The sequence below is a fragment of the Curtobacterium sp. ZW137 genome (genome assembly GCF_003762905.1).
In the GTDB taxonomy this organism is placed as follows: domain Bacteria; phylum Actinomycetota; class Actinomycetes; order Actinomycetales; family Microbacteriaceae; genus Curtobacterium.
Genome location: NZ_RJKS01000001.1, coordinates 513,750 through 569,486, shown reverse-complemented (window position 1 = coordinate 569,486; position 55,737 = coordinate 513,750). Strand labels below are relative to the sequence as shown.

Genomic DNA, 55,737 nt, shown 5'->3' with positions numbered 1-55,737 from the left:
CGGTTTCTCCGGACCGTCGTCGAAGAACGCGAGCGCGTCGACGTACCGCACTTCCCCGTCCACGTACTCGAGGCCCATCGCCGACCCGACAACGCGCTCCGCCGGGATGTCGTAGTTCACCTCGGTCATCGGCCGCATGAAGTCCCGCTCGCCGGCCGACACCACGTAACAGGCGAACCCGTGGCTCCGGAGCACCGCGATGAGTTCGACCATCGGCTGGTACACGGTCGCCGAGTACGGGGTGCGCAGCACCGGGTGCTCGGCGGTGGCGTAGAAGTCCGCGACCAGTTCGCCGTACCGGTCGACGCTCATGCCCGCGGTCACGTGCACGACCGCGCCGAGCAGCAGGCGCAGGTCGGTGTCGTCCCCGGCGGCGTGCGCATCCACGGCGTTCCCGATCCACCGCAGGTCCCCGGCGAGGGCTGCTGCGTACGGCTGGGTCCCGGCGAGTTCCGGGTCGTTGCGCGCGGCGTCGGCCCACTGCGCGACGAGCCACTGCAGCTGTGTCGGGACCGGCTTCTCCGTCCACAGGGTTCCGTCGTTGTCGAACACCGCGATGCGGTCCGCCGGGTCGAGCGCGTCCGGCCCGCTCGTCGCCCGCGCGATGAAGTCCTCGATCGTCGTCCGTGCGGCGCCCGGGCGCCACGATGTCAGTTCCGTCATGGGGCGATGGTCCCCGACCGGCCTCCTGCGCGCCTCACCCGTTCCGGGTGCTCGTTCAGCGCATCCAGTCCTGCTGCGCGGTGTCCTCGCGGACACCGGCGGCCACGGCCACGGCACGCACCCGCTCGGTCAGTTCGTCGCCGCGCAGGTGCTTCGGGAACCCGATCACCGTCCGGTACAGCGGCAGGTCGATCGCCGTCCACTGCCCGTTGTCGACGACCACCCGGAGTGCGTCTACCTTGCCGAACGCGTACCGACCGGCTGCGGTGGTCTCCCCGTTGCCGACCGAACGGACCACGGCCCGCGGGATCCCGAGCAGCAGCCGCGGGGTGCTCCCGCCGGCGTACAGCCCGATGCCGTTGTGGTCCGCGACGAGCGTCGCCGACCCGCGCCGGGGCACGTCCCCGGTGAGGTCCGTGCCGAGCATCGCCGCGGTCCGGCGGATCTCCGTCGCGAGGTCCTTCTTCAGCAGCACGGGTGCCAGGTGCGCACCGGGGTGCAGCTGCGCGAGCGCGGCCTCGCGCCGACGCACGGTGGCGTTCTGGAACGCGAGGACGATCTCGAGGAGCGCGAAGATCCCGACCGCGTAGAGCGCGAGCGTCCCGGCCACCGCTCCGGTCGACATGCCGTCCTCGTGCTCGCGCCACGCCAGGAAGCCGAAGCGCAGCACGAGGTAGCCCCCGACCACGAGGATGCCGATGAGTCCGCCGCGTCGCCGACCCGGTGCGTTGTTGTTCCCCACACCGCGACCCTAGGCCTCCCGCACGCGGTGCGGGAGGCCCACGCCCCGACCTGCGAACCCCCTCAGCGGGCGACAGTGCTCACCCGGAGGTCGTCGAACGTGCTCGTGAACCCGGAACCACCGAGCGAGATCAGCCCGATCCGCGGCGCGTCCCCGAGGTCGGCGGTCCACGTCCCGCCCTGGACGAAGTGCCGGCCGTCCGCGCTCGTCGACGCGGTGATCGGGTTCTGGTGCGGCGGAGCGGCGGCACCGCCACGTGGTGCGACGGACGTCGCGGTGACGGCGGACGTCGCCTGGGACAGGGCGGACGGGAGGCTCGGTGTGGCGACCGCGACCAGCGTCGCGACCGCGATCAGGACGGTGCTCGGCGCACGGCGGCGCGCCGCGGCGCGTTTCACCCGACACGGGCGATGGACAGCGGCGTCGCGGTGCGGAGAGAGTGCCCCATGGGGATCCGCACGAGGGCGCGCTCGTTCACGGCACTGGCTGCGGCCCTCGGGGTCGGTGTCGCGATGGGGATGACCGCCGCGGGGCCGTCGGCTGCTGCCGAGGAGATGCCGGTGGGCGCCGTCGCGACAGCGACGCCGACACCGACACCGCTACCGACGGCGACTTCCTCGCCGTCGGCGATGCCAGCCGCTGCGCCGACGGCGACACCCTCTCCGGTGCCTTCGCCCGATCCGACGTCGACACCCACGTCGCCACCGCCACCGACTCCGACTCCGACTCCGACGCCGCCGTCGGCCCCGACACCGACACGCTCATCGGCACCGGATCCGCCGCGCTCGGATGCGGTCCAGGCGGCAGCCCCGCCGACGACGCAGGCGCTGGTCCCGAACGCGAACACGGTGCCGATGGCATGGGTCGGGACCCCGGCGCAGCGACCAGCGACCACGCTGTCGACGCTGCAGGCAGCGCTGAACGCCGCGCCCGCCGGCGCAACGGTGTCGTTCGATCCGAACGACTACGTCTTCACCACCGCGCTCACCGTGCAGCGCCGCGTCACCCTCGCGTCCGCCGCGGACTCGACGCTGTTCGCTCGGTTCACGGTGAGCGCCGGCGGGCTGACCGCCGCGAGTACGGTCCGCTTCGGGGTGTCTGCGACGCCCGTGTTCTCCGTCACCGGGAGCGGTGTCGCCCTCGCGGACCTGCGGGTGAGCAACCCGAACGGCGTGCTCCGCCCGACCGGTGTGCAGCTCGGCGCCGGCGTGACGGGCGTGACGATCGCGGACTTCACCATGGACGGCGGCGGCCAGGCCTCGGCCTTCGGCGTCAACCTGACCACGGGGTCCGCGACCGTGACCGACCCCACCATCTCCGGCGTCGCCACCGGAGTCGGCGTGACGTCGACGTCGACCGCGTCCGGCATCGCCGTGCGCGGCGGGACGATCACGGCAGCGACCACCGGCATCGCGCTCGGAACGGCGACGGCCCCGGAGGTCGCCGGCACGACGGTCACCGGTCCCGGCGCACTCGGCACCGGCATCGACCTGCAGAACGCGAGCGCGTCCGTCGTCAGCGATGTGCGGGTCTCCTCGTTCGCACGCGGCATCGGGACGGCCAACACCAGCACCGCCGCCGGCCCGACCATCACCGACCCGACCATCAGTGCGGTGAGCCGGGAGGGCATCTCGCTCGGGAGCACCGGTCGCGCGGCGATCACGGGCGCCGACGTGACCGGGACCGCGGCCGCGGCGTCGACCGGCATCAACCTCTACCTCGCAACGGGGGTCACGATCACCCGGCCGACCATCGACTCGTTCGCGTACGGCGTGTTCACGAACGTCGGCGACACCGGGACGGGTCCGCGGATCGTCACGCCGACGATCAGGAACGTCACGACCGGCGTCACGCTCGGGTCGACGCAGGGTGCGAGGATCACCGACGCGACCATCACAGCGTCGGCTCCGGGCACCGGGATCAACACCCAGAACGCCGGCCGGGTCACCGTCAGCGATGCCGACGTCACCGGGATGCTCTACGGCGTGGGCACCACCTCGCAGATCGACGCCGACAGCGACCGGACCGGCATCACCATCGAGCGGTTGACCGTCGACGGCGCTCCGAACGCCTCCAACGCCGTCACCCTCCTCGGTGTGACGGACACCCGGATCACCGACGTCGTGGCCGAGATCGCCGGCGCCGGGGTGATCACCCACGAGTCCAGCGACGTGACGGTCAGCACCGTCGCCGTGACGGGGAAGCCGGGGCTGACGCCGACGAGTGGCGCCGCGATCCTCCGCGCCTACGGCTCCGAGCGCGTGAACGTGTCCCACGCGAGCATCGACGGCGGCTCCTACGGCGTGTTCTACTCGTCCACGGTCGGCTCCGACGTCACCGACGTCACCGTCGCGAACGTCTCCGAGTACGGCGTCTACGCCCGGAGCAGCGCCGACCTGGACATCGGCACCAGCGTCTTCCGTGACAACGGAGCCGTGGGGAACATCGTCGTCACCGTCTCCGCCGACGGCATCAGCCACGATGTCGTCATCCACGACAGCACGATGACCGACAACCGCGGTGGCGTGAACCTCTCGGCCGGGACGCGCGACGTCCGGTTCACGGACAACGTCGTGACTGGCCAGCCGGCGGTCATCACCGCCGCGCCGGCGCACGACGTCGTCATCAGCGGCAACACCGTCACGCAGACCAGCGCCGACGCGACGGCGGTCGTCGTGGTGCCGACGTACGAGGACGGTGCCGATCCCGGCTCGTACTCGTCCTCCGGGATCGAGGTCCGCGACAACCGGTTCAGCGGGTCCGGCACCTGGATCCGTGTGGGGTCGCCGGCCGGCAGCGACAGCGCCGAGCGCCGGACGCTGCAGGACCCGGTCCTCGTCGTCGGCAACACCTTCCCCGCCGACTCCGTCGCGATCCGGACGTTCCCGAACGCCGTGGTCGGCGCGGACAGTGCCGACGTCGCCGCTTTCGGCGCCGCGGCGCGGACGGTAGCACCGACGGACGTGACGGGCCCCGTGGCAGTGGATGCCCGCGACCACGGCGACCCGAACGACTGGGGGTCGCCGTGCCGGGCGACGGGGTACCTCGACGACGCGCTCTCGTACGACGGCGGCGGGGCCACGGTGTACGAACTGGCGGTGGCCCCGGTGCTGTACCCGGAGAACTGCATCGACCTCGCGCTGACCCAGAGCGCGATCACCCCGACCGACGTCCCGCTGCACGCCGGGGACACCGTGTCGTGGAGGCTCACCGCCCACGACGACGGCCCCGGTGCAGCACCGTCCGGGTGGACCGTGACGCAGCTGCTCCCCGACGGAGTGACGCTGGTGTCGATGACCGGCGACGGGTACCGCTTCGACGGGACGACGGCGACCGCCGAGGACCCGCTCGCCGCGGGTGAAGACGCGCCGCCCGTCACCGTCACCGTCCGTGTGACGGAGCACGCGCCGGCAGACCTCCGTGTGGTTGCCTACGTCGCTCCGGCACCGGTGCGCGACCTCGACGGCGACGGACACGATGACGAGGTCGTCGAACGCACCAGCCCGCTCGTCGTCCCCACCCTCGAGACGGACCCGGCGGCCTCCCCCACCGACAACGACGCGGGCGGCGCCTGGACCGTCGCGGGGACCACGCCGACACCCTCCGGCGGCAACGGCACGGGTGACGACGGTGGTTCCGACACCGGCAGCGGCGGAGCCGCCCCGTCCGCGAGGACGATCGACCAGGGCGGCCCGGTCGGGCTGGTCGGCTCCGCGACGGCAGACCAGTTCGGCGGGCTCGCCTGGACCGGGGTGTCGCTGGCCGTGCCGTTCGCCGCCACCGTGGTCCTGCTCGTCCTCGGGATGATCGGCCTCCTCGCACGCCGCCGAGCCCGGAGCCACCAGCGCTGAGTGCCCCCGTCGTGGCAGGCTCGAGGGGTGATCGAGCCGAGCACCGTCGTGTGGACCCTCCTCGGCGTGCTCGTCCTCGTCGCCGTGGCGACCGCGGTGCTGCTCGTCACCCGCGCGCCTGCGCCGTGGGCACCAGCACTCGCCGTGCTCCGCGGCACACTCCAGCTCGCCGCGATCAGCCTCGTCCTGACCGGGGTGATCCGCGACCCGTTCTGGATCGTGGTGGCGCTCCTGGTGATGTTCGGCGTCGCGACGACCACGGCCGCTCGACGTCTCGGCACCCTGCGGACACGGTTCCTGCCCGTCGTCCTCGCGATGGCGGCCGGCATCGTCGTCGCGCTCGGTGTCGTGTTCGTCACCGGCGCCATCGCGTTCACCCCGCGCTACGTGCTCGCCGTGGGCGGGATCGTGATCGGCAACGCGATGACGACCGCGACCCTCTCCGGACGACGCTTCGTCGAGCTGGCCGACGACCGGTGGGAGGAGGTCGAGGGGTGGCTCGCGCTCGGTGCGACCCCGCGGCAGTCGACCGTCGACCTGGTCCGCCGCGCGGTGCACGCCGCGATGGTCCCGGCGACCGACCAGACCAGGACGACCGGGCTCGTCACGCTGCCGGGCGCGTTCGTCGGAGCCATCTTCGGCGGGGTCTCACCGCTCGAGGCCGGGCGCTTCCAGATCGTCGTGCTGGCGGCGATCATCGCGGCGGGCGCGATCGTCGCGACCGTCCTCACGGCGGAGCTCGCGCCGGTCCGGACCCGGCCGGTCCCGACGACCTGACACAGCGACGGCTATCGTCGGGGCATGGGGATCCTGAGGTGGGCTGGACGAACCGCACTGCTGTGCATCCAGGTGCTGGCGGGCGTGCTGGGAGCGCTCGGCGCGAACGGCACGACGAGCAACGGGCCGGCGCCGATGCAGCAGCGCCCGCCGCACGACGACTACCGGCCCTGACGTCGCCGCGGGCCGATCAGTCCCGGTGCGAGCGATCGTGCGCGATCCCACGCTCGTCTGCGTCTGACAGGGTCGTGCGCAGGACCGTACCGCCGTGGCGCTCGACGGCGTCCATGACGGCGCCTCCGGGCCCGGCGTCTCCGTAGACGACCACCGCACTCGTCCCGGGATGCACCTCGTCCTGCACACGCCGACGGAACGCGGCGTCCACCCCGGTGCGGTCGAGCCCGGCGAACAGCGCGCCGACCGCTCCACCGATGACGAGTCCGATCACGGGGACGAAGAAGACCAGACCGATCAGCGCACCGAACACCGCGCTCGTGGCTGCCTGCGCACCCCGCACCGCCCCGCGACCCGGCGTCTCGACGTGCATCCGTCCCGACTCGTCGACGTGCACGAGCGCGATGCCTCCGAGGTCGAGTTGCTCCTGGGATCGCAGGTCCTCGTACGCGGCAGACGCCCGGGCGTCGTCGTGGAACGTGATGACGAGGAGATCGGTCATGGCGGCTCCGTTCTGCGTGCCGCCCGGTCTACCGCACCCTGCCGGCGACGACACCACCCGACCAGGGTGACGCTCGACACCGGACGAACTCACCCGGCCCGGGCGATGCGGGAGGTCGGCGGGTGCCGTTCCGTGGACTGACGCAGATGACCACGACGAGCACGGGAGCCAGCATGAGCATCGGTGGCGGGATCTTCCTCATGGTCGTCGGCGCGATCATGGCGTTCGCGCTGGACTTCCAGCTCGCGCGCGTCGACATCAACCTGATCGGCTACATCCTCCTCGTCGCCGGGTTCCTGGTGCTCGTCCTCGGGATCGTCAGCCGCGTCCGACGGCGCCGGGTGGAGTCGACGTACACGGTGACGGTCGACCCGGTGACCGGCGAACGCGTGACGCGTCGGATCACGGACGAGGGCGGGCGCGAGGACTGACCGGTCCGACGCGCAGAGAGGAGCGAACGGTGACCGAGTCCGTCAGCAAGCGCGATCGGTGGCGCGGGAGCCGCGAGCTCGTCACCGTCATCATCCTGTCGGTCACCGCTGTCCTGACCGCGTGGTGCGGCTTCCAGGCGTCGAAGTGGAGCGGCGAGATGTCGATCGCCTTCAGCCAGGCGTCGAGTGCGCGTGTCCAAGCGGCGGACGCGTCCTCCGAGGCTCGGGACGCCCGCCAGTGGGACCTCACGATCTGGGTGCAGTGGGTGCTCGCCGACGCCGATGGCGACACGACCCTGCGCAACTACGTCGAGGAACGCTTCACGCCGGAACTCCGCACCGCCTTCGACGCGTGGCAGGCGGACGGACGCGCTGACACCGGACCGTTCGCGGAGAAGTCCTACGTCCCCGAGGGGAGCGCGCACGCTGCGGCGCTGAGCCACCGCGCGGACCAGCGGTTCGACGTCGCGCTGCAGATGAACCAGCGCGCGGACAACTACTCCATCCTCACGGTCCTCTTCGCCCTGGTGCTCTTCCTCACCGCGATGTCGCAACGCGAGCTCAACGATCGGCTCCGGGACGTGTTGCTGCTGACCGCGATCGCGGGGACCGTCGTCGGCGCGGTGCTGCTCATCACCTTCCCCGTCGACCTCTGAGACTCCAGCGCAGCGATCGACACAGGTCAGCCGCCGCTGTACAGTCACGACATGCTGACCGCCGCACCACGCCTCGACGTCATGAACCGGCTCGGACGAGCCCTCGCCGATCCGACGCGGTCACGCATCCTGCTCCGTCTCCTCGACGGGGCCGGCTACCCGGCACGCCTGGCGGACGAGCTCCGGCTCACCCGCACCAACGTCTCGAACCACCTGGCATGCCTGCGCGGCTGCGGCATCGTCGTCGCCACACCCGAGGGACGCAGCACCCGGTACGAGATCGCGGATCCGCACCTCACTCGCGCGCTCCAAGCGCTCGTCGACGTGGTCCTCGCAGTCGACGACGGCGCCGGGTGCACCGATGCCGGATGCGACGTCCCGCTCTGCTGCGGAGTCGGAGCGTGAGCGGTACCGTGCACCTCGGGACGCCGGCCCCGGACGCCCGGCGCCTCCTGCTGCAGCGTCGCGTGCGGTGGATCGTCGCCGCGACGATCGCGTACCACGTCGTCGAGGCGGTCGTCGCGATCGCTGCCGGCACGGTGGCGTCCTCGACCGCGCTGATCGGGTTCGGCCTCGACTCCGTCGTCGAGGTCCTCTCCGCCGCAGCCGTCGCGTGGCAGTTCGCCGGCCGTGACCCCGAGGCACGGGAGCGGACCGCACTCAAGGTCATCGCCGTCTCGTTCTTCGCCCTCGCCCTGTACGTCAGCGTCGACGCGGTCCTGACGTTGACCGGGCTCCGCGAACCCGAGCACAGCGCCGTCGGCATCGTCCTCACCGCGGTCAGCCTGGCGGTCATGCCGTTCCTCAGCATGCTGGAGCGCGGGACGGGCAAGGAGCTCGGTTCGGCCTCCGCGATCGCCGACTCCAAGCAGACGCTCGTGTGCAGCTACCTGTCCGCCGCGGTGCTCGTCGGCCTCCTGCTCAACACCCTCGTCGGCTGGACCTGGGCCGATCCGGTCGCTGCGCTCGTCGTGGTGGTCGTCGCCGTGCGGGAGGGGCTCGAAGCCTGGCGGGGGGACGCGTGCAAGCAGCCCGTCGCAGCGCTCATCGGCGAGCGGGAGGTCGACACGTGCGACTGCTGCTGAGCTGCAGCGCGAACGAGAAAACCCCCGACCGGACCGGAGTCCTGTCGGGGGTTTCGTGGTGGGCGATACTGGGATCGAACCAGTGACCTCTTCCGTGTCAGGGAAGCGCGCTACCGCTGCGCCAATCGCCCAGAGAGTCGCTGCGTTGACCGAGGTCACTGCAGGAACTTGAGGTGGGGACGGGATTCGAACCCGCGTGGACGGCTTTGCAGGCCGCTGCCTAGCCTCTCGGCCACCCCACCATCGAGGTTCACGTCTCCGTGAGTACCCGAACGGTGGGATACCCTCTGGTGAGAAGCCGGTTCCCGGGGGAACCAGCACTCGAGCGGATGACGAGATTCGAACTCGCGACCCTCACCTTGGCAAGGTGATGCGCTACCACTGCGCCACATCCGCATGTCGTGACCCGCTCTCGCGGCGACTCGTAAACTGTATCCGACTCCAAGCGGTTTCTCCAAAATCCTCCCCGTTCACCGGGCGTGTCCCCCGAGTTCATGCGGATCGGGCGGCTCGCGGGTGGGTCGCCGGCGGCTCGCGGTGCCCAGTGTGCGAGGTTCCGGACAGGGTGCGAGGCACACGGGCCCCACGGTGTACAGAACCTCGCACACTGCGGAACCTCAGGCGCAGCAGCACGCCGGCCAGCACGACGCGCGCGGGAGCGACACGCGGTTCGGCACCACCGCCGACATCCGCTACTATCGATCCGCACGCAAGTGCAGGGGGCGATTGGCGCAGTTGGTAGCGCGCTTCGTTCACACCGAAGAGGTCATCAGTTCGAGTCTGGTATCGCCCACGTGCCCATTCAGGGCCTGAAGAACCACCCACTGCAAGAACACCTGCAGTGCACAAAGAGCCCGGCGCAATCGCGTCGGGCTCTTTGCATCCCCCGACCCACCCGATCAGCAAGGGCAGCATGACCGACGTCGACCTCGAGTACTCCCGCGTCCGCGCGGTGCTCGACCGCCCGACGCTCCGCCTCATGTCCCGCCCCACGAGCGCGGTGGTGCTCGCCGTGTTCCGCACGGTGTTCGACCGCGACGTGCAGTACGTCCCCGCCGACCGGATGCACCTGCAGGTCGAAGAGCACGTCGCCCGGCTGCAGGCACACACGCACCAACAGCACCAGCAACAGCAACAGCAACAGCACCACACGCACCACCAGCACACGCAGCAGCAGCAGCAGCAAGAACAACAGGACGAGCCCGACACCAGGCCGACCGGCCGCACGCTCTGCCGCGAATGGGTCGCAGCGCAGTGGCTCGTCCGCTCGAACTCCCCCGACGGCGACGAGCAGTACTCCCTCACGAGCCACGCCCTCGAAGCGCTGAGCCTCGTGGACGCCCTCTCCTCGGACCGGGCGCTCATCAGCGAGAGCCGCCTGGCGATGATCGTCGACGCCGTGCACCGCTGGGCCGCCCGCGCCGAGCCGGACCCCGACGTGCAGATCCGCCGGCTCGACGCACAGATCGCCGAGCTGCAGTCCGAACGTGATCGTCTCGCCAGCGGGGACGAGCCCACCGCGGTGGACGACGACCGGATGCGCGACGGCTACACGAACATCACCGACCTGATCCGCCAGCTCCCGAGCGACTTCAAGCGGGTCGAGGAAGCGGTGGCGAAGATGCACCGCGAGATCGTCGAGGACTTCCGGAACGAGGTCCGTCCGATCGGCGAGATCCTCGACGACTACCTGGCGCGGACGGACACCCTGATGGAGGCCACGCCGGAGGGCCGCGCGTTCGAGGGCGCCTTCGAGCTGCTCCGCGACGACGCCCTGCTCCTCCGCCTGCGGGACGACATCGCGACGATCCTCGACCATCCCTTCGCGGAGTCGCTCAGCACCGCCGAGCGCCGCACGTTCCGCAACACGGTCGTGATCCTCCGGCAGGGCATCGAGGACGTCCTCGCGCAGCGCCGCCTGCTCACCGGCACGCTCCGCGACCAGATCGTCGCGCACGACGTCGTCCGGGACCGGGAGCTCGACGCCGTGCTCCGTAGCGTGAACCGCCGGATGGCCGCGCTCATGGAGTCCGGTGGTGCGCGGGAGCGCATCCCGCTCGGCCTCCTCCCCCCGGTCGCCGAGGTCGGCACGCTCCGCGAACGCTTCTACGACCCCGACACCGAGGCGGTCCCGCCGCCCATCGAGGAACCCGACGACGACGTCTTCGACGAGATCGACGTCGAGTCGCTCCGGCGCCACGGTGGCCCCCTGCTCGTCGAGCTCCGCGAGGCGCTCCGCTCCGCCGGTGCCGGCACGAGCGTCGGCGCCTTCCACGCGCTGCCGCCGGAGCAGCGTCGCCCGGTCGAGCTGTTCGGCCTCGCGCACCTGCTCACCGGCCACACCGACTTCGAGACCGCCGCCGCCGCCGTCCCGCACCACACGGTGCGCCCGGACGGCACGGCGGTCACCTTCACCATGCCCACGGCGGATCTCACCGAGGACCGTCCGGCAGACGACGACAGCACCACCCTGGAGGCCCGGTGACCGACACGACGGCATCCCACGTCGACGACACGGACGCGTTCGACGGCATCGATCCCTTCGACGAGTCCGCCTCCGTCCCGCAGGAGGACGAGCGCGACGAGTCGAGCTTCGCCCTCTTCGAGGGCGACGAGGGTCGCCTCGACGAACCGCAGCGCCGCGCGCTCGTCGCGCTGCTCCGGCACTCCTACGTCAGCGCGCGGACGCACGCCGACGAGTGGCGCGCGGTGCTCGATGCGGAAGGGCAACTGCGGTCCCGGCTGAACGACCTGTTCCTGGAACTGCACGTCGACCGCGACCGCGAGGTGGCGTGGAAGCGCCAGGCGCGCTCCGAGAGCCAGCGCCGCGGCTTCCCGACGCTGCTCCGCGACGTGCCGTACACGCGCGAGGAGACGATCGTCCTGGTCTACCTCCGGATGCGGCTCCGTGCCGACACCCGGCCGGGCCCCGACCAGGTCGTCGTCGACCGGTCGGAGATCCTCGGGCACGTGGCTGGCTTCCGACCGGCCACCGCGACCGACCGCACCCGCGACGAGGGCCGGGTCGCGAAGGCCATCGAGCGCCTGATCACCGCGCGGGTCCTGCTGAAGACGAGCGACCCGGACCGCTTCCGGGTGGCGAGCGTCGTCGAGGTCCTGCTCCCGCTGGAGCGGCTGCTGGAACTGGACACGTGGTTGGCGAGCACTGCGTCGTCGAACGCGACCACCGCACCGGTGGACGCGCCTGACGGAGCCGAGCCGAGCCTCCAGGCCGATGACGACGACGAGGAGGAGTCCGCGTGACCGACTTCCGGATCGACACCGCCGGCATGCCGGCGCTCTTCGACACCGTCGCGCAGTGGCGCGCCCAGTCCATGCAGGTCGTGAACTGGGGCGGCTTCCACGGACACCGCCAGATCGAGCTGTCCGGCGCGGCGACGCTGATCTCCGGCGCGTCCGGCACGGGCAAGTCCACGCTGATGGACGCGTACCTCGCGGTGATGATGCCGTCCGACGTGCCGTTCAACGGCGCGTCGAACGACGCCACCACCGGGCGTGCGCGGAGCGCCGACCAGCGCAACCTGCTGACGTACCTGCGGGGCAAGATCGACACGCGGCGCGACCCGGAGTCCGGTGCCCTGCGTGACGTGAACCTGCGCGGCGACGACACCGCGACGTGGGGCGCCGTGGCGGTGACGTTCCTCAACGACGACGAGCGACGCTTCACGGTGCTCCGCGCGTACATCGTGCCGAAGCGGGCGCGCGGCGTCGGCGACATCCAGATGACCATGGCGACGGTCGACGACGACTTCGACCTGCGGCGGCTCGAGGACTTCGTACCCTCCCGGTTCAGCCACCTCGAGCTGACCGGACGCGTCCCCGGGCTCGTGATCCGCGACACGTACCAGGAGCTCGCGTACACGCTGCAGACGCGGCTCGGGATCGGCGACTCCGGTGGCGGGAACCGGGCGATGCGCCTGCTCGCGCGGATCCAGGCCGGGCAGCACATGCCGACGGTCGACTCGCTGTACAAGTCGCTCGTGCTCGAGACGCCCGGCACCTACGAAGCCGCCGACCGTGCGCTCGCGCACTTCTCCGCCCTCGACGAGGCGTACGAGGCGATGGACACCGAGGAGCGGAAGGTCCGGATCCTCGCCCCCATCACCGAGCTGCACCTGGAGATCGAGCGGTCCCGCTCGGCCGCCGCGGCGCTCGACGGGATCGCCACCGGGTCCGAGGTGTCGCCCTTCGCGCACTGGACCGCGACCCGGAAGCGCGAGCTCCTGGACGACGAGGTCGCCCGGAACAGCCGCTCCCGGACCGCGGGACGCGCCGAGGTCGAGGCCGCCTCCGCCCGGCACGCCGCCGTCGAGATCGAGCTGCGTGAGGCCGAGGCCCGGCTCCGGGACTCCGGCGGCAACGCCCTCGCGCAGCTCGAGGACCGGATCGACCGGCGGACGCGGGAGCGTGACGTGGTCGCCCGGGCGCGTGCCACGTTCGACACGCGGACCGCTCCGCTCGACGTGACGGTCTCCTCGGAGTCCTCGTTCGTCGCGGCGCAGCGCGCCTCGCACGAGTTCCTCGGGACGTTCGATGCGGCTCGCTCCTCGCTGGACGCTCGACGGGACGCACTGACCCGCGAGGAGTACCCGCTGCTCGACCGCGAGCGGTCCCTCCGCCAGGAGCGGCAGTCGCTCGAACACCGGCAGGGCGCGATGCCGCTGCCGATGCACGAGGCCCGCGTCGCGATGGCCCAGGCCGCCGGACTCGACCCCGCCGACCTGCCGTTCGTCGCGGAGCTCCTCGACGTGCTGCCCGGCGAGGAGCGCTGGCGCACGGCGATCGAGTCCGTGCTCGCGCCCGTCGCCCGCACGCTCCTGGTCGACCAGGACCAGCTCGACTCCTTCAGCGCGGCCATCGACGCCCTGCGCATCCCGGTCCGCGTGCAGTTCGAGGGCGTGCCGTCGGGCCCGCACCTCGACGTCGACGGCGACCGGGCGATGGTGTCCGGCAAGCTCGCGATCAAGGACTCCCCGTTCAGCACGTGGGTCCGCTCCCGCATCGAGTCGGACCGGATCGACGCCCGCTGCGTGTCCTCCGCGTCGGAGCTCGGCGGCGGGGGCCGACGGGTCACCGAGTCCGGGCAGCTCCGCGACGGCCGACGCGGTGCCCACGGGGACCGTCGGCAGGCCAACGTCATCGGCTTCACGAACGAGGCCCGCGTCGTCGCCGTCGAGACCGAACTCGCCGCGATCGCGCAGGACCTCGCGACGCTCGAGGCCCGGCGCACCGACGTCGCGCAGGACATCGCCGCGCTCGACGAGCTCCGCGCGGCGCACCAGCACCTGGTCGACACCACGTGGGACGGCATCGACGTCGCGGGCATCGAGGCATCGCTCGACCGGCTCTCGACCGAGCGGGAGGCCCTGCTCGCCGCCGACGACGGGCTCCGGACGCTCCGGGCCTCGGTCGCGCGGCTCCGCACCTCCCTCGACGAGGCCGCCGATCGTCGGTCGGCCGCACGGCTCACCGTGCAGCGGCTCGAGGAACGGCACGCGGTACTCGTCGACGGGCAGGACGCCGCCGCGGAGATCCTGGCGCGCTTCGACGACTCCCCCGCGTCGCTCCCCGACGACCAGCAGGCACAGCTCCTGGCCGAGACCTTCGACGAGGTCGGCGCTCCCGACGGCGTCGACGGCTTCGACGACGCCACCCGCCGGCTCCGGCGGCGGCTCGAAGAACGCCTGTCGCAGGCGCTCGACGGCGCCGCGTCGGCCGCCAACGCGCTGACGATGACGTTCCAGCGGTACCAGGACGCCTGGCCCGACCCGAACCTCGGCACCGGCGTCGCCTCGTACCCGGACTACCGCGCGATCCTCGACCAGATCGTCGCGACCGGGCTGCACGCGCGCCGCAGCGAGTGGCGTCGACGCCTGTCGCAGTGGAGCGGCGAGGACCTCGTCCCGCTCGCCGGCGCCTTCGACCGCGCCGTCGTCGAGATCGAGGAGCGCCTCGAGCCGGTCAACGAGATCCTCCGGGACCTGCCGTTCGGGGCGAACCGGGACCGCCTGAAGATCGTGATCCGCCGGGTCACCCGCGAGGACGTCACGCAGTTCCGTCGGGAGCTCCGCGCCCTGTCGGCCTCGGTCGACACCGAGCTGACCGACGACGTGCTCGAGACCCGGTTCCGCCGGCTCCGGAGGTTCATGGCGGTCATCCGGCAGGACCCGTCCGCACCCCGTGGCGCGCGGGCCTCGCAGCGCGACGCCGTGCTCGACGTCCGGCGGCACATGGAGATCACCGCGGTCCGCTACGACACCGCGGGCAACGACCTCGGCGTGTACTCGTCCCTCGGCGACAAGTCCGGCGGTGAGACGCAGGAGCTCGTCGCGTTCATCGTGGGGGCGGCGCTCCGCTACCAGCTCGGCGACGAGACCCGGCCGCGGCCCCGGTTCGCGCCGGTGTTCCTCGACGAGGCGTTCATCAAGGCGGACTCGGAGTTCGCCGGGCGTGCCGTGACGGCGTGGCTCCGGCTCGGGTTCCAGCTCGTGGTGAGTGCACCGCTCGACAAGGTCACCGCGCTCGAACCGTCGATGGAGCGCCTGCTGTCGATGCGGAAGCACCCCGACACGGGCTACTCGTCCGTGACGGAGATCGTCCGCGCGTCCGCCTGACGGGCGGGTGGGCACCAGCCAGCCACTGGTGAGATCGCACTTCTTGTCGCCTTCGCTGGGCGACACCGACACGAAGTGCGATCTCACCGAGGCGTGCCGTACGGTCGAGGCGTGCCGTACGGTCGAGGCGTGATGTGGAACCGGAAGCGCCGAACCCCCGCTGGCGACGAGTCCCCCGGGGCGCTCGGGATCGGGGCGCTCGTCCGCGTCGTCGACGCCACGACCGGCGGCGAGCAGTGGGTGGACGCCGACGGCTCAGGTGACCTGGTCGGTGTCGTCGTGGGACCCGGCGGGAACCAGATCGTCGGCTACCCGGGCGTCGGCGAGCCGCTGTCGTGGACCGTCGCCTTCGACGAGCCCGTGTACACGAAGGACGGCCGCGGCCCCTTCGAGCGCGCGACCGTCCTGAGTCGTCAACTGGTCCCGGTGGAACCGGACGTGAGCTAGGGCCTAGTACTCCTCGGACCCGCTCTTGAGCATGGCGGCGATGGCCATGCACGTGAACACGCCACCGATGACGCCGATGCCGATGACGACTGCTCCGACGAGCTCCAGCATGATGTGTCTCCCAGGTTCGAGGCCGGTGTGGCCGTTCTCAGGTTATCGGATCCCGCGCATCAGGCGGAGCACCGGGCGGGCGGCGATGAGCAAGAGCACCCCGACGACGACCGCGACGAGGCCGAGGATCGAGAAGTACGGCGCTTCGTTCTGCGGGTCGTAGTACTTCGACAGGACGCCGGTCACCGCGGTGCCGAGCGACACGGACAGGAAGAACAGCGCGACCATCTGCGTCTGGAACTTCGGCGGTGCGAGCTTCGTGGCGACGGACTGCCCGATCGGCGACAGCAGCAGTTCGGCGATCGTGAAGACGAGCAGGATGCCGACGAGCACGAGGACGGGCGTGCCGTTCCGACCGGTGCCGACGAAGGGCAGGAACAGCAGGAACGCGATGCCCATGATCCCGGTGCCGAGGGCGAACTTCGTCGGCGTGGACGGCTGGCGCTTGCCGAGCTTGGTCCACATCGCCGCGAACACCCCGGACAGCACGATGATCATGATCGGGTTGATCGACTGCACCCACGACACCGGCATCTCCCACCCGCCGATGGTCCGGTCGAGGCGCTGGTCGGAGTAGATCGTCACGACCGTGAACTGCTGCTGGTACAGCGACCAGAACACCGCGCTGCCGATGAACAGCGGGATGAAGGCGAGCACCCGGGAGCGCTCGTCCTTCGTGATGCCGCTCGTGAGGATCACGATGAAGTACGTGATCGCGGCGACGATGACGATCGCGACCACGACGGTCGGCAGGTTGTCGACGTTGAGGAGCCCGGTGAGCACCGCGACGACGACGATGGCGAGGCCGACGGCGACCAGCACGCCGACCATCGGGTACCGGCGCTTCGGCAGCGGGTTCGTGACGTGGCGGACGACCTCGGGCAGCTTCCGCCGGCGGATGCCGTACTGGATGAGGCCGGCGGCCATGCCGACCGCGGCCAGACCGAAGCCGAAGTGGAAGCCGAGCGAGGACTGCAGGAGCCCGGTGAGGATCGGCCCGAAGAACGCGCCGATGTTGACGCCGAGGTAGTACAGCGAGAACCCGGCGTCGCGGCGCGGGTCCTCCTTCGAGTAGAGCCCGCCGACGATCGTCGTCGCCGTGGCCTTGAGCCCGCCGGACCCGAGGGCGATGAGCACGAGGCCGACCCCGACGCCGGTCACCCCGGGGAGCAGGGCCAGGGCGATGTGGCCGCACATCACGACGATGGCGCTGGTGAACAGCGTGCGGTCCGCACCGATCAGCCGGTCGGCGACCCACGCGCCGATGATCGTGAACAGGTACACGGCGCCGCCGTACGCACCCATGATCCCGGTGGCGACGTGCTCGTCGACGCCGAGGCCGCCGCGGGCGACCGAGTAGTACATGTAGATGAGGACGATGCCCTGCATCCCGTAGAAGGAGAAACGCTCCCAGAGCTCGACGGCGAACGGCGTGGACAGCTCGAACGGCTGGCCGAAGAAGGTCCGTCGTGGTTTCACATCGTGCCCTGGGGCGGTGGTGCCTGACATGCCAGCCAGTCTGCCCCGCATCCGAGGGGCGCGCCCAATCGTCGAGGACCGCTCGCACATCCGCCTTTGGAGGGTTCCCACGATCTGTTCCGGACCGGAACGGTGAGCGGTTGTGGCCCGCGCACCCCTCTCGTGCGGCTCTCGGGCGCGGTGCATAGCGTGGACCGGAGCAACATCGCCGTTCAGGAGGGACCGAACACATGGTCGACACCGCACCCGAGACCACCGCCGACACCCGCACCGGGACCCCGAAGGCCGACGCCGCGGGCGATCCGGCAGCCGGGACCCCGACGGCCGGCACCGACACGGACGTGCGCATCGACGTCGACCTGCTCGCCGAGCACCTCCTCGGTCGCTGGGCCGAGGACCGCCGGGCATCGCGGCGCCTCGTGCTCGACCCGGCGCTGCACAAGGTCGAGGGCCTCACCATCGCCGAGCACCGCGCCCGCGCGTTCGACCAACTGCGGATCCTGCAGCAGGCCGGCGCCATCCAGCGCCCGTACCCGGAGGAGTTCGGCGGCGAGTCGAACCACGGCGGCAACATCGCGGCGTTCGAGGAGTTCACCACCGCGGACCCGTCGCTGCAGATCAAGGCCGGCGTGCAGTGGGGACTCTTCGGCTCCGCCGTCCACCACCTCGGCACCGAGCGCAACCACCGAGAGTTCCTGCCCGGCATCATCGACTTCGACGTGCCCGGCTGCTTCGCGATGACCGAGACCGGCCACGGCTCCGACGTGCAGAGCATCGCGACGAGCGCCACGTACGACCGGGAGACGCAGGAGTTCGTCGTGCACACGCCGTTCCGCGGCGCGTGGAAGGACTACATCGGCAACGCCGCCCTGCACGGCAAGGCCGCGGTCGTGTTCGCGAAGCTCGTCACGCAGGGCGTCGACCACGGCGTGCACGCGTTCTACGTCCCGCTGCGCGACGACGACGGCGAGTTCCTGCCGGGCATCGGCGGCGAGGACGACGGCGTCAAGGGCGGCCTCAACGGCATCGACAACGGCCGGCTGCACTTCGACCACGTCCGGGTCCCCCGCACGAACCTGCTGAACCGGTACGGCGACGTCGCCGAGGACGGCACCTACTCCTCACCGATCGACTCCCCCGGACGCCGCTTCTTCACGATGCTCGGCACCCTCGTGCAGGGCCGCGTGTCGCTCGACGGCGCCGCGGTCGTCGCGCAGAAGATCGGGCTGCAGATCGCGCTCACCTACGCGATGCAGCGTCGCCAGTTCCCGACCGGCGGCGGCACCGAGGGCGTCCTGCTCGACTACGGCCAGCACCAGCGCCGCCTCATCCCCCGGCTGGCGAGCGTCTTCGCGCAGTCCTTCGCGCACGAGCAGCTGCTCCGGACGTTCGACGACGTGTTCAGCGGCCGCATGGACACCCCGGAGCGCCGCGAGGACCTCGAGACCCAGGCAGCGGCGTTCAAGTCGATGTCCACCTGGTACGCCCTGGACACCCTGCAGGAGTGCCGCGAGGCCTGCGGCGGCGCCGGCTTCCTCGCCGAGAACCGGCTCACCAGCCTCCGCGCCGACCTCGACGTCTACGTGACGTTCGAGGGCGACAACACCGTGCTGCTCCAGCTCGTCGGCAAGCGTCTGCTCACCGACTTCCGGAAGCGCGCACCGCGCGACGCCGCCTCGACCGCGAAGTTCGTCGCCGCCCAGGTGGGGTCGAAGCTCGCCGACGCCAGCGGCGTCCGCCGGCTCGGTCAGGCGGCGAAGGACCGCGGTTCGCTCGCCGCGAGCGTCGCCGACCTCCGCGACCCCGGCACCCAGCGCGACCTCCTCGCAGGCCGTGTCGACACCATGGTCGCCGAGATCGGGATGCGGTTGAACACCGCCGGCAAGGACCGTGCACGGCAGGCACTCCTGCTGAACCGGTCCCAGCACGAGCTCATCGAGGCGTCGAAGGCGCACGCGGAACTCATGCAGTGGGACGCGTTCACCGCCGCGATCGACGAGGTCCCCCACGGTGACACCCGCCGGGTGCTCGTCTGGCTCCGCGACCTCTTCGCGCTCGGGCTGCTCGAGGAGCACCTCGAGTGGTACCTGGTGCACGGCCGGCTGTCGTCGCAGCGCGCTCGGGCCGTCTCGGCGTACATCGACCGGCTCATCGCGCGCATCCGGCCGCTCGTGCCGCAGCTGCTCGACACGTTCGGCTACGAACCAGGGCACGTCCGCGCACCGATCGCCCTCGGCGAGGAGCAGGCCCGCCAGGACGAGGCACACGCCTGGTTCGCTGCCGAGCGCGCCGCCGGACGGCTCCCCGAGCAGGAGAAGAAGCCCCGCCCCTGAGCACGGCCGCCTCGCGCCCCGTCACGAACACCGCGCCCCGGCACACCGGGGCGCGGTGTTCGTCAGGGGGCGCGAACGGATGTCAGTCGATCGACGACGACGACGTCAGTCGGTCGACGACGACGGCGAGGACGGTGCCGCAGGCCCCGCCGCACCGCCGAGCGCGGCACGAAGGCGGGCCTCGGCGTCGTCACCGGCAGCCTGCGCGGCCTCGACGTTGGCCTCGGCGACGGCACGGACGACCTCTTCGCGCTGGATCTTCACGCCACGGGGCGCATCGATGCCGATGCGCACGCCGTCCCCTCGGGAGTCCAGGACCGTGATGACGATGTCGTCACCGATGAGGATCCGCTCGCCGACCTTCCGCGTGAGTACCAGCACCCGCTCAGCCTAGCCACAGTGCGGCGCGGCGAGCGCGTCCCACACGGCGTCAGAGCGTGCGGACCGGCAGGCCGAGGCCGTGGACGGACTCCGGCGACGCCGTCTCGGAGCCCCCGATCGACAGCACCCCCGCCACGGCGACCACGGATGCCACCGCGTCCACCATCGCCAGGCTGTCCTCGTGCTTCCGCCCCGCGTCGACCACGACCCACACCTGGTCCGGCGCGAGCCCGTCGAGCGTGCGAGCGTCGTCCCACGTCGCGACCCCGAGGAGCGCGTGGCCGAGCCGGACCCCGTCCGCCCGCGCCAGGATCCCCCCGCGACGGTCGGCGGCATCGGTCTCGCGGAGTCCGTGTCGCGCGGCGAACACCCCAGCAGCAGCGTCGACGTCACCGGCGCGGCCGACGAGCACGACGAGGTCGCCGTCGGCCGACAGGACCGCCGGCACCGGCGTCCGCGCCGCGGCCGACGCACCGAACGCACGAGGTGACGTGACGTCGTCGACGCCGGCCGTGCCTCCAGACCGGAACGGCGCATCGGACAGGAGGCCCGGATCGCCCTCCACGGAACGATCCGGCCCCGCACCGGGGCCGGGTGCGGTGGCAGCAGCGGCAGCAGCAGCGGCAGGAACCGCGGGCGCGATCCCGTCCGCGACGAACCCGTCGAGCACCGACGCGAAGGCGTCGGCCCGCGTCGCCGACGTCCCGGAGGACGCGGCGATCCGTGCCTCGGTCTCCTCGGCGTCGGCGAGGAGCGCGGCGATGCCGACGCGCTTCGCGGGCCCGTCCGCGATCGCGACCCGGGCGGTGGGGACGTCGGTGGCGTCGTGGACCTCGACGGTGGCCTCGACGTGGGCCTTCCGGAAGAGCCCGCCGATGCCACCGCTCGTGACGCGCTCGGCGGCGACGATGCGGGCGCCGGGGCCGAACTCGGCGCGGACGGCCTCGCGGACGTCCTCGAGCGTCGCGGCGCTACGCTGCAATCGGGTCGGCGGCACGGACCACTCCCACGGTCTCGATGGTGGAGCCCGCTGCCGTGGCCTCCTGGTAGGAGAGCACGGGCAGGCCGTTGGACTGCGCGGACACCATGCGGTGCACGGCGGGGCGGAGCTGCGGTGCGCAGACGAGCACGGCGGAGAGCCCCTGCTCCTCGACGCTCCGGACGGCGTCCCGCACGGACCCGAGGACCTGCTCGATGCGGTGCGCGTCGAGCACGATCTGGGTGCCCTGCTCGGAGGGTCGGAGTCCCTCGAGCATGGACTGTTCGAGCAGCGGGTCGATCATGATCACGCGGAGGACCCCGTTGTCGAGGTGTCGGGCGGGCAGCGCGGGACCGAGTGCGGCGCGGGCGGCCTCGACGAGTCCCTCGGGGTCGGTGGAGACCTTCGCGCGGAGCGTCAGCGCCTCGCAGATCCGGCCGAGGTCGTTGATCGGGACGCGCTCGACGAGGAGCCCCTGCAGGACGCGCTGGAGCTCGGCCATCGAGAGCATGCCCGGCACGAGTTCCTCGACGGCGGCGGGGTTGACCTGCTTGACGCCCTCGGCGAGGACCTTGACGTCCTCGCGGGTGAGGAGCCGTGCCGCGTTGTCGCCGATCACGGCCTGCAGGTGGGTGACGAGCACGGAGACGCGGTCGATCACGGTGGCGCCGGTCATCTCCGCTGCGTGCCGGAGCTCGGCGGGCACCCACTTGCCGGCGAGGCCGAACACCGGCTCGACGGTCGCGTCGCCCGGGAGCCCGTCGAGGTGGTCGCCGAGGGCGAGGACGCTCCGCGCGGGCGCGGTGCCCCGGCCGGCCTCGACGCCGGCGATCCGGATCGCGTACGTCGATGGCGGCAGGTCGATGCTGTCGCGGGTGCGGACGGGCGGGACGACGATGCCCATGTCGAGCGCGATCTTCCGGCGGAGCGCCCGGACACGGCCGAGCAGGTCGTCGGACGCGCCGGACACCATGTCGACCAGGTCGGGTGCGAGGAGGATCTCGAGGGCATGGACGCGCATCTGCTCGATGAGGTCCTCGGGGGTGTCGCCGGATGGTGCCGCAGCGGCGAGGGCCTCCTGCTGCGCGGCCGTCTGCTCCGCTCGGGCGGCGTTCTGCCCGATGCGCCACCCGGTGAAGAGCAGCGTCGCGCCGACGAGCAGGAACGGCACGATCGGCATCCCGGGGATGAAGCCCATCGCGATCGCCGCCACACCGGCGATCATCAGCGCGTTCCGGGACTGCCCGAGCTGCGCGGCCGCGGACGAGCCCATCTCCGACTCGGCGCCGGAGCGGGTCACGATCATGCCCGTGGACACGGCCATCAGGAGCGCCGGGATCTGCGTGACGAGCCCGTCGCCGATGGTCAGGATGCCGTACTTCGAGAGCGCGTCGGTGACCGAGAGGCCGTTCTGCAGCATGCCGATCGCGATGCCGCCGACGAGGTTGATGACGATGATCAGGATGCCGGCGATCGCGTCGCCCTTGACGAACTTCGACGCGCCGTCCATCGCGCCGTAGAAGTCGGCCTCGGCGGACACCGACGCGCGGCGCTCCTTGGCCTGGGCGTCGGTGATCAGCCCGGCGTTGAGGTCCGCGTCGATCGCCATCTGCTTGCCCGGCATCGCGTCGAGGGTGAAGCGGGCGCCGACCTCGGCGACGCGCTCGGCACCCTTCGTCACGACGACGAACTGGATGACGATGAGGATGAGGAAGATCACCGCGCCGATGATGATCGAGCCGGAGACGGCGACGTGTCCGAAGGCCTGGATGACGTCGCCGGCGAAGCCCTCGCCGAGGACGAGCCGCGTCGACGCGACGTTGAGGCCGAGCCGGAACAGCGTCGCGACGAGGAGCAGCGAGGGGAACACCGAGAAGTCGAGCGGTTTCTTCACGAACAGCGTCGTGAGCAGGATCACCAGCGCCAGCAGGATGTTGCAGATGATCAGGAAGTCGAGCAGGAACGACGGCACCGGCAGGATCAGCAGCAGGATGATGCCGACGATGAAGACCGGGACGGCGAGCTTCGGCAGGTCCTTGCGGTTCATGCTGGCACCTCTTCGGGAGACGGGGTCGTGCGGGACGGACGGAGCTTGCGGGGCCGGAGGTCCCCGGTCAGGGTGGCCGGGTCGATGACCGTGGCGACCTCGTCCGGCGTGGTCGGCCGTGGCGGAGCGTGGGTACCGGCGGCTGCCCCCTTCGCCTTGAGCGCCATCACGAAGGAGAGCACCCGGGCGACGGGCGTGTAGAGGTCGACGGGGACCTCCTGCCCGAGCTCGCACGCGGCGTGCAGGGCCCGGGTGAGCGGCACGTCGCGGACGATCGGCACGCGCGCGTCCTCGGCGCGTTCGCGGATCAGGGACGCCACCGGACCGGCGCCCTTCGCGACCACGCGGGGCGCGGACTTGCCCGGCTCGTACTTGAGCGCGACCGCGTAGTGCGTCGGGTTCGTCATCACGACGTCGGCGCCCGGGATCGCCTGGATCATCCGGTTCCGGCTCATCGCGAGCTGCCGGGAGCGGCGCTGCCCCTTGACGAGCGGGTCGCCCTCGGCGGACTTGTTCTCGTCCTTGACCTCACGCTTGGTCATCATCGTGCGCTTCCGGTTCCGGCGGATCACGACGAACACGTCCAGCGCGGCGAGCACCAGCCCGGCGGCGATCGCCGCGCGGAGCAGGGTGCCGGCACCGGCGCCGGCGGCGGAGAGCACGGCGGACAGGGGCAGCGAGCCGCTGGTCATCAGGACCGGGACGAGTCCCTGCACGGCGAACCAGAGCACGAGGCCGACGACGGCCGTCTTCACGAGGGCCTTCAGCCCGTTCCACAGCGCCTGCGTGCCGAACACCCGCTTGATGCCCTGGATCGGGTCGAAGTGCTCCGGGGTCGGGGCGAGGGAGCGGAAGTGCACGCCGCCCTGCGCGACGGCGGCCGCGGTGACGCCGACGAGCACCACGAGGAGCATCGGGCCGATCGTTGCGCCGATCGAGCCCATCGCGTCGTCGAACACTCCGCGCATCGTGCCGATCGTCGGGTCCGCGATGACCAGCCGCACGCCGTCGAGCTGGGACTGCCCGGCCGCCGCGGCCCGGCCGATGGTCGCGGGGACCATGAGCGCCGCGAGGGCGATGCCGATCCACGCGCCGAGGTCCTGGGAACGGCCGAGCTGGCCCTTCTTGTAGACGTCCTTCATCCGTTTGGATGTGGCCTTCTCGGACTTCTCACCACTGTCGGACATGCTCACCCCCTCCCCGTGATCGCCTGCACGGCGTCACCGGTCAGGCTGGACACGACGGACGGCAGCGCCATGAAGAGCGCCCCGGCGAAGATGACGGTCAGGCCGATCTTGATCGGGAAGCCCATCTGGAAGGCGTTGAGCGCCGGCGCGACCCGGGTGAGGAGCCCCAGGCCGACGTCGGCGAGGAAGAGCACGACGACGAGCGGGCCGGCGATCTGCAGCGTCGCGAGGAACATCTGGGACAGCGCGGCGACGAGGAGGCCGGCGACCCCACCGAGCGCGAACGACCCGACGTGCCCGTCGGAGGTGACGAGCGGCACCGCGTCGAACGACCGGACGAGGCCGCCGACGATCAGCTGGTACCCACCCGAGGCGAACAGCAGCGCGAGCGCCGCCATCTGGAACAGCCGGGTGAACTGCGCACCGTTCACCTGGGACTGCGGGTCGTATGCCTGCGCGAGCGTGAACCCGCCGAACAGGTCGATGAGCGCACCGGCGGACTGCACGGCCGCGAACACCAGGTACACGAGGAACCCGAGCACCAGACCGACGACGAGCTGTGTGACGAGGGCCACGAGGAACGGGCCCGTGTCGAGCGAGACGTACCCGGCGGTCACCCGCGGTGCGACGCCGATGGCGAGCCCCAGCGCGAGGATGAGCTTCACGGTGTTCGGGAACGCCTTGTACGAGAACGGCGGCGCGATGAGGAAGAACGCGATCATCCGGACCCCGGCCAGCATCGTGCCCTCGAGGGAGTCGAAGTCGATGGCCAGTTCCATCAGCCGACCCCGAGGAGCTTCGGGATCTGGTCGAACGCGAAGTGCGTGAACCCGATCATCTCCGAGATCATCCAGTTGCCGCAGACCACGAGCGCGATCGCGACCGCGAGGGCCTTCGGCACGAAGGAGAGCGTGACCTCCTGGATCTGCGTCACGGACTGGAAGAGCGAGATGGCGAAGCCCACCACGAGGGACGTCACGAGGACGGGGGCAGCGAGCTTCCCCGCGACGAGGAGCGCCTGCAGGACGAGGTCGATGACGGCTTGCTGGTCCATCAGTGCACCACCTGGTAGCTCTCGATGAGCGACTTGATGATGAGCCCCCACCCGTCGACGAGCACGAACAGCAGGATCTTGAACGGCAGCGAGATCATCACCGGCGGGAGCATCATCATGCCCATCGACATCAGCGCCGCGGAGACCACGAGGTCGATGACGAGGAACGGGATGAAGATGACGAACCCGATGATGAACGCGCTCCGGAGCTCGGAGATGATGAACGCCGGGATCACCGTCGTCATCGGGACCGCGTCGAGGTCCTTCGGGTTCGCGAGTCCCGCGGCACGGGTGATCAGCGCCAGGTCCTCGTCCCGCGTCTGGTGCAGCATGAACGTCCGGAGCGGCTTCGTGCCGATGTCGACGGCCTGCTGGAAGTCGAGGTGCCCGGCGAGGTAGGGCTGCAGCGCGTCGTCGTTGATGTGCCCGATCACGGGTGCCATCACGAACAGCGACAGGAAGAGCGCGAGCCCGGCGATCACCTGGTTCGGCGGGATCGACTGCAGACCGAGCGCGTTCCTGGTCATCGCGAGGACGACGAAGATCTTCGTGAACGACGTCATCATGAGCAGCAGCGCCGGTGCGACGCTGAGCAGCGTGATGCCGATGAGCGTCACGACGGCGGAGGACGGCGCGCCGTCCGGACCGTTCACGCTGACCGAGAAGCCGCCCGTGGCAGGGGCGGTCGGGGTGGCCGGCGCGGTCGGCTCGACGACGCCGGCCGCATGCGCACCGGTCGCCGTCAGCATCAGGAACCCGGCGACCATCGCCACGCCGAGGACGGCGAGCAGCAGCAGACGCCCGGTCCGCGCGGCGGTCACCCGGCCCGCCGGTTGCGCACGGCGGCAGCCGCCTGGCGCCAGGTGTCCACGGAGAGGATCGAGCCCTGCAGCTGCGCGGAAGTGGGGACGGCGACGGCGCGTCGGCTGCGGTTGCGGGGACGCATCGGGAGCTCGGACGGGAGGCTGGGTGCGGCCTGGTCCTGCTTGTCCAGCTCGGCACGGAACGCGTCGGCGGACGCGGCCGGGGCGGTCGGCTCCGGCGCGACGGGTCGCGGCACGCTCGGCAGCACGACGGGACCCGTGACGATGGTCAGTTCCGGCGCGGGCGCGGCACCGCTCGTGAGCAGGCTCACGCCGTGCTCGGTCACGCCGAGCACCAGGCGCTCACCCTCGACGTCCACCACGACGACGCTCGCCTTGCCACCGATCCCCTGCCGGGCGACGACCTCCACGGCGGCGGACCGACGGCCCTTCGCCTTGGTCCAGCCGAGCTGCCCCTTGGACACGCGGCGGTGCAGCACCCACATCAGGGCGAGCACGACGCCGAGCGAGAGCGCGACGCGGAGGGTGATGACGAGCGTGTCCACGACGGATCAGACCGTCTCGGCGACGTCGAGGATCTTGGTGATGCGGACGGCGTAGTCCTGGTCCACGACGACGACCTCGCCGTGCGCGATGAGCCGGCCGTTGAGCAGGACGTCGGCGGGCGCGCCGGCCGAGCGGTCGAGTTCGACGACGGCGCCCGGCTCCATGCCGAGGACGTCGCGGACGGACATCCGGGTGCGGCCGATCTCCACCGTCAGGGTCATCTCGACGTTGTTGATCCGACCGAGGTTCCCGGTCGGGATCGACGCCGCCGGCGCCGCGGGCGTGCCGATGGTGCCGTTCTCCCGGATCCGGATGGCGAACCAGCCACCGGGCAGGCCACCGGCGGTGAGCTCGAAGACGACCGTCTCCGGGTCGGCGAACAGCGACGCGGCGGACTCGCGGCGGGCCTCGCCGAGGACCCCGACGCCGAGGACCGACGCGGCGGCCTCGAGCGACGGGCGGAGCACGTCGGTGACGGCGACCAGACCGTGGTCGGTGCCACCGGCCGCGGCGATCGCGTCGAGGTCCGTCAGGACCACCGCGACGTCCGCGGAGAGGCCACCGACGAAGGACGCGACCACACCGTCGACCGCAGCCTCCAGGACGGCGGGGGTCGAGCCTCCCGGCATGGTCAGCGCGCGGAGGGGAGCCGCCGTCGGGAGCTGCGCGACGAGTGCCTCGGCGGCACCGGAGTGGAGGGTGGTGGTGGCGGTCATGCGAGGGGCTCCGATGTGGTGGTGACGACGATCCCGGCGAGGCGCGACCCGTTCGCGCCGACGGCGGCGGTGCCGACGGGCTCGCCGTCGACCGTGATGGTGAGGGGGCGGTGCTGCGGGTGCGGCAGCGGCAGCACGTCGCCGACGGCGAGTCGCAGGACCTGCGACGGCAGCACCGTCGCGGGGGCGAGGCGCAGCGAGACGCCCACCGGGACGCCGGCGAGCTGCGCGTCGAGGAGCGCGCGGGCGTCGGCGGCGGACACCGACGCGGCGGCCTCTCCGAGCTGCGGGAGGATCGCTTCCGCCGGGAGCGCGAGCGTGCCGGGGGCGATCCGGTCCCCGACGCGGATGCTGAACGACGCGACGATCATCAGGTCGCCCTTCTGGGCGGCCTGGGCGAACTGGCTGTTGTACTGGAACCCGCCGACCGTGACGTCGTGGGCGAGGAGCCCGCCGAACGAGTAGCGGAGGTCGTCGAGGGCGTCCTCGACGATCTTCCGGACCAGGGCCTGCTCGATGGGCGTGAAGGTGCGCTCCGGGGTCGGCAGCGGCTTCGAGGCGCCGAGCGCGTGCGACACCCAGGTCAGGGCGGCGTCGAGCGGGACCTGCAGCACGCCCTTCGGGGTCGTGTCGGCGATCGGCAGGAGTGCCATGCCGGTGAGCGCGGGCAGCGACGCGGCGTACTCGTCGTACGTCATCATCTGCACCTGCTCGCAGGTGACCTGGCTGACGACGCGGACCTTCGCGGTCAGCTGCGTGCCCCACTGCCTGGCGAACGTCTCGAAGGCGAGCTCGAGCACCCGGGCGTGCTCGCGGGCGAGCGTCGACGGGCGCGCGAAGTCGTACACCTCGGGCGCTGGCAGGGTCTCGGTCACGGGTGGGTCTATCGGTTCGCTGAGTACCACCCGTCAGTGCTGTACCCCGTTCTGGGGCGGTCGTGTTCCCTAGCCCGTCGCTGCTCCGTCCTGCGCGGCGGCCAGTGCCGGCATCAGCTTGCTGACGTCCTGGTCCTGGTTCGAGAGCACCACGATGTCGACCCGGCGGTTCAGTGCGAGGTCCGCGTCGGTGCCGCCCTTCGCGAGCGGCCGGCTCGACCCGAAGCCGACGCTCTGGATGTGCTCCCCCGGCATCCCGCCCCGCTCGACCAGGTCGCGGAGCACCCCGGTCGCGCGGGCCGCGCTGAGCTCCCAGTTCGTGGCGTACGGCGCGGTCGAGTTCCGCTGGTCCGCGTGCCCCTCGACGCTGACGTCGTGGTGCGCGGTCTTCAGCACCGGGGCGATCGCGTCCATGATCCGCTTCGCCTGGTCGGAGAGGTCCGCGCTGTTCGTGCCGAAGTACGTCTCGCTGCCGACGAGCCGGACGATGAGCCCGCGGGCGTCGACCGTGAACTGCACGTTCGAGGTCTGCCCGATCTCGTCCAGGTTCCCGGTGATCGCCTCCTGGATCGCCTTCAGGTCGTCGAGCTCCTTCTCCGCTGCGGCGACGTCCTGCTTGGTCGCCGTCGCCGGCACCACCGTCGACGCGGGATCGGCGTTGGTGTCCTCCGCTCCGGACGCGGCCGTGGAGTGGTCCGCCTTCGCGTCGTCGACGGAGTAGCCCTTGCCGTCCGTGACCTCGTTCTTCTTCACGACGGTGCCGCTGGCGGTGTCGACCTTCTTCGTCTCGACCTCACCGAACCCGGTGGCGAGGGACGTCTTCAGCGCGATGTACTTCTGCTGGTCGACGGTGGACATCGCGAAGAGCACGAGGAACATGCACATCAGCACCGTGATCATGTCCATGTAGGACGCCATCCAGCGCTCGTCGGGGTGCTCGGCCTCGTCGTGGCCGCCCTTCTTCCGGCCGCCGCGACCGCGTCCGTGCCCGCGGGGGTTCGCGCTCATGCTCAGGCCGCCAGCTGCTGGTCGTCGGCGTCGTCGGCGTTCTTCCCGCCCTTGCCGCCCTTGCCCTTGGCCGCCGCCGGGTCGTTGCGCGCCGCGGGCGGGACCATCGCCTTGAGCCGCTCACCGAGGAGGCGGGGCTGGCTGCCGGCCTGGACTGCGAGGAGCCCCTCCATCAGGAGCGTCTGGCGGTCGGACTCCAGCTGCGCGAGCTTGCGGAGCTTGCCGCCGATCGGCAGCCAGAGGAAGTTCGCGGTGAGGAGACCCCAGAGCGTCGCGACGAAGGCGCTCGCGATGAGGGGACCGAGCTCGTCCGGCTTGCCGAGGTTCGCGAGCACGTGGGTCAGCGACACGACGGTGCCGATGATGCCGACGGTCGGTGCGAACCCGCCGAGGCCCATGAAGAACGCGCTCGCGCTCCGGACCGGGGCGGCGTTGGACTCGATCTCGTCCTCGAGCAGGATCCGGAGCTCGTCGCCGTCGGTGCCGTCCGCGATGTTCTGCAGCGCCTTCTTCATGAACGGGTCGTCGTGCTTGTCGGCCTCCTGCTCGAGCGCGAGGAGCCCGTTCGCGCGGGCGGTCTCGGCCAGGCCCACGACGTCGTCGATGACCGACGCCGGCGGGGTGACCTTGCCGGTGAACGCCTTCGGCACGGCCTTGAAGCTCGCGATGGCGTCCTTCAGCGTGGTGCTCGCGATGCCGCAGCCGATGGTGGCGCCGAACACGAGCAACATCGGCGCCGGGAGGAACAGCCCGGAGATCTCCACGTGCTCCATCTCGACCATGCCGAAGAGGGCACCGAAGGCCAGGAGGATGCCGACGATCGTCGCGATGTCCATCTCAGCGACCCCCGTCCTGCGCACGGATCGGGGCGACCGGGGCGAGCGTCGGCTGGGGGCCGGTCGTGCCGGTCACGGTGCGGGGCTCGGCGCCGTAGGCCATCGTGACGATGCGGGCGCGGTACGCGGCGATCCGCTCGATGACCTCGGCCATCGACTCGCGGACGATGTACTTCGCGCCGTCGACCATGATGAGCGTCGTGTCCGGCGTCTCCTGGATGCGCTCCACGAGATCGGGGTTGACAGCGAATCCGCTGCCGTTGAGTCGTGTGACGACGATCATGGCCCGTCCTTGGTGTTCTTCGTCCCCGCCGCCGTCCGTGGGGCAGGGTGTCCGACCACCCGTCCGTGGGTGGTCAGTGCGCTCTATCGGCCGGAGCCCGGTGGCCGTAAGCGCGTTCGTGTGCACGGGTGCATCCAGGCGGGGTCCCCGGCCGGTAGTGGAGGTGAGCGTCGATGACGACGTCTCCACCCGATCCAGGAGGAACACCATGCGGAAGAACCTCGTCACCGGCATCGGCGCCGGTGCACTGCTCACGGCGCTCGCGCTCGTGGTCCCCGCGACCGCCGCAACTGCGGCCGCCGGCGACGCCACGCTCTCCGTCCTGCACGCCGTCCCCGGCACAACCGTCGACGTGTACCTCGACGGCGCCCGCGCACTCGACGACTTCACGCCGGGCACCATGGCCGGCCCGATGATGGTCCCCTCGGGTGCCCACACCCTGGCGATCACCGCGAGTGACGCCACCGACGACTCCAAGCCGATCATCGGCCCGGCCGACGTCTCCTTCACCGCCGGCGGGAACTACACCGCCGTCGCCCACCTGAAGGCCGACGGTGACCCGACCGCCACCGTCTTCACCAACGACACCTCCGCGGTCCCCGCGGGACAGGGTCGGCTCGTCGTCCGGCACGTCGCCGCAGCACCCGCGGTCGACGTGCTGGCCGGCGGGAAGGCCGTCGTGTCGAACCTGTCCAACCCGGACGAGAAGGCACTGGTGCTCGCGGCCGGGACCGTCTCGGCCACGGTGGCCGCGACCGGCACGACCGCTCCGGTGATCGGCCCGGCGGACGTCGCCGTGCAGGCCGGCGCCGACACCATCGTGTACGCCTGGGGCAGCCTCGACGACAAGAACCTGGCGCTCGCCACCCAGACCGTGACCGGACTCGGCGGTGACCCGAACGGCGTGCCGGCCGGGAACGCCGGACTCGTCGCGACGAACCGCTCCGACACCACCCCGCTCGCGATCGGCGGCGCAGCCGTCCTCCTCGCCGGGCTGGTGCTCGTGGTCCTGCGACGACGCGCGACCGTCGCCGCACGGAACGCACGGCCCTGACCGTGCGCACGAGGGTCGGGACGGCGGTGGCGATCCCCCTTGCCGCCACCGTCGTCCTGGCCTGCCTCACCGGGTGCTCGTCGGCGGATCGGGTCCCCGGCGAGCACCCGCTCCCGACCGTCGTCCCGTCGGCGGCACCGTCCGCCTCCTCGTCGGCGGCGCCGTCCGCCTCCTCGTCGGCGGCGCCGTCCGCCTTCTCATCAGCGGTCCCCCGCCACGACGCCGCGCTCCCCGACGACGTCCCCACCGTCGCCGCCCCGGTGCGGATCACCGTCGACCGGGTCGGCATCGACCAACCGGTCCGACCGGAGGGTGTCGACGCGACCGGCGAGATGGCCCTGCCGTCGGACCCCGCCGTCGCCGGGTGGTACCGGTACGGCGCCGGCCCCGCCTCGGGCACCGGGTCCACCGTCATCGCCGCACACGTCGACGCGGTCGGGTACGGGATCGGCCCGTTCGCGCACCTCGTCGACGTCCCCGCCGGGACGCCGATCACCCTCACCGACGCCGCCGGCACGACCACGCAGTACGCCGTCACGACGGTCTCCCTGCTCCGGAAGACCGGGGTGCCATGGCCGAGCATCTTCGACCGGGACGGGCCACGACGGCTCGTGCTCGTCACCTGCGGCGGCGACTTCGACACGACGACGCACCACTACCTGAGCAACCTCGTGGTCACCGCGACGCCGACGAACTAGCATCGCGACAGGAGCCCCGTGGCCCCCGGAAGGCATCACGACGACGTGACCACCACCACACCCGACGACAGCGACCTCGCCGACGCGTTCGGCAGCGGTGACGAGCGCGTCCTCCGGGCGGTCTACGAACGGTGGTCGGCCCTCGTGCACACCCTGGCCCTGCGGTCCCTCGGGGACGTCGCAGCGGCCGAGGACGTCACCCAGCAGGTCTTCGTCCGGGCCTGGCGGCATCGCGACACCTACCATCCGGAACGCGCACCGCTCGGCGCGTGGCTCGTCGGGATCACCCGGAACTGCATCGCCGACGCCCACGCCGACCGTGCCCGCAGTGCACGGCTCGCCCACGCCGTCGCCGACTCGGAGGCGACGACCCCCGAAACGACCGACGACACCGACGGACTGGCCGAACGGATGCTCGTCGCCGGGGAGCTCGACCGGCTCGACGAGGTCCCCCGGACGGTGCTGCGACTGGCGTTCTACGAGGAACTCAGCCACCGTGAGATCGCCGAACGGCTCGGGCTGCCGCTCGGCACCGTCAAGAGTCACATCCGTCGCGGACTGGCTCGGCTCCGAACGAGGTTGGAGGTGATCGAATGACCCACATCGACGAGGAGACCCTCGCGCTGCTCGCCATCGGCGACGTCGGGCCCTCCGGGGCGGAAGCGGAGCACCTGTCCGGGTGTGCCGAGTGCCGTGGCGAGCTGACCGACCTCCGGCGGGTGGTGACGCTCGCGAAGTCCTCGCACGGGGTCGACCTCGAGCCGCCATCGCCCCGGGTGTGGGATCGCATCGCGACCGAGCTCGGTTTCGAGGAGCAGCCCGCCGCTGCTGCTGCGCCTGCCGCTGCTGCCGCGCATGCCGCTCCTGGTGCGGCCGTGCCCGACGTCGCGCCGCGCCGCCGTGTCGCGCGGCTCCGTCGCCGCACCGTCCTGCTCGTCACCGCGGCGACGGGGGTCGTCGGGCTCGTGCTCGGACTCGGCATCGGGGCGTTCGCCTTCGGCAGCCGCCCCGACCAGCCCACCACCGACGCCGCCGTGGTCTCCCGCACCGCGCTCGCGCCGCTCCCCGGGTGGACCGGCGCGAAGGGCAGCGCTGCGTTGGAGCGCGGGAGCGACGGGCGGCTCACGCTCGTGATCGACGTCGACCCGCGCGCGGCGGAGGGGGACGCACCGCTCCGCGAGGTCTGGATGATGCGCGGCGACCTGTCGGGCCTGGTCAGTGTCGGGTTCCTCGACGGCGACCGGGGTCGGTTCACGGTACCGACGGGCGTCGACCCGTCGCGTTACCCGGTGGTCGACGTGTCCGCCGAGCCCGACGACGGGGACCCCGCGCACTCGGGCGACTCCGTCGTCCGCGGGACGCTGCGCGCCGGCCGCTGAGCCGCGGCGCGGCGGCGTTGCCGCCAGTGCCGGTGCCGCTGCCAGTGCCGGTGCCGGTGCTGCGTCAGTCGCGCTCGCCCTGGCGCAGCAGGCGGGTCTCCTCGGCGTCGTACTCGGCACGGACCTGGCGGAGCACGAGGTCGTCGATGTCGCCGTCGTCCCGCATCCGGAGCACCGTCGACGCCTTGAGCCGCACGAGCGCGAGCTCCAGTTCGACCGCGGCGCCGCGCTGCTGCAGGAGCGGGTGCTCGTCGTCGTCGCTCTGCTCGGCCCGCACGAGCGCCAGGTGCCCCTCGTAGTCGGCGCGGATGCGCTGCACGACCTCGTCGTCGACACCGGAGCGCTTGGCGAGCTTCGGGAGCGCCTCGAGCGCTTCCTCGATGGCCCGACGTTCCGCGAGCCGACGCTCCTCGACCACCTCGTGACTGCCGCCGAAGTCCGCCCACCGCACCACCGCGGGGAGGACGAGCGACTGTCCAACGATCGTCACGACGACCACGCCAGCGACGACGAAGACGATGAGGTCCCGGTCCGGGAACGCAGCGCCGCTCTCCACCATCCGCGGCACCGCGACCGCCGCCGCGAGCGACACCGCGCCGCGGAACCCGGTGAAGCCGCTCACCACGCGGTCGCGGTGTCCTTCGCGCGGTGAACCCCCGGTCCGCAGGGTGACGAGCCGGACCGCACCCCACGACAGGTTGAGGAAGGCGAAGCGGAGCACCACGACGGCCAGTGAGACGAGTCCGATCATGCCGAGGCCGACGAGCAGTTCGTGCCCTTCGAGTGCCCGCACCGAGATCGTCGCTTCGATCCCGACGAGCACGAACAGCGCACCGTTGAGCAGGAACGTCGCGAAGGACCAGAACGACCGGACCTGCTGCCGGGTCTCGGCGCGGTCGAGCTTCGGGGCGACCTGACTCACGACGAGCCCCGCCACGACGACGGCCAGCACGCCGGAGGCCCCGATCGCCTCGGCAGCGAGGAACGCCACGAACGGCACCAGGAGCGTCAGCAGGTTCTCCAGCAGCACCGCGTCCACGCGTCGGAGCACGAGCATCCCGAGCCACGACACCAACAGCCCCGCCGCGATGCCGCCGACGTAGGACAGCAGCAGCATGCCGGAGACGTTCCACACGGTGAGCGTCTGCTCCCCCGCGGTCACCGCCACCGCGATGCCGTAGATGACGAGGGTCGTACCGTCGTTCACGAGGCTCTCGGCGCGGAGCACCGTCGTGTTCCGCCGCGGCAGGGACCGGGTCAGCGCACCGACCGCCGTAGCGTCGGTCGGCGCGACGGCCGCACCGAGCACCCACGCAGGACCCCACGGCATCCCGAGCAGGTGCAGGAGCGTCGCGACCCCGCCGGCCGTCAGCACGACGAGCAGGGTGCCCATGAGCAGGATCCCGCGGAAGTTCGCGCGGATCTCCCGGAGCGAGATGGTCAGGCTCTCCCAGTAGAGCAGCGCGGGCAGGAACAGGAGCAGCACCGCGTCGGCGGGGAGTTCGACCTTCGTGAACACGGGGATGAAGGCGATGCCGGCGCCGAAGGCCAGGAGCAGGACGGGCGGAGCGATGCGCAGCCGCCCGGAGACGGCCGTTGCGACCGCGATCGCCGTGGCGAGCACGACGACGAGTTCGGGTGCGATGAGTTCCATGGACCTCAGAGCCTGGCAGGCGGTGCCTGTGCGCGGGCGGCGGCGCGTCGATCGAGCTGTGCCCGGCCGTTCCGTGTACCGGCAGAGCACCCCTCGCGGGGCCGGGCGCTCGTAGCGTGGCGGACATGCCAGCGAACGACGCCGCACGACGCGAGCACGACACCCTGTTCCCCGCCCACCGCTCCACGCTCGCCGAGACCGACCCCGAGTTCGTGGCCTCCTTCGACGACTTCGCGTTCGACGAGACGCTCCGTGCGGCATCGATCAGCCGCCACCACCGGCTCGTCGTCCAGCTCGGTGCCGTGATCGCCGTCGGCGCGCAGCACGAGTTCCGGGTGCTGCTCGGGGCCGCACTGGACAACGAGGTGACCCCGGTCGAGGTGAAGGAGGTCGTGTACCAGGCGGTCGCGTACGTCGGCATCGCCCGGGTCGTGGACTTCCTGCACATCACGAACGAGGTCCTCACCGCCCGTGGCGTCGAGCTGCCGCTGCCCGGCCAGTCGACCACCACGCCCGAGACCCGGTTCGACGTCGGCAGGGCCGAGCAGACCGCGATCGTGGGCGACCGCGTGGACGCGATGTACGCGAACGCCCCGGCGGACGCCGTGCACTTCCAGCGGTTCCTGTCGGCGAACTGCTTCGGGGACCACTACACACGCACCGGACTCGACGTGCGGACGCGTGAACTCCTGACGTTCGCGATGCTCGTCGGGCTCGGCGGCGCCGACAACCAGGTCAAGGGCCACGTCGCGGCGAACCTGCACGTCGGGAACACCCGGGCCGATCTGCTCGACGTCCTCACCGTGCTGGTGCCCTTCATCGGGTACCCCCGCACACTGAACGGCCTGGCCGCCGTCGACGAGGTTGCTCCCCCGGCAGCGTGACCCGCTGTGGGAGAGTGGTGCCGTGGACACCACGGCGGCGCCGCCCTCGACCCGACGACACCGTCTGGCGCTCTTCGCGACGTCGACCATGACCGGGTTCGGCATCGCGTCCTGGGTCACCCGGACGCCGGCCGTCCGTGAGGACCTCGGCGCGTCGATCGAGGCGATGGGCTTCGTCCTCTTCGGGCTCTCGATCGGCTCGATGCTCGGGATCCTCAGCGCAGGCGCGCTCATCCGCCGGCTCGGGACCCGCCCACTCGTCCTCGTCGGCGCAGCCCTGCCGGTGGTCGGGATCTTGCTGGTCGGGCTGTCCGCGCCGGCGCAGGTCACCGTGGGTGTCTGGGCCGGCCTGTTCCTGGTCGGCTTCGGCGCCGGGGTCGCGGAGATCGGCCTGAACGTCGAGGCCGCCGCGGTCGAGCGGCTCACCGACCGCCCGGTCGTCCCGGTGCTGCACGCGTGCTTCAGCCTGGGGACGGTCGCGGGCGGCATCGTCGGCATCGCGATGACCGCCGCCCATGTCCCGGTCATCGTGCACCTCCCGATCGCCGCGCTCGTGATGGCGGGCCTCGCGGCGTTCGCGGCGACGAACCTCCGGCCGCTGCCCCGAGCGGAACCCGCCGTCGACGTCGATGCGCCGCGGTCGACGACCACCATCCGCAGGTCGGTCGTCACCATGCAGCTCGTGTTCATCGCGGTGATCACGCTGGCGATGGCGTTCGCCGAGGGTGCCGCGAGCGACTGGCTCCCGCTCCTCATGACGAGCGACCACGACGCCCCGGAGGTCCTCGGCTCCCTCGTCTTCACCGGCTTCGCGCTCGCCATGCTCATCGGCCGCTCCGCCGGGACGCCGCTGGTCACCCGGTTCGGCCGCGGCGCCGTGGTGCGCGCGTGCGCCGTGGTCGGCGTCGTCGGGGTGCTGGTCGTCGTGGTCTCCCCGTCACCGTTCGTGACCGCCGGCGCCGCCGTGGTGTGGGGGCTCGGCATCGCCCTCGGCTTCCCCCTGGCGGTGTCCGCGGCCGGCGACCACCCGACCGACGGCGACCGGCGCGTGTCCGTCGTCGCCACCGCCGGGTACATCGCCTTCCTCGTCGGGCCGCCCGCACTCGGCTTCCTCGGTGAGCACCTCGGGTTGCGCGTCGCGATGCTCGTGCCCGCGGCGCTGCTGGCGATCACGATCGTGATCGCGTCCGCCGCCGGCCGGCAGCGCGCCGACGCGCAGTAGGGCGCCCCGGGGAGACAGGTACCGACAGAGCCCTCCACACTGCCGGTCGCGGTCCTAGCGTCGGACACATGGACAACATCACGCTCAACAACGGCGTCCAGCTCCCCCCGATCGGCTTCGGCGTCTTCCAGAGTTCCCCCGAGGACACGGTCGACGCGGTGCGCACCGCACTGGAGGTCGGCTACCGCCACATCGACACCGCCGCCGCGTACGGCAACGAGCGCCAGGTCGGCGAGGGCATCCGCGCCTCCGGTGTCGACCGGGACGACATCGTCATCGAGACCAAGATCTGGGTCTCCGACTACGGGTACGACAAGACCCTGCACGCGTTCGAGAAGGCGACCCGCAAGCTCGGCTTCGACACGGTCGACGTGCTGATCCTGCACCAGCCCGCACCCGACCGCTTCGACCGGACGGTGCAGGCGTACCGGGCACTCGAGCGCCTGTACGCCGACGGCCGGGTCCGCGCGATCGGCGTGAGCAACTTCATGCCGCACCACCTCCGCTCCCTCCTCGAGCAGACCGACGTCATCCCGGCGCTCAACCAGGTCGAGCTGCACCCGTACTTCACGCAGCCCGACGTCCAGCGCGCCGACGCCGAGCACGGCATCCTCGACCAGGCGTGGTCCCCGATCGGCGGGATCACGTTCTACCCGGGCTTCGGCGACGAGCGGGTGAGCGTCCTGGACGACCCGACGATCGGCGCGATCGCCGAAGCGCACGGCAGGACGCCGGCGCAGGTGATGCTCCGCTGGCACGTCCAGCAGGGTCGGAACGCGATCCCGAAGTCGACGAACCCGGGTCGCATCGCGGAGAACTTCGCGGTGTTCGACTTCACGCTCGCCGACGAGGAACTCGCCGCACTCGACGCCCTCGACACCGGTCGCCGCAACGGGCCCGACCCGGACGGCGCCGACACGTCACGCTTCGAACGGGTCATCCCCGAGGACTGAGAACCCGACGACCGGCGAGCCGGAAGGCAGGCGACCCGACGGCTGGCGAGCCCGGAGACCGGCGGTGCGCTCAGCCACGCCGGTCGAACGTCAGGTGCACGACGCCCGACGGTGACGCCTCGGTCCTGATGTCGAACCGGTCCTCCAGTCCCTCGAGCCCGTCCCACAGCCGCTCCCCACGCCCGAGCACGATCGGCACCACCACCACGTGGAGGTGGTCGATCAGGTCGGCGGCCAGGAACGACCGCACCGTCTCGACCCCGCCGCCGATGCGGACGTCGGTTCCCGGAGCGGCCGCGCGGGCAACGGCCAGCGCTTCCGCCGGCGTTGCGTCCACGAACTGGAACGTCGTCCCGCCGGCCATGGTCAGGGTCTCGCGCGGGTGGTGGGTGAGGACCACGACGGGCGTGTGGAACGGCGGGTCCTCGCCCCACCAGCCCTTCCAGTCGTCATCGGTCCACGGCCCCCGCTCGGGCCCGAACTTGTTCCGGCCCATGATCTCCACGCCGATGCCGGGACCCCAGGCCCGCGCGTACTCGTCGTCGAGGCCGGTCTCCCCGCCCGGTGCCCCCTGCATCGCGCGGAACGTCGCGGTCGCCGCGAACCAGGACATGAGGCGACCGTCGGCGTGGCCGAACGGCCGCTCGAGCGACTGCTCGGCCCCCGTGCCGTACCCGTCGAGCGAGACCGCGAAGTTGTGCACCCTGACCTTCGACATGCCGCCACCCTAGGCCCACCCGCGCAGCGCGGGTCAGGCCGGCAGCTCGTCCCGCCGCGGCGGATCGGCTCCGGGACGGGACACCGTCACCCGAGCGCAGGCGAGCGCGTGCGCAGCGAGCGCTTCGAGATCGTCGGAGAAGGTCGACCCAGCAGCCAGGACCCCGTCGAGCAGTCCGGCCGTGAACGAGTCCCCCGCGCCGATCGCGTCGACCACCTCGACCCGGGGTGCCGGGACGACGATGCGGCGCGAGGCGTTCGCGAGCGCACACCCGTTCCCCCCGAGTGTGACGGCGGCCACCGTCGCGCCGGAGTCCAGCAGTCCGTCGAGCACCGCATCGACGTCCCGGTCCGGCCAGAGCCAGGCGGCGTCCTCGTCACTGAGCTTCACGACGTCCGCCTCGGCGAGCAGCGGTGCGAGCGCGGAACGCACCGCCGCTGCGTCGGGCGTGATCGACGGGCGCACGTTGGGGTCGATGGACACGAGCGTCCCGGGTGCGCGACGCCGCACCGCGTCGAGCACGGATGCGGCGCCCGGTTCGAGCACCGCACCGATCGACCCGACGTGGACCATCGGTGTCCCCGCGGGGACGGACACGGGATCCAGTCGCCAGTCCAGGTCGAACACGTACGTCGCAGCGCCGTCCCCGTCGATCGTGGCGACCGCGGTGGACGTGCGGTCGATCGTGGTCGCGTCCAGCTCGACGCCACTCGCGCCGACGTGCGCGCGGATCACCGCACCCCGCTCGTCGTGGCCGAGCGCGCACACGAGTCGGGCTGCCACACCGAGGCGCGCGAGCCCGACCGCCGCGTTCATCGGGCTGCCGCCCGGGTGCTCGACACGGCCGTCGGGCCGGTCGACCACGTCGACGAGTGCTTCACCGATGACGACGACGGGGTTCATGTGCCCACCTTCCCAGGAACGGCTGACGGTGGTGACCAGGGCGGACGGGAGGCCCGGTGCGGGCCGGCACCGGGCCTCCCGTCCATCACGTGCTCACCTCGGGACGCGACCCGCTGCCGCGGGCAGGTCCGGGAACGGGCGGTGCGGCTCCGTCTGGTACCAGTAGGCGACGGTGCTGATGTCGTCCGAACGCTCGAACAGCCCGTGGTCCCACGTCCCGATCTGCTGCACCGTCACGCGGAGGTCGCGCGCGAACCAGATCGGGTCCGGCAGGTGCCAGCGGTACAGCGCGTGCATCGGCGCGGTGGCCTGCAGGAAGGTCGCAGCTCCGGTGGTGTCCCGGCTGCTGCAGAAGGGGTACCCGAAGTACGGCGCGCTGAAGGTGAGCGGGACCGGTTCCGGATCGGAGCGGAGCTCGTCCTGGAACGCCCACGCGCCCCCGGCGTAGTCCTCGAGTCCGGTGCTGCAGAGCGACGGCAGGTCGTCGTCCCCGTCGATGAAGAACTTCACCTCGCCCTCGCCCCACCAGAACCTGCTCAGCGATGCGAGGGCCACGTAGGTGCCGACGTACCGCCCGCTCCCCTGCACGCCGTCGAGGATCACGTGGTCCTCGCCGAGTGCGGTCGACGCGTTCGACCGACGCCACTGCGCGTGGAAGTAGGGGGTGTCCTCGGCGATCTCGTCACCCGTGGTGAGGTCGACCTGGAAGAACACGTGCTCGAGGTCCGCGCCGTGCTCGCTGCTCAGCGAGATCCGGGCGTGCTTCCGGAACGGCATCGGGAAGTAGCTGTTCATGCCGCCGGTGGGCGCGACCGTGACGGGCTCCGACGTGACGAGGGCCCTGGTCGCGAAGCCGTTGCAGAAGAAGTCGCCGAGGGGCACCTCGATCGACGGGGTCTCCTCGTCGTCCCAGTGGGCACGGAGCACCAGGTCGCGGAGGACGAACGGTCCGGCGTCGGTCGCGTCCGCCACGGTGATCCAGATGTGGCGGATCACTCCGGGCCCGTCGATGTCGACCAGGTCGATCGTGCCGCCGGCGGGCAGACTCGACCACGCGCTGCCCTTCCGGCCCGGGCCGAGCGCGGAGGACGCCGCCGCCGCGGCCCCGAACGCCCCGGCGGGGTTCTCGGCGTTGATCGACCGCGACCGCACGCCGGCGGGCGGTGCGAGTTCGGTGATGGTGGGGAGCATGGAGCCTCCGGTGTTCGAGAGCGGTTTGGTGGTCGGTTCCGGGGCGGTCACTTCACCGCGCCGGCGGTGACGCCGCGGCTCAGGGTGCGCTGGAAGATCAGGAAGAAGACCAGGGTCGGCAGCAGTGAGAGCAGGGACCCGGCGTTCAGGGCGGTCAGGTTGATGCTGTTCTGGCCCTGCAGGGTCGCGAGGGCGATCGGCACGGTCTGCGCGGACTGGTCCGTGAGGAGCACGAGCGGGATGTAGAACTCGTTCCAGGTCCAGACGAAGAAGAAGACGACGAGTACGGACAGCGTGGGTCGGAGTACCGGGAAGACGACGGACCAGAGGATCCGGAAGCGACCGGCACCATCGAGGGCCGCCGCTTCGAGCAGTGACTCCGGGATCGTGCTCATGACGCTCGAGAGCAGGTAGGTGCCGAACGCCGCCTGCAGGACGGTGAAGACGATCACCACGCTCCACACGGTGTTGAAGAGGCCGGTCGCCTGTGCACCGTAGAAGAGCGGGTAGATCAGCGACTCCTGCGGGAGCATCGTCGCCAGGAGGAACACGGCGAGCAGCCACCCGCGACCGCGGATCCGACCGATCCCGATCCCGTAGGCGGTGATCAGTGCGAGTGCCGTCCCGAGGATCGCGACCAGACTGGAGATCACGACCGAGTTCACGAGCGCCCGCGGGTAGTCGACGATCTCGAGGTACTGCTGGAACGCCTCGATGCTGAGGTGCCGGGGCAGGGCCAGCGGGCCGTGCGCGGAGTAGTCGGCACCGGTCTTGAAGGCGTTGAGGACCAGGAGCAGCAGGGGCGCCAGCATGAGCAGTGCGAACAACGCGGCCACTGCCAGGACGATCCATCGCGCAGGGCCCCTGCGCACACGTCTCCGCCGCGGCGGAGCCGGCGTGCGCTGCTCGGGTGTGCTCACGGTGGGTTCGGACAGGAGGGCGCTCATGCGGATTCCTTCCCCTCGGCATCGCGACGCTGCAGCCACATGAGGATGCCGGCGATGACGAAGATGACGATCGACATGACCGTCGCGATGGCGGAGCCGTACCCGACCTTCGAGAGCTCGAAGAAGTTCCGGTACGAGTAGTAGGACGGCACGACGGTGGAGCCTTCCGGTCCGCCACCGGTCAGGATGAGGATCGGAGCGAACACCTTGAGGGCGCCCACGGTGGCGGTGATCACCACGACGAACACCTCCGGCCGGATCTGCGGGAGCGTGATCGCGGTGAACCGGCGCCACCACCCGGCGCCGTCGAGCGACGCCGCCTCGTACAGTTCGGGGTCGACCCGCTGCAGCGCGGCCATGAAGACCACGACCGGGTAGCCGATCTGCAGCCAGACGAGCACGAGCATCACGGCGTAGATCGCGATGTCCGGGTTGCCGAGCCAGTCGGGCGGATTGCTGTCCCCGAACACGGCGAGGACGCTGTTGAGCAGCCCGTTCTGGGTCGCGAGCACCCAGCTCCAGACGAACCCGGCGACCGCGATCGGCAGGATCTGCGGCAGGTAGTACATGGCGCGCAGCGTCGCTGCGACCTTCGGTCCGAACTCGCGGCCGAGGTAGTCGAACAGCATCGCCGCGAGCACGAGCCCGATCAGGGTCGGCACCACGACGATGCCGACGATCATGAACACCGAGTTCTTGAACGCCAACCAGAACTGGGAGTCGGCGAGCAGGTCGACGTAGTTGCCGAGTCCGTACCAGCGCATCGGGGCGAGCCCGCCCTTCCACTGGAAGAGGCTGTACCAGACGTTCATCGCGAAGGGCAGCAGGACGATGGCGAGGGTGCCGAGGATCATCGGCACCAGGTACCACCAGTACGAGTGCTGGCGGTCCCGGCGTCGGACGCCGGGAGATCCGGTGGTTCGTTGCGTGAGTGCGGTCATCGCGGTCTCCTCGGAGGTGGGGCGGGCGCCACGACGGCACCCACCCCACGGGGTCGGGTTCAGCCCTGGTTGACGGTCTTCTTGCCGTCGTCGTAGAACTGCTGCAGCTTGGTGAGGTACTCGTCCGCCGTCTCGTTGCCGTTCGACATCGCCGACATGTTGTTCTGGATGAAGTCCAGGAATCCGGGAACCGGGTAGTCCGGGTAGAACGAGAGCGTGTCGTCGGCGACGACCTCGTCGAAGCGCTGCGTGTACGCCTTCGTCACCGGGTCGGAGATCGCGTCCGTGTCACCGGCGAGCGGCAGACCACCGAGTTCGCCGATCTTGTCCTGCACGCGCTTGCTCAGCGTGGTGTTGATCCAGTCGTAGGCGAGTTCCTTGTTGCCCGCCTTCGCGGGAACACCCCAGAGGTGGCCGGACGAGCCCATCGACATGGACGCACCGGGGAGCGTGAAGGACCCCCAGCCGAACGTCGACTGGTCCTTGATCCGGCTGAACACGCCGTTGTTCCAGATGAGCATCCCCGTCTTGCCGCTGAGGAAGTTGACCGTCGCCTGCTCGTAGTTGAGGCCGCCCAGGTCCTTCCCGACGTACCCCTTGTCGATCCAGTCCTGGAACTCCTCGGTCCCGGTCTTCCACGGGTCCTTCGAGAAGTCGACCTTGCCCTTGAGGAACATGAAGTCGTCGATGTGCTTCCGGTCCGCGGCCGCCGACACGAGCGAGTACCAGATCCACATCTGGTTGAAGCCCTGGTTCACCGCCGCGGAGGACGAGATCGGCGTCGTGCCGGCGCCCTTGAGCTTCTGCATGTCGGTGACGAACTCGGCCATGGTCGTCGGCTCGGCGGTGATCCCGGCCTGCTTGAACTTGTCCTTGTTGTAGTAGAAGGTGACGTACTCGCCGACGTTCGGGATGCCGTACCACTTCCCGCTGCCGGCCTTGCCCTGCTCGTCGTACTTCGCGAACGACTGCATCGACCCGGTGATCTTGTCGTCCCACCCGTACTTCGTGACCTGGTCGTCGAGGTCCTGCAGCAGTCCCTGGCTGGTCAACTGACCGCCGTCGGCGTTGCCCTTGTTGAACTCGACCACGTCGGGGACCTTGTTGCCGCCGAGCACGAGCTTCGCGTTCTTCCGGAACCCGTCGAAGCTCGTCGTCTGGAACTTGACGTCGACGTCGGGGTGCTTCTTCTTGAAGATCTGGAGCGCGAGCTGCCAGCCCTGCCCCTGCGCGGTCGTCTTGTCCTCGTACTGCAGGATCGTGAACGTCTTGCCGTCCGAGGCCGATCCGGCGCTGCTGCACCCGGTCAGCGCTGCAACGGCGAGGGCGAGGGTGGCGATGGCAGTGATGCGCAGTGATCGGCGGTGTGGTGTTCGGTGCATGGTGCAGCTCCTTTGCTGATGGCGTTTCGGGATGCGCCGAGGCGCGCTCGACCAGCACGACGTGCAGGGCGCACGGCGTGGACGAGTGGGTCGAGACGGAGGGGTGGGATCAGGGGGGATCGCGCGGCGGTGCGACCGACCCGCGGATCACCAGGGGGCAGTGCATGCGCATGCCGGCGGGAGCGACCGACCGCGGTACGGAGCCGTCGATCCGGGCGAGGATCCGCTCGACCGCCCAGTCCCCCATGGCGCGGTGCGGCAGTTGCATGGTGGTCAGTCCGGGCTCCAGCGCTTCGGCGACGAACTCCTGGTTGTCGAAGCCGACGATGGAGAGGTCGGTAGGGATCGCGAGGCCCAGGGACCTGGCGACCTGGTAGAAGCCCATGGCGATCTGGTCGCCGAAGCAGAAGACCGCGGTCGGTCGCGCTGCTGTGGGCCGGTCGAGGAGGCGCTGCGCAGGAGCGATCGCACATCGGGTCGCGGCGTCCTCGGCGGTCACGACGAGCGCCGGATCGACCGGGAGTCCGGCGTCGGCGAGGGCTCGCCGGTACCCGCGGGAGCGCAGGGCGTCCGCGATCGGGTAGGCACTGACGCTGCAGAACCCGATGCGCCGGTGTCCCGCCTCGACGAGGTGCGTGACCGCGTCGTACGCACCGCGCTCCTCGTCCGGCACGACGAAGTCGGCGCTGGCTTCTTCCGTCTCCGGACGTCCGTCGAGCAGGACGACCGGCGTCGACGTCGGGACATCCGGCATCGTGACCTCGCGGTGGAACGTCGCCGCGACGATGAGCCCGTCGACGTTGCGCTGCAGGAGCGACTGCACCGCCGGGGTCTGCAGTTCCTCGTTCCCACCGGTGTCGACGAGCATCAGGACGTACCCGCGACGCCAGGCAGCCTCTTGCGCGCCGGCGAGCATGGCACTCGAGAACGGGACGGTCGCCACCCGGTCGGACACCAGCCCGATCGTCTGCGTCTGCTTCGACTTCAGCGACCGCGCCAGCTGGTTCGGGACGTACCCGAACGCGTCCGCCAGCTCACGGATCCGTTGCGCGACCTCGCGGTTGACCCGCCCGGCGTCACGGTCGTTGAGCACCAGCGAGACGGACGACACCGATACACCCACCTGGGCGGCGATGTCCTTCATCGTCAGCATGGCGCTCCTTCACGTCGATCGATCGACGGGCTTCGTCAATCGATTGATGTGACCGTACGAACGTCAAACGTCTTGACGCAAAGCGCCGTTACGCAACCGTTACGGACGGCGCCGTCCGGTACATCGGAAGACGGCACGAACCGCGCGGCAATCCCACGGCAGCACCACAGCCTCCCCATAGCGCCGCGCGGCTGAATCGACCCCATGACCGCCGCAGCCCCCCGCCCGACCACGCGCCCGCCGGCGCGCAGCCGGCCCCCGCTGCCGCACGACCGGCCGTACCGGCGCCGCGTCGCACGCCGTCGCGGTGTCGCGGACCTGCTCGGCATCACCGCCTGGGCCTCCGCCGCCATGGCCGTCACCCTCTGGCTGGCTTCCGGCACCGTCGACCTGGCCGGCGTCGGCCCCGTGGTCACGGCCGCGGGGATCGTCGCCGGGCTGGTCGGCACGGACCTGGTGCTCGTGATGCTCGTGCTCGCCGCGCGGCTGCCGTTCGTCGACCGGCTCGTCGGCCACGACGCCGCGATGCAGCAGCACGGCAAGCTCGGCAAGCCGGCGCTGTACCTGCTCCTCGCACATGCGGTGCTCCTGATCGTGGGCTACTCGCTCGAGGACGGCACGAACGTCGTGGCGGAGACCGTGGCGCTCTGGAACACCCCGGACATGGTGCTCGCGATCGTCGGGCTCGCACTGTTCGTCGCCGTGGTGTGGACGTCGATCGTCGCGGTCCGCCGTGTGCTGCCGTACGAGGCGTGGCACGCCGTCCACCTGCTCTCCTACGTCGCGGTGGGGGTCGCGATCCCGCACCAGCTCTCCGCGGGCGGGATCCTCGCCGCGGGGAGCTGGGAGCGCGTGTACTGGGTGGTCCTCTACGTGGTTGCGCTCGGGTCCGTCGCGGTGTTCCGGTTCGGGCTGCCTGCGCTCCGGAGCCTCCGGCACGGCGTCACGGTGGACCGCATCGAACGTGTCGGCGCCGACGTGGTGTCCGTGCACCTCCGCGGGCGGGACCTCGACCGGCTGCGCGCGGCGGGCGGCCAGTTCTTCATGTGGCGGTTCTGGACGGGCGGGACCTGGTGGCACGCGCACCCGCTGTCGCTGTCCGCTGCGCCGACGGACACGACGATGCGGATCACCGTCCGTGCACTCGGCCGGGGCAGCGCGGACCTCGCCGCGCTCCGGCACGGGACCCCGGTGAGCTTCGCGGGCCCGTACGGCATCTTCACCGAGGCGACCCGGACGAGCACCCGGATCGCGGTCGCGGCGAGCGGCATCGGGGTCACCCCGGTGCGCGCCTTCCTGGAGCGGCTCGACGCACCTCCGGGTGCCGTCACGATCCTGCTCCGCGGCCGTTCCGAGCAGGAGTCCTTCCTGTGGGACGAGATCCGCGACTGGGCTGCCCTCCACGGGCACCGCGTGTTCGCGAGCATCGGCCCGCGCGGTGCCGGACCCGCCGGCTGGTTGGCGGCGTCCGACACGGCCCGCGGCGTGTGGGCGGGCTCGGTGTTCCCCGACCTCGCCGACTCCGACCTGTACATCTGTGGTCCGGGACGGTGGAGCGACCTCGTCGAACGCGATGCGTTCGCCGCGGGTCTCCCCGTCGACCACCTGCACCGAGAGCGGTTCGACTGGTGAGGAAACGCATCGTGATCGGGGGCGCGCTGGTGTCCCTCGGGATCATCGCCGCCGGCGTCGAGGCCGGGAGCCTGCAGGCCACGCAGACGACGACCCAGGCCGGTGGGACCACCGGCACGGGCACCTCGGGGACGGAGAACGCGAGCTCCGGCTCCGGCTCGTCCGCCGCTGACGGCACCTACACGGGCACCGCGGTCAGCACCCGGTACGGCGACGTCCAGGTCGAGGTGACCGTCGCCGGCGGGAAGCTGACCGAGGTGACGGCACTGCAGCTCACCGACGACGATCCGCGCTCGTCGATGATCAGTGCGCAGGCGGCGCCCGTGCTGCGGCAGGAGGCCCTCACCGCGCAGTCCGCCCAGATCGACACGGTCAGCGGAGCCACGTACACCTCCGACGGGTACATCCAGTCGCTGCAGTCGGCACTCGACCAGGCGGGCATGTAGGTGCGCCGGGTCTTCGACACCATGGGGACCGTCGCCTCCGTGCACGTCGACGGGGCCAGCACGGAGTCGACCCCCGCCGTGCTCGACGACGTCGAGCGCCTGTTCGCCGGGATGGACGCCGAGTACAGCCGGTACCGGCCCGACTCCCCCGCCTCGCAGGTCGCCGACGGGCGGCTCGCGCTGACCCGGGCGAGCAGCGAGCACCGGGACATGTACGCCCGGGCGATCGCGTGGCGGAACGCGACAGGCGGGGCGTTCGAGCCCCACCGCGCGGACCGCAGCGTCGACCTGACCGGCATCGTCAAGGCCGCGGCGATCGAGGGGGCCGGTGCACTGCTCCGGAGTGCCGGGCACGCGGACTGGTGCGTCAACGTCGGCGGCGACGTGCTCGTCTCCGGGACGGTCACGGGCCGGGACTGGAACGCCGGCATCACCGACCCGGACCGCGCCGGCGAGGTCCTCCGCGTGGTCCGGCTGGCCGCCCCGCGGCGCGCCGTCGCGACCTCGGGGACCTCCGAACGCGGCGAGCACGTCTGGCGCACCGACCAGGACCGCGTCTACCGGCAGGTCACGGTGATCGCCGACGACGTGGTGACGGCCGACGTCCTGTCCACCGCGATCCTCGCGGGTGGGCCGGCGACGCTGCGCCTCGCCGTCGAGGCGTGGGCCGTCGACGTCGTCACCATCTGACGCGGTCCGGCCGGTCGGCGCGCGGTCGGTGGTCGCAACCGGATGACGGCCTGGAGGCCCGGTGCGGTCCGGCACCGGGCCTCCAGGCCGTCGATCGGTCGCGTCTCAGGCGCGTCGGCGCAGACGCCAGACCAGCAGCCCACCGCCGGCGGCCAGCAGGCCGAGTGCCCACGCGAGCAGGCCGGTGTCGTCCGCGCCGGTGTACGCGAGGGTGCCCGTCCCGCTGCCGTTCGCCGTGCCGGTGGCGGCCGCGACCGCGGTCGGTGTGGGCGCAGGCGTGGGCGTGGCGACCGGGGTCGTCGCGGCGGCGACCGCGAACCGGAGCACGCCGGTCACGTCCCCGTACGTCAGCGTCACGACGTGCGGCGAGGCGTGGGTGAAGGTGACCCGCCAGAGGGCCCGCGTGGCGTCCCAGGCGAACTCGTCGCTGGCGACGCTGCTCGTGATCGCGGGCTTCCCGCCCTGCTCCGGACCGTACAACGGGTTGTCGAAGCGGTCGACCGGCGTGGAGTCGATCCAGACCGACTGCCCCTGCTCCGCCGGGATCGTCGACACGGTCGCGTCGCCCTGGTACGCGGTGATCGTGCCGTCCTTGAGCAGCCACCCGGGCGCCTCGCCGTTCGGTCCGGAGACCACGTCGGCGACCACCTGCACGGGAGCGGCCGGCTGGACCTCGACCACGACGTGCTGCACCGCGCTCTGGTGCAGGTCGGTCGCGGTGACGTCGAACGGGTACGAGGTCGCGCTCGTGAGCGTGCCGCTGAGGACACCGGTCTGCTCGTCCCAGGTGAAGCCGTCGGCGCCGGCGAGGGGGTTGAACAGGTACTCGAGCGGACCGTCGCCGCCGTTCGCGACGAAGGTGTGGGAGAACGGCTCGCCGGCGGTGACCGTGAGGACGATCGGGTGCTGCGGCGTGGACGGCTCCGACCAGGTGACGGGCGTGCTGGCGGCCGGCGTGCTGGTCGCGGCCGGCGCGCTGCCGGGCGTGCTGACGGCCGGCGTGCTGCCGGGCGTGCTGACGGCCGGCGTGCCGGTCCCGGTCGGCGTCGGCGACGGCGACTCGGTCGCGGCGGTGGCGGCCGTCGCGCCGAACCCGAGCACCCCCGCAGTGGCGACGAGTGCGATCGTGGCGCCGACGACCGCGGTGCGGCGGTACCCCGGCTTCGTGGACTGGTTCATGGCATCCCCCTCGGATTCCCGGACGGAGCGTCTGAGGACGCCCCTACCCATGCAGTGTCAGTCTCCTGCCGTTCCTGACGAGCGAGTGTTGCGATCCGGTCTCGCTGTCGCCCTCAACGCAGGGAGCGGATCATGCTCTGGAGGCTCCGGAACGCCGCCGTCCGCTCGTCCCCCGTCATGCCGGTGAGCATCTTGTCCTCGACGGAGCGCACCGCGGCGCTCGCCTGCCCGAGGGTCCGTCGCCCCGCGTCGGTGAGACGCGTCGGGAGTGCCTTGCCGACCGGGGGTTCGGCCGCCCGGACCACGAGGCCGTCCCGCTCGAACGCCTGCAGCAACACGCTCATCGACTGCCGGGTGACGAACGCGCCTCGCGCCAGGTCGGAGTTCGACAACCCGGGGCGCTGGGCGAGCAGCTCGAGGCACGAGTACTGCGTCACGGTCAGCCCGAGCGGCCGCAGCACCGTCTCCATCGCGACCCGCAGTGCACTCGACGCCTCCTTCAGCAGGTAGCCGAGCGAGGTCTCGAGGTCGATCGCCGCTCCGTCTTGACTCATGTCAGTAGTCTGACATAGGTTGCCTCGTGTCAGAAGACTGACACCACACGAAGGAGCACACCATGCCGGTCACCGGTCCCGACTTCATCTCCCTGCAGACCCGCGACCTCGACGCGTCGCAGGCGTTCTACGAGCAGTACCTCGGGCTCGTCCGCTCCCAGGCGGGCCCGCCGCACGCCGTCGTGTTCGAGACGACTCCGATCGCCTTCGCGCTGCGGGACATCGTGCCCGGGACCGACCTCGCGTCCGTGCCACAGCCGGGCATCGGCGCGGCGATCTGGCTGCACGCCACCGACGTGCAGGACATCCACGACGCCCTCGTCGCCGACGGGCACACGATCGTCTCGGCGCCGATCGACGGCCCGTTCGGCCGGACGTTCACCTTCGCCGACCCCGACGGCTACCAGGTCACCCTGCACGACCGCGCCTGACCCGGGATCGCCCCGCGGCCGCGCCTCAGGAGTCGGCCGGGCCCACCAGGACGTGCTGGATCGCCGGCCCGACCACGGCGACGACGGCGTCGTGGTCGGCCTCGACGAGCGTCGGGACGCCGATGACCCGACGGCCGGTCACGATCCCGACGAGCATCGCGGCAGCCAGCCCGGCGCGGAGCGCCCGGTCCTCGGCCACCTCGGTCCCGCCGCGCCCCGCCCCGGCGACGAGCCGCGCCTGGATGAAGTCCCGGAGCTGCTTGTTGGCCTCGTCGTTCACCACCGCCCCGCGGAGCATCGCCATCAGCGGCTCGGACTCCTCGACCGGCCCCTCCCACGCCTCGAGGAACGCCCGCACGACGCGCTCGCCGAGGCGCTCGTCCGGCCCCTCGAACGCCGTGTCGAAGCGCCGGAGCGCGGTCGCGGGCACGGCCATCACCGCAGCGAAGAGGTCGTCCTTCGACCCGAAGAACTGCATCACCTGGGACGGGTCGACCCCGGCGTCCGCCGCGACCCGCCGGATCGTCGTCGCGGCGAAGCCGTCGCTGGCGAACCGCGCGCTGGCGGCGGCGAGCACCGTCGTCCGCGTGCTCGACGAACCGGGACGACGCCCGACGCGGCCGGCCTGCGCTGGCTGGTTCTCCGAGGTCATGCGCCGAATCTACCCGACGCCGGAATCCGTTCTCAACGCGTGTTGAGTTTCGGCGAGATCGGACGTACGCTCGCCACGACGACGAGCCCACGGAGGACTCCCGCACGAAGGAGATCACGATGACCGACCAGAGGATCACGACCCCGTCGACGCCGCTGCCCGCAGCCCGGACCGGCGTGCTCACCCCGTTCGAGCCCGGCACCCGCACGCTCCAGGCCGGGTTCAGGATCGCGCCGCAGTTCGCGCCGCTGCCGGTGGAAACGGTGTTCGACAAGGACGTCGCGATGCAGCTCCGCGACGGCACCACCATCCACGTCGACGTCTTCCGACCCGCGACCACGACCGGGACGGCGCCGACCCCCGTCCCGGTGATCCTCGCGTGGAGCCCCTACGGCAAGGCACAGGGCACCTCCCCCAGCGTGATGGGCGTGTTCGGACTCGTCGGCCTGCCGAACAGCACCGTGTCCGGGCTCGAGAAGTTCGAAGGAGCAGACCCGGCGTACTGGGTCGAGCACGGCTACGCGATCTGCAACGTCGACCACCGCGGGATCGACCAGTCCGAAGGGGACAGCGTGCTCTGGGACCGCCAGGACGGCCGCGACGCGTACGACGTCATCGAGTGGCTCGCCGAGCAGGAGTGGTGCGACGGCAAGGTCGGCATGAGCGGCACGAGCTACCTCGCCGTCTCGCAGTGGTTCGCCGCCGCCGAGCAGCCGCCGCACCTCGTCGCGATCAACCCGTGGGAAGGCGTCAGCGACGTCTACCGCGACCTCGTGATGCGCGGCGGGATGCCCGACACCGGGTTCGCGCAGCAACTCCAGGACGGCAGCTTCTTCGGGAAGGGCCAGAAGGAGGACATCCTCGCCGAGGTCGAGGCGTACCCGCTGATGACGGACCTCTGGGAGCAGAAGATCCCCGACTTCGCGAAGATCGCCGTCCCGGCGTACGTCGTCGCGAGCTACTCGAACACCCTGCACACCGCTGGCACATTCCGCGCCTGGCACCGGATGGCGAGCACCGAGAAGTGGCTCCGGATCCACAACGGCCAGGAGTGGCCGGACTACTACGACCAGGCGAACGTCGAGGACCTCCGCCGGTTCTTCGACCACTTCCTCAAGGGCGTCGACAACGGGTGGGAGCGGACCCCCACCGTCCGGTACTCGGTCCTCGACCTCGAGGGCGGCGACGAGGTCGCGGTCCCCGCCGACTCGTTCCCGCCGGCCGACGCCACCTCCACGAAGTACTTCCTCGACGCACGGACCCGGACCCTGTCCACCAGCGCGCCGTCCGACGCAGCGGAGGCGTCGTACGCCGTCGACGCGAACCCGGACGCCGTCTCGTTCATCACCCGCTTCGACGAGGAGACCGTCCTCGTCGGCCACCCGAAGGCACACCTGTTCGTCGAGGCTCGCGGCGCCGATGACATGGACCTGTTCGTGCTCGTCCAGAAGACCGACCGGTGGGGCACGCCGCTGCAGGCGTTCACCGTCCCGAACCAGTCTGCGATCGCACACGACCTCACCGACCACGGCGCGACGATCCTCCGCTACAAGGGTTCCGACGGCAGGCTCCGCGTGTCCGCCCGGCACCTCGACGAGACGCTGACGACCGACGACGTCCCCGCGCACACCTTCGACCGCGTCGAGAAGCTGGCCCCGGGCGAGATCGCCGAGATCGAGATCGACCTGCTCCCGGTCGGGCTGCGCTTCCACGCGGGGGAACAGCTGCGGTTCATCGTGAGCTCGCGGAACCTCCTCGGCACGCTGATGCCGGCCATCCGCGAGTACGTCGGTGCGAACTCCGGGGCGCACGTCGTGCACACCGGCGGCGACCACGCCTCGTACCTGCAGCTCCCCGTCCGGGCAGCGCGGTGACCGCCGCCACGGTCCGCCTGGCGGGCGAGGACACCGACGCCACGATCGACGGCTTCGAGCTGTTCTCCGCCCGCCGGGCACTCGCGCTCCTGAAGCGGAAGGCGGGACGCGCGCGGCTCCTCGAGCTCCTGGCCGACGAGATCGCCGCGGGAGACGCGTTCCTCCGCGGCCACCTCGAACGCTCCGGCGGCGAGGATACGACGGGCACGACCACGCTCCGTGCGCGCGGCATCACGGCCGCGGAGTTCGGGGCGTGGCTCGGCGCCGCGTTCGCCCGCGAGGACGTCATGCTCGCGGGCCACCCCGAGCACTACGCGATCCACGCGGAGCCCGGGCAGGACGTGAACATCGTCGAGACCCTGGACGAGTACGTGTGCTCGTTCTTCATGCACCCGTGGGACGACAGCCTGGTCGTCGAGCAGGAGCTCCCCGTCGCGGAGCCACCCGCTGGTCGACGGTCGCACATGCTGCTGGCCGACGGGACGGTCATCGGCTCCATCGCGAACACGTTCGTCGACGAGCCCGACGGCTTCACCGCCCGGCTCTCCGTCACGCTGCCGGCGTCCTGTGCACCAAGGGTCGTCGAGCAGCACCTGGAGCACTTCGCCGTCGAGTTCCGCACGTGGATCCTGCGGGCGGCGACCGAGCGCTAGTCCGGCCGGCATGGTGACGAGACGCGACCGACAGGCGGACGGGAGGCTCGGATCGGCCTGGCACCGAGCCTCCCGTCCGGCGTAGCCTCCGTCCATGGCTGCGGAACCCGCCCTCGTCGACTGGTTGCTGGAGACCGACCCGGCGGTGCGCTGGCAGGTCGAGCGAGACGTGCTGCGTGCGCCGGAGGAGCGATGGCGCGCGACCCGCGCCACGGTGCCCACCACCGGGTTCGGGGCGCGGCTCCTCGCGCTGCAGGACGAGGACGGCCAGTGGGCCGGCGGGGCGTACTTCCCGGCGCAGGACGCCGGGCACGACGTCGAGGGCGACGTGGACGACGCCGAGGGCCAGCCGTGGACGGCGACCACCTGGTCCCTGAACGCGCTGCGCCGGTGGGGTGTCGACGCGGCGGCACTCGCCGGGACCGCCGAGCTCCTCGCCCGGAACAGCCGCTGGGAGTACAACGACGCGCCGTACTGGAACGGCGAGGACGACTGCTGCATCAACGGGTTCACGCTCGCGAACGGGGCGTGGCTCGGGGCCGATGTGGACGGGCTCGCGGAGTGGCTGCCGGCGCACCAGCTCGAGGACGGGGGCTGGAACTGCGAGTGGGTCGAGGGCTCCACACGGTCCTCGTTCCACTCGACGCTCAACGTGATCGAGGGGCTGCTGGCGCACGAGGAGCTGACCGGCGGCAGCGATGCGCTCCGGCACTCACGGCACCGTGGTGAGGAGTACCTGCTCGAACGACACCTGCTCCGCCGCCTGTCGACGGGCGAACCGGTCGGACCGTGGACGGCGCACTTCACGTACCCGTTCCGGTGGGTCTACAGCGCGCTGCGTGCGCTGGACCACTTCCGCGCCGCCGCGCTCGTCGACGGCACCGTTCCGGACCCGCGACTCGCGGACGCGGTCCAGCTGGTCCGCGACGCCCGGGGCGCTGACGGACGCTGGGTGCAGGACGGCGTGCACGCGGGCCGGGTCTGGTTCGCGGAGGACGTCCCGCCGGGCGAGGCGTCGCCGTGGCTCACGCTGATCGGCACGCGGGTGCTCGACTGGTGGGACTCCGCGCAGCACGACTGACGGCTCGCCGAGGACGTCACTTCCGCCTGCGGGGTGCGGCTGAGCGCGGCGGGATGGCGCGGAGGTGCTCGCTCGCCCGGCCGAGGATCCGCGCGAGGTCGTCGGCGTCCGCGTCCGACAGCGTGGCGAACAGCAGGCTGTGCACGGTCTCGACGTGGCCGGGGAACACCGCCGCGAGGACGTCCCGACCGGCGTCGGTGATCGCGACGACGGTGCTCCGTTCGTCCTCAGGCGAGGGCGCCCGCGTGACGAGTCCCCGCTGGTCGAGCAGTTGCGCCTGGTATGTGAGCCCGCTGCGGCTGATCACCACGCCGTCCGCCAGGTCGGTCATCCGCTGCCGCCCGCCCGGGGTGTCGCCGAGGCGTGCGAGGAGCTGGAACTGCACGTAGCTGAGGTCCCCGACGTCGCGCAGCTGTCGCTCGACCGCGTGGCGGAGCAGGCTGCTGACCTCCGTGAAGGCGAAGTAGGCCGAGAGCTGCGTGGGCGTCAGTTCCATGACCTCATCCTACCCATTGCTTCGAGTTCGAAGCAGTGCTAGCGTCGGCGTCAGTTGCTTCAAACTCGAAGCACAAGTGAACGGAGCAGATCATGAAGGCAGCACGGTTCCACGAGGTGGGCGGTCCCGAGGTCCTGCGGATCGAGGACGTCCCCCAGCCGGTGCCGGGTGCGGGTCAGGTGCGCGTCCGCGTCGCCGCGTCCGCGTTCAACGCGGCGGACAACGGCATGCGGGCCGGGTTCCTCCCGATCCCGGTCGTCCTCCCCCACGTCCCCGGCTACGACGTGTCCGGCACCGTCGACGCGGTGGGTCCGGACGTCACCGGGCTCGCCGTCGGTGACGCGGTGT

The 55,737-nt window shown here is 71.4% G+C and carries 58 protein-coding genes and 4 tRNA genes (2 of these 62 running past the window's edge); 28 read left to right on the top strand and 34 right to left on the bottom strand.

Annotated features, from left to right (window positions below; translation table 11 throughout):
• From EDF55_RS02670 to EDF55_RS02655, 4 genes are all read right to left on the bottom strand, one after another.
• Window positions 1–663 carry the 5' portion of an HAD family phosphatase gene (locus EDF55_RS02670; RefSeq protein ID WP_123653373.1) on the bottom strand. 252 nt of this gene lie to the left of the window's left edge, so the window shows 663 of its 915 coding nt (coding positions 1–663); it begins with the start codon at window positions 661–663; the stop codon falls past the left edge of the window.
• Between the two features lie 55 nt (window positions 664–718).
• Window positions 719–1,405 (bottom strand): hypothetical protein, encoded by a 687-nt coding sequence (locus tag EDF55_RS02665; RefSeq protein WP_123653372.1) that lies wholly within the window; start codon window positions 1,403–1,405, stop codon window positions 719–721.
• Window positions 1,406–1,467: 62 nt separating this feature from the next.
• The gene (locus EDF55_RS02660) at window positions 1,468–1,803 is read right to left on the bottom strand and encodes a hypothetical protein (RefSeq protein WP_123653371.1); all 336 of its coding nucleotides are present in this window, start codon (window positions 1,801–1,803) and stop codon (window positions 1,468–1,470) included.
• Complete coding sequence (locus EDF55_RS02655) at window positions 1,800–2,252, bottom strand: hypothetical protein (RefSeq protein WP_123653370.1); 453 nt, start codon at window positions 2,250–2,252, stop codon at window positions 1,800–1,802. The genes EDF55_RS02660 and EDF55_RS02655 overlap by 4 nt, the downstream gene beginning before the upstream one ends.
• 7 nt (window positions 2,253–2,259) lie before the next feature.
• On the opposite strand from EDF55_RS02655, the gene EDF55_RS02650 reads away from it, so the two are divergent.
• The 3 genes from EDF55_RS02650 to EDF55_RS18655 are packed head-to-tail and all read left to right on the top strand — an operon-like array spanning window position 2,260 to window position 6,207.
• Window positions 2,260–5,256, top strand: a complete 2,997-nt coding sequence (locus EDF55_RS02650; RefSeq protein WP_123653369.1) for a right-handed parallel beta-helix repeat-containing protein — start codon at window positions 2,260–2,262, stop codon at window positions 5,254–5,256.
• Between the two features lie 27 nt (window positions 5,257–5,283).
• Window positions 5,284–6,033 (top strand): ABC transporter permease, encoded by a 750-nt coding sequence (locus tag EDF55_RS02645; RefSeq protein ID WP_123653368.1) that lies wholly within the window; start codon window positions 5,284–5,286, stop codon window positions 6,031–6,033.
• Between the two features lie 24 nt (window positions 6,034–6,057).
• Window positions 6,058–6,207: a hypothetical protein gene (locus EDF55_RS18655; RefSeq protein ID WP_165931540.1), complete on the top strand. Its 150-nt coding sequence runs from the start codon at window positions 6,058–6,060 to the stop codon at window positions 6,205–6,207.
• A gap of 16 nt (window positions 6,208–6,223) precedes the next feature.
• On the opposite strand, the gene EDF55_RS02640 is transcribed toward EDF55_RS18655, so the two are convergent.
• Window positions 6,224–6,709: a DUF1269 domain-containing protein gene (locus EDF55_RS02640; protein ID WP_123653367.1), complete on the bottom strand. Its 486-nt coding sequence runs from the start codon at window positions 6,707–6,709 to the stop codon at window positions 6,224–6,226.
• A 146-nt stretch (window positions 6,710–6,855) separates the two neighbouring features.
• Here EDF55_RS02640 and EDF55_RS02635 point away from each other — a divergent pair, with 146 nt between their 5' ends.
• The 4 genes from EDF55_RS02635 to EDF55_RS02620 are packed head-to-tail and all read left to right on the top strand — an operon-like array spanning window position 6,856 to window position 8,881.
• Entirely contained in the window at window positions 6,856–7,140 is a 285-nt protein-coding gene (locus EDF55_RS02635; RefSeq protein WP_243698394.1) for a DUF6458 family protein, read from the top strand.
• A 29-nt stretch (window positions 7,141–7,169) separates the two neighbouring features.
• Window positions 7,170–7,796: a hypothetical protein gene (locus EDF55_RS02630; RefSeq protein WP_123653366.1), complete on the top strand. Its 627-nt coding sequence runs from the start codon at window positions 7,170–7,172 to the stop codon at window positions 7,794–7,796.
• 51 nt (window positions 7,797–7,847) lie between these two features.
• A complete protein-coding gene (locus EDF55_RS02625; protein ID WP_123653365.1) occupies window positions 7,848–8,201 on the top strand; it encodes a helix-turn-helix transcriptional regulator in 354 nt (117 codons plus the stop codon).
• Window positions 8,198–8,881 carry a cation transporter gene (locus tag EDF55_RS02620; protein ID WP_260235746.1) on the top strand — a complete coding sequence of 228 codons (684 nt, stop codon included), beginning with the start codon at window positions 8,198–8,200 and terminating at the stop codon, window positions 8,879–8,881. Before EDF55_RS02625 ends, EDF55_RS02620 begins: the two co-directional genes overlap by 4 nt.
• Before the next feature lie 56 nt (window positions 8,882–8,937).
• On the opposite strand, the gene EDF55_RS02615 is transcribed toward EDF55_RS02620, so the two are convergent.
• The 3 genes from EDF55_RS02615 to EDF55_RS02605 form a co-directional block, all read right to left on the bottom strand.
• A tRNA-Val gene (locus tag EDF55_RS02615) sits at window positions 8,938–9,012 on the bottom strand.
• Between the two features lie 40 nt (window positions 9,013–9,052).
• A tRNA-Cys gene (locus tag EDF55_RS02610) sits at window positions 9,053–9,123 on the bottom strand.
• Window positions 9,124–9,205: 82 nt separating this feature from the next.
• Window positions 9,206–9,277 (bottom strand) — tRNA-Gly (locus tag EDF55_RS02605).
• A 324-nt stretch (window positions 9,278–9,601) separates the two neighbouring features.
• Between EDF55_RS02605 and EDF55_RS02600 the strand changes: the two genes are divergently transcribed.
• The 5 genes from EDF55_RS02600 (at window position 9,602) to EDF55_RS02580 (ending at window position 15,963) form a co-directional block, all read left to right on the top strand.
• Window positions 9,602–9,674 (top strand) — tRNA-Val (locus EDF55_RS02600).
• Between the two features lie 120 nt (window positions 9,675–9,794).
• Window positions 9,795–11,366 (top strand): DUF3375 family protein, encoded by a 1,572-nt coding sequence (locus EDF55_RS02595; protein ID WP_123653363.1) that lies wholly within the window; start codon window positions 9,795–9,797, stop codon window positions 11,364–11,366.
• Window positions 11,363–12,145: a DUF4194 domain-containing protein gene (locus tag EDF55_RS02590; RefSeq protein WP_123653362.1), complete on the top strand. Its 783-nt coding sequence runs from the start codon at window positions 11,363–11,365 to the stop codon at window positions 12,143–12,145. Before EDF55_RS02595 ends, EDF55_RS02590 begins: the two co-directional genes overlap by 4 nt.
• Window positions 12,142–15,516, top strand: a complete 3,375-nt coding sequence (locus EDF55_RS02585; protein ID WP_123653361.1) for an ATP-binding protein — start codon at window positions 12,142–12,144, stop codon at window positions 15,514–15,516. Before EDF55_RS02590 ends, EDF55_RS02585 begins: the two co-directional genes overlap by 4 nt.
• Window positions 15,517–15,627: 111 nt before the next feature.
• Complete coding sequence (locus EDF55_RS02580) at window positions 15,628–15,963, top strand: hypothetical protein (RefSeq protein WP_123653360.1); 336 nt, start codon at window positions 15,628–15,630, stop codon at window positions 15,961–15,963.
• Window positions 15,964–16,116: 153 nt separating this feature from the next.
• Here the strand turns inward: EDF55_RS02580 and EDF55_RS02575 are convergent, their stop codons facing one another.
• Window positions 16,117–17,583: a peptide MFS transporter gene (locus EDF55_RS02575; protein ID WP_123653359.1), complete on the bottom strand. Its 1,467-nt coding sequence runs from the start codon at window positions 17,581–17,583 to the stop codon at window positions 16,117–16,119.
• Window positions 17,584–17,783: 200 nt separating this feature from the next.
• Here EDF55_RS02575 and EDF55_RS02570 point away from each other — a divergent pair, with 200 nt between their 5' ends.
• A complete protein-coding gene (locus EDF55_RS02570) occupies window positions 17,784–19,886 on the top strand; it encodes an acyl-CoA dehydrogenase (RefSeq protein ID WP_123653358.1) in 2,103 nt (700 codons plus the stop codon).
• 105 nt (window positions 19,887–19,991) lie between these two features.
• Here the strand turns inward: EDF55_RS02570 and csrA are convergent, their stop codons facing one another.
• The 13 genes from csrA to EDF55_RS02505 all read right to left on the bottom strand — a co-directional run bounded on the left by csrA (window position 19,992) and on the right by EDF55_RS02505 (window position 30,622).
• The gene (gene csrA / locus EDF55_RS02565; protein WP_123653357.1) at window positions 19,992–20,267 is read right to left on the bottom strand and encodes a carbon storage regulator CsrA; all 276 of its coding nucleotides are present in this window, start codon (window positions 20,265–20,267) and stop codon (window positions 19,992–19,994) included.
• 49 nt (window positions 20,268–20,316) lie between these two features.
• Window positions 20,317–21,264, bottom strand: coding sequence for a hypothetical protein (locus tag EDF55_RS02560; RefSeq protein WP_123653356.1), 948 nt, complete (start codon window positions 21,262–21,264; stop codon window positions 20,317–20,319).
• Entirely contained in the window at window positions 21,239–23,293 is a 2,055-nt protein-coding gene (locus EDF55_RS02555; protein WP_123653355.1) for a flagellar biosynthesis protein FlhA, read from the bottom strand. The genes EDF55_RS02560 and EDF55_RS02555 overlap by 26 nt, the downstream gene beginning before the upstream one ends.
• Window positions 23,290–24,480, bottom strand: coding sequence for a flagellar biosynthesis protein FlhB (locus EDF55_RS02550; RefSeq protein WP_123653354.1), 1,191 nt, complete (start codon window positions 24,478–24,480; stop codon window positions 23,290–23,292). Before EDF55_RS02550 ends, EDF55_RS02555 begins: the two co-directional genes overlap by 4 nt.
• A 2-nt stretch (window positions 24,481–24,482) precedes the next feature.
• A complete protein-coding gene (locus EDF55_RS02545; RefSeq protein WP_123653353.1) occupies window positions 24,483–25,259 on the bottom strand; it encodes a flagellar biosynthetic protein FliR in 777 nt (258 codons plus the stop codon).
• Window positions 25,259–25,534 (bottom strand): flagellar biosynthesis protein FliQ, encoded by a 276-nt coding sequence (fliQ, locus tag EDF55_RS02540; protein ID WP_123653352.1) that lies wholly within the window; start codon window positions 25,532–25,534, stop codon window positions 25,259–25,261. The genes EDF55_RS02545 and fliQ overlap by 1 nt, the downstream gene beginning before the upstream one ends.
• Window positions 25,534–26,301, bottom strand: coding sequence for a flagellar type III secretion system pore protein FliP (fliP, locus tag EDF55_RS02535; protein ID WP_260233468.1), 768 nt, complete (start codon window positions 26,299–26,301; stop codon window positions 25,534–25,536). The genes fliQ and fliP overlap by 1 nt, the downstream gene beginning before the upstream one ends.
• A 50-nt stretch (window positions 26,302–26,351) precedes the next feature.
• Window positions 26,352–26,903 (bottom strand): flagellar biosynthetic protein FliO, encoded by a 552-nt coding sequence (locus tag EDF55_RS02530; RefSeq protein WP_123653350.1) that lies wholly within the window; start codon window positions 26,901–26,903, stop codon window positions 26,352–26,354.
• Between the two features lie 6 nt (window positions 26,904–26,909).
• Window positions 26,910–27,620 (bottom strand): flagellar motor switch protein FliN, encoded by a 711-nt coding sequence (gene fliN, locus EDF55_RS02525; protein WP_123653349.1) that lies wholly within the window; start codon window positions 27,618–27,620, stop codon window positions 26,910–26,912.
• Window positions 27,617–28,495 (bottom strand): flagellar motor switch protein FliM, encoded by an 879-nt coding sequence (locus tag EDF55_RS02520; protein ID WP_123653348.1) that lies wholly within the window; start codon window positions 28,493–28,495, stop codon window positions 27,617–27,619. Before EDF55_RS02520 ends, fliN begins: the two co-directional genes overlap by 4 nt.
• Window positions 28,496–28,564: 69 nt before the next feature.
• A complete protein-coding gene (locus EDF55_RS02515; RefSeq protein ID WP_123653347.1) occupies window positions 28,565–29,503 on the bottom strand; it encodes a flagellar motor protein MotB in 939 nt (312 codons plus the stop codon).
• 2 nt (window positions 29,504–29,505) lie between these two features.
• Entirely contained in the window at window positions 29,506–30,339 is an 834-nt protein-coding gene (locus EDF55_RS02510; RefSeq protein WP_123653346.1) for a motility protein A, read from the bottom strand.
• Window position 30,340: 1 nt separating this feature from the next.
• The gene (locus EDF55_RS02505) at window positions 30,341–30,622 is read right to left on the bottom strand and encodes a flagellar FlbD family protein (protein WP_123653345.1); all 282 of its coding nucleotides are present in this window, start codon (window positions 30,620–30,622) and stop codon (window positions 30,341–30,343) included.
• A 208-nt stretch (window positions 30,623–30,830) separates the two neighbouring features.
• On the opposite strand from EDF55_RS02505, the gene EDF55_RS02500 reads away from it, so the two are divergent.
• The 4 genes from EDF55_RS02500 to EDF55_RS02485 are packed head-to-tail and all read left to right on the top strand — an operon-like array spanning window position 30,831 to window position 33,753.
• Window positions 30,831–31,676 (top strand): DUF4397 domain-containing protein, encoded by an 846-nt coding sequence (locus EDF55_RS02500; protein WP_123653344.1) that lies wholly within the window; start codon window positions 30,831–30,833, stop codon window positions 31,674–31,676.
• A gap of 26 nt (window positions 31,677–31,702) precedes the next feature.
• Window positions 31,703–32,374, top strand: coding sequence for a class F sortase (locus EDF55_RS02495; protein ID WP_185017066.1), 672 nt, complete (start codon window positions 31,703–31,705; stop codon window positions 32,372–32,374).
• A 45-nt stretch (window positions 32,375–32,419) separates the two neighbouring features.
• On the top strand, window positions 32,420–32,971 hold the full coding sequence (locus EDF55_RS02490; protein ID WP_123653342.1) for an RNA polymerase sigma factor: 552 nt from the start codon (window positions 32,420–32,422) through the stop codon (window positions 32,969–32,971).
• A complete protein-coding gene (locus EDF55_RS02485; protein WP_123653341.1) occupies window positions 32,968–33,753 on the top strand; it encodes an anti-sigma factor in 786 nt (261 codons plus the stop codon). The genes EDF55_RS02490 and EDF55_RS02485 overlap by 4 nt, the downstream gene beginning before the upstream one ends.
• 64 nt (window positions 33,754–33,817) lie before the next feature.
• Here EDF55_RS02485 and EDF55_RS02480 read toward each other — a convergent pair whose 3' ends face one another.
• Window positions 33,818–35,407 (bottom strand): Na+/H+ antiporter, encoded by a 1,590-nt coding sequence (locus tag EDF55_RS02480; protein WP_123653340.1) that lies wholly within the window; start codon window positions 35,405–35,407, stop codon window positions 33,818–33,820.
• Window positions 35,408–35,532: 125 nt separating this feature from the next.
• Between EDF55_RS02480 and EDF55_RS02475 the strand changes: the two genes are divergently transcribed.
• The 3 genes from EDF55_RS02475 (at window position 35,533) to EDF55_RS02465 (ending at window position 38,466) form a co-directional block, all read left to right on the top strand.
• Window positions 35,533–36,291: a carboxymuconolactone decarboxylase family protein gene (locus tag EDF55_RS02475; RefSeq protein ID WP_123653339.1), complete on the top strand. Its 759-nt coding sequence runs from the start codon at window positions 35,533–35,535 to the stop codon at window positions 36,289–36,291.
• A gap of 22 nt (window positions 36,292–36,313) precedes the next feature.
• Window positions 36,314–37,513, top strand: coding sequence for an MFS transporter (locus tag EDF55_RS02470; RefSeq protein WP_260235744.1), 1,200 nt, complete (start codon window positions 36,314–36,316; stop codon window positions 37,511–37,513).
• Window positions 37,514–37,581: 68 nt separating this feature from the next.
• Window positions 37,582–38,466 carry an aldo/keto reductase gene (locus tag EDF55_RS02465; protein WP_123653338.1) on the top strand — a complete coding sequence of 295 codons (885 nt, stop codon included), beginning with the start codon at window positions 37,582–37,584 and terminating at the stop codon, window positions 38,464–38,466.
• Between the two features lie 70 nt (window positions 38,467–38,536).
• Here EDF55_RS02465 and EDF55_RS02460 read toward each other — a convergent pair whose 3' ends face one another.
• The 7 genes from EDF55_RS02460 to EDF55_RS02430 form a co-directional block, all read right to left on the bottom strand.
• On the bottom strand, window positions 38,537–39,184 hold the full coding sequence (locus tag EDF55_RS02460; protein ID WP_123653337.1) for a dihydrofolate reductase family protein: 648 nt from the start codon (window positions 39,182–39,184) through the stop codon (window positions 38,537–38,539).
• 33 nt (window positions 39,185–39,217) lie between these two features.
• Window positions 39,218–40,087, bottom strand: coding sequence for a carbohydrate kinase (locus tag EDF55_RS02455; RefSeq protein WP_123653336.1), 870 nt, complete (start codon window positions 40,085–40,087; stop codon window positions 39,218–39,220).
• A gap of 93 nt (window positions 40,088–40,180) precedes the next feature.
• Entirely contained in the window at window positions 40,181–41,278 is a 1,098-nt protein-coding gene (locus EDF55_RS02450) for a glycoside hydrolase family 172 protein (protein ID WP_123653335.1), read from the bottom strand.
• A 47-nt stretch (window positions 41,279–41,325) separates the two neighbouring features.
• Window positions 41,326–42,114, bottom strand: coding sequence for a carbohydrate ABC transporter permease (locus EDF55_RS02445; RefSeq protein WP_243698391.1), 789 nt, complete (start codon window positions 42,112–42,114; stop codon window positions 41,326–41,328).
• A 107-nt stretch (window positions 42,115–42,221) separates the two neighbouring features.
• Window positions 42,222–43,079, bottom strand: a complete 858-nt coding sequence (locus EDF55_RS02440; protein ID WP_123653838.1) for a carbohydrate ABC transporter permease — start codon at window positions 43,077–43,079, stop codon at window positions 42,222–42,224.
• A 146-nt stretch (window positions 43,080–43,225) separates the two neighbouring features.
• On the bottom strand, window positions 43,226–44,548 hold the full coding sequence (locus EDF55_RS02435; RefSeq protein WP_123653333.1) for an ABC transporter substrate-binding protein: 1,323 nt from the start codon (window positions 44,546–44,548) through the stop codon (window positions 43,226–43,228).
• Window positions 44,549–44,657: 109 nt separating this feature from the next.
• Entirely contained in the window at window positions 44,658–45,701 is a 1,044-nt protein-coding gene (locus tag EDF55_RS02430) for a LacI family DNA-binding transcriptional regulator (protein WP_123653332.1), read from the bottom strand.
• Between the two features lie 204 nt (window positions 45,702–45,905).
• Between EDF55_RS02430 and EDF55_RS02425 the strand changes: the two genes are divergently transcribed.
• The 3 genes from EDF55_RS02425 to EDF55_RS02415 are packed head-to-tail and all read left to right on the top strand — an operon-like array spanning window position 45,906 to window position 48,469.
• The gene (locus EDF55_RS02425; RefSeq protein WP_123653331.1) at window positions 45,906–47,333 is read left to right on the top strand and encodes a ferric reductase-like transmembrane domain-containing protein; all 1,428 of its coding nucleotides are present in this window, start codon (window positions 45,906–45,908) and stop codon (window positions 47,331–47,333) included.
• The gene (locus tag EDF55_RS02420; protein ID WP_260235741.1) at window positions 47,330–47,779 is read left to right on the top strand and encodes an FMN-binding protein; all 450 of its coding nucleotides are present in this window, start codon (window positions 47,330–47,332) and stop codon (window positions 47,777–47,779) included. Before EDF55_RS02425 ends, EDF55_RS02420 begins: the two co-directional genes overlap by 4 nt.
• Window positions 47,780–47,800: 21 nt before the next feature.
• On the top strand, window positions 47,801–48,469 hold the full coding sequence (locus tag EDF55_RS02415) for an FAD:protein FMN transferase (protein WP_260235826.1): 669 nt from the start codon (window positions 47,801–47,803) through the stop codon (window positions 48,467–48,469).
• 105 nt (window positions 48,470–48,574) lie between these two features.
• Here the strand turns inward: EDF55_RS02415 and EDF55_RS02410 are convergent, their stop codons facing one another.
• Together EDF55_RS02410 and EDF55_RS02405 are read right to left on the bottom strand one after the other, a co-directional pair.
• Entirely contained in the window at window positions 48,575–49,648 is a 1,074-nt protein-coding gene (locus EDF55_RS02410; protein ID WP_123653329.1) for a hypothetical protein, read from the bottom strand.
• Between the two features lie 113 nt (window positions 49,649–49,761).
• Window positions 49,762–50,202 (bottom strand): MarR family winged helix-turn-helix transcriptional regulator, encoded by a 441-nt coding sequence (locus tag EDF55_RS02405; protein WP_123653328.1) that lies wholly within the window; start codon window positions 50,200–50,202, stop codon window positions 49,762–49,764.
• Between the two features lie 62 nt (window positions 50,203–50,264).
• Here EDF55_RS02405 and EDF55_RS02400 point away from each other — a divergent pair, with 62 nt between their 5' ends.
• Window positions 50,265–50,633: a VOC family protein gene (locus EDF55_RS02400; RefSeq protein WP_123653327.1), complete on the top strand. Its 369-nt coding sequence runs from the start codon at window positions 50,265–50,267 to the stop codon at window positions 50,631–50,633.
• 25 nt (window positions 50,634–50,658) lie between these two features.
• On the opposite strand, the gene EDF55_RS02395 is transcribed toward EDF55_RS02400, so the two are convergent.
• On the bottom strand, window positions 50,659–51,285 hold the full coding sequence (locus EDF55_RS02395) for a TetR family transcriptional regulator (RefSeq protein WP_123653326.1): 627 nt from the start codon (window positions 51,283–51,285) through the stop codon (window positions 50,659–50,661).
• Window positions 51,286–51,404: 119 nt separating this feature from the next.
• On the opposite strand from EDF55_RS02395, the gene EDF55_RS02390 reads away from it, so the two are divergent.
• The 3 genes from EDF55_RS02390 (at window position 51,405) to EDF55_RS02380 (ending at window position 54,893) form a co-directional block, all read left to right on the top strand.
• Window positions 51,405–53,159, top strand: coding sequence for a CocE/NonD family hydrolase (locus EDF55_RS02390; protein WP_123653325.1), 1,755 nt, complete (start codon window positions 51,405–51,407; stop codon window positions 53,157–53,159).
• Window positions 53,156–53,812: a hypothetical protein gene (locus tag EDF55_RS02385; protein ID WP_123653324.1), complete on the top strand. Its 657-nt coding sequence runs from the start codon at window positions 53,156–53,158 to the stop codon at window positions 53,810–53,812. Before EDF55_RS02390 ends, EDF55_RS02385 begins: the two co-directional genes overlap by 4 nt.
• 94 nt (window positions 53,813–53,906) lie before the next feature.
• The gene (locus EDF55_RS02380) at window positions 53,907–54,893 is read left to right on the top strand and encodes a squalene cyclase (RefSeq protein WP_123653323.1); all 987 of its coding nucleotides are present in this window, start codon (window positions 53,907–53,909) and stop codon (window positions 54,891–54,893) included.
• Between the two features lie 16 nt (window positions 54,894–54,909).
• On the opposite strand, the gene EDF55_RS02375 is transcribed toward EDF55_RS02380, so the two are convergent.
• Window positions 54,910–55,389, bottom strand: a complete 480-nt coding sequence (locus tag EDF55_RS02375) for a MarR family winged helix-turn-helix transcriptional regulator (RefSeq protein WP_123653322.1) — start codon at window positions 55,387–55,389, stop codon at window positions 54,910–54,912.
• A gap of 92 nt (window positions 55,390–55,481) precedes the next feature.
• Between EDF55_RS02375 and EDF55_RS02370 the strand changes: the two genes are divergently transcribed.
• Window positions 55,482–55,737, top strand: partial view of an NADP-dependent oxidoreductase gene (locus EDF55_RS02370; RefSeq protein WP_123653321.1) — the start only. It continues 677 nt past the right edge of the window; only the first 256 of its 933 coding nucleotides appear in the window; it begins with the start codon at window positions 55,482–55,484; its stop codon lies beyond the right edge, outside the window.

Excerpts from the sequence above, each read along its gene's own strand:
- EDF55_RS02650 (WP_123653369.1), top strand. The coding sequence starts at position 2,260 with ATGGCATGGGTCGGGACCCCGGCGCAGCGACCAGCGACCACGCTGTCG.
- EDF55_RS18655 (WP_165931540.1), top strand. The coding sequence starts at position 6,058 with ATGGGGATCCTGAGGTGGGCTGGACGAACCGCACTGCTGTGCATCCAG.
- EDF55_RS02640 (WP_123653367.1), bottom strand. The coding sequence starts at position 6,709 with ATGACCGATCTCCTCGTCATCACGTTCCACGACGACGCCCGGGCGTCT.
- EDF55_RS02635 (WP_243698394.1), top strand. The coding sequence starts at position 6,856 with ATGACCACGACGAGCACGGGAGCCAGCATGAGCATCGGTGGCGGGATC.
- EDF55_RS02625 (WP_123653365.1), top strand. The coding sequence starts at position 7,848 with ATGCTGACCGCCGCACCACGCCTCGACGTCATGAACCGGCTCGGACGA.
- EDF55_RS02595 (WP_123653363.1), top strand. The coding sequence starts at position 9,795 with ATGACCGACGTCGACCTCGAGTACTCCCGCGTCCGCGCGGTGCTCGAC.
- EDF55_RS02575 (WP_123653359.1), bottom strand. The coding sequence starts at position 17,583 with ATGTCAGGCACCACCGCCCCAGGGCACGATGTGAAACCACGACGGACC.
- EDF55_RS02570 (WP_123653358.1), top strand. The coding sequence starts at position 17,784 with ATGGTCGACACCGCACCCGAGACCACCGCCGACACCCGCACCGGGACC.
- EDF55_RS02555 (WP_123653355.1), bottom strand. The coding sequence starts at position 23,293 with ATGAACCGCAAGGACCTGCCGAAGCTCGCCGTCCCGGTCTTCATCGTC.
- EDF55_RS02550 (WP_123653354.1), bottom strand. The coding sequence starts at position 24,480 with ATGTCCGACAGTGGTGAGAAGTCCGAGAAGGCCACATCCAAACGGATG.
- EDF55_RS02545 (WP_123653353.1), bottom strand. The coding sequence starts at position 25,259 with ATGGAACTGGCCATCGACTTCGACTCCCTCGAGGGCACGATGCTGGCC.
- fliQ (WP_123653352.1), bottom strand. The coding sequence starts at position 25,534 with ATGGACCAGCAAGCCGTCATCGACCTCGTCCTGCAGGCGCTCCTCGTC.
- fliP (WP_260233468.1), bottom strand. The coding sequence starts at position 26,301 with ATGGTCGCCGGGTTCCTGATGCTGACGGCGACCGGTGCGCATGCGGCC.
- fliN (WP_123653349.1), bottom strand. The coding sequence starts at position 27,620 with ATGACCGCCACCACCACCCTCCACTCCGGTGCCGCCGAGGCACTCGTC.
- EDF55_RS02515 (WP_123653347.1), bottom strand. The coding sequence starts at position 29,503 with ATGAGCGCGAACCCCCGCGGGCACGGACGCGGTCGCGGCGGCCGGAAG.
- EDF55_RS02510 (WP_123653346.1), bottom strand. The coding sequence starts at position 30,339 with ATGGACATCGCGACGATCGTCGGCATCCTCCTGGCCTTCGGTGCCCTC.
- EDF55_RS02505 (WP_123653345.1), bottom strand. The coding sequence starts at position 30,622 with ATGATCGTCGTCACACGACTCAACGGCAGCGGATTCGCTGTCAACCCC.
- EDF55_RS02500 (WP_123653344.1), top strand. The coding sequence starts at position 30,831 with ATGCGGAAGAACCTCGTCACCGGCATCGGCGCCGGTGCACTGCTCACG.
- EDF55_RS02485 (WP_123653341.1), top strand. The coding sequence starts at position 32,968 with ATGACCCACATCGACGAGGAGACCCTCGCGCTGCTCGCCATCGGCGAC.
- EDF55_RS02480 (WP_123653340.1), bottom strand. The coding sequence starts at position 35,407 with ATGGAACTCATCGCACCCGAACTCGTCGTCGTGCTCGCCACGGCGATC.
- EDF55_RS02475 (WP_123653339.1), top strand. The coding sequence starts at position 35,533 with ATGCCAGCGAACGACGCCGCACGACGCGAGCACGACACCCTGTTCCCC.
- EDF55_RS02465 (WP_123653338.1), top strand. The coding sequence starts at position 37,582 with ATGGACAACATCACGCTCAACAACGGCGTCCAGCTCCCCCCGATCGGC.
- EDF55_RS02460 (WP_123653337.1), bottom strand. The coding sequence starts at position 39,184 with ATGTCGAAGGTCAGGGTGCACAACTTCGCGGTCTCGCTCGACGGGTAC.
- EDF55_RS02455 (WP_123653336.1), bottom strand. The coding sequence starts at position 40,087 with ATGAACCCCGTCGTCGTCATCGGTGAAGCACTCGTCGACGTGGTCGAC.
- EDF55_RS02450 (WP_123653335.1), bottom strand. The coding sequence starts at position 41,278 with ATGCTCCCCACCATCACCGAACTCGCACCGCCCGCCGGCGTGCGGTCG.
- EDF55_RS02440 (WP_123653838.1), bottom strand. The coding sequence starts at position 43,079 with ATGATCCTCGGCACCCTCGCCATCGTCCTGCTGCCCTTCGCGATGAAC.
- EDF55_RS02435 (WP_123653333.1), bottom strand. The coding sequence starts at position 44,548 with ATGCACCGAACACCACACCGCCGATCACTGCGCATCACTGCCATCGCC.
- EDF55_RS02430 (WP_123653332.1), bottom strand. The coding sequence starts at position 45,701 with ATGCTGACGATGAAGGACATCGCCGCCCAGGTGGGTGTATCGGTGTCG.
- EDF55_RS02425 (WP_123653331.1), top strand. The coding sequence starts at position 45,906 with ATGACCGCCGCAGCCCCCCGCCCGACCACGCGCCCGCCGGCGCGCAGC.
- EDF55_RS02415 (WP_260235826.1), top strand. The coding sequence starts at position 47,801 with ATGGGGACCGTCGCCTCCGTGCACGTCGACGGGGCCAGCACGGAGTCG.
- EDF55_RS02410 (WP_123653329.1), bottom strand. The coding sequence starts at position 49,648 with ATGAACCAGTCCACGAAGCCGGGGTACCGCCGCACCGCGGTCGTCGGC.
- EDF55_RS02405 (WP_123653328.1), bottom strand. The coding sequence starts at position 50,202 with ATGAGTCAAGACGGAGCGGCGATCGACCTCGAGACCTCGCTCGGCTAC.
- EDF55_RS02400 (WP_123653327.1), top strand. The coding sequence starts at position 50,265 with ATGCCGGTCACCGGTCCCGACTTCATCTCCCTGCAGACCCGCGACCTC.
- EDF55_RS02395 (WP_123653326.1), bottom strand. The coding sequence starts at position 51,285 with ATGACCTCGGAGAACCAGCCAGCGCAGGCCGGCCGCGTCGGGCGTCGT.
- EDF55_RS02390 (WP_123653325.1), top strand. The coding sequence starts at position 51,405 with ATGACCGACCAGAGGATCACGACCCCGTCGACGCCGCTGCCCGCAGCC.
- EDF55_RS02380 (WP_123653323.1), top strand. The coding sequence starts at position 53,907 with ATGGCTGCGGAACCCGCCCTCGTCGACTGGTTGCTGGAGACCGACCCG.
- EDF55_RS02375 (WP_123653322.1), bottom strand. The coding sequence starts at position 55,389 with ATGGAACTGACGCCCACGCAGCTCTCGGCCTACTTCGCCTTCACGGAG.